Below are 57671 nucleotides of genomic sequence, written 5' to 3'. Positions count from 1 at the left end.
GAGCCGTAGCTCTGCCCAAATTCCTACTACAAATATCGGAGCAAACGGTGGGAACGGTGTCGGTGCGGCTACTTATATCCTTGATGCTCAAACCGGTGATTTTGCTGTTTTAACGGCAGGTAAAACTATTAACTTTTTACATGAAGATTCTGTCTTGCAATTGCAAAATAGTTCGGTTGCGGATGATAGAACTATAACTTTAGCCCAAACTCTTGATCCTTTAGCTCCTAATACAGGTAAAGTTACTATAAATTCCGTAATAGCCGGTAAGAAATTAACAATCGACGGTACTGCCGCCGGTGCTACACTAGGTACTAGGAATCATAAATTAAAAGAATTAACCATTATAGGTGCAGGGAAGTTAGATATAAAATCTACTATTTTTGCTAATAACCTATTTTTTAGAGGAAATACACAGTTAACACAAGACGGTGATATTGAAGGTGATGTAGATTTCAAAAACCAAGATGCCTCTATAACCATCGCAGACGGTAAAAAAATTACCGGTAGCGTAACAAGTACAGATAATGGAGCGGTTGTCACTAACTGTACTATAATATTTGACGGCGACGGTTCTATCGGCGGCAATATTAAGGGTCTTAAATTGCTGCAAGTCGGAGCCGGCAACGTATCGCTGCTAACCGGCGGTGATACCGTAATTGACGAGATTCGAGGTAACGGTATCGGCACATTAACCTTACCTCAGAACTTTAAGTTAACCGGAGCTATTAACTCAACCGGTGGGCAGGCAATCAAGTTAAACTTCACGGGTGGCATTAATAGTGTTAGCAGCGTGGTAGGTACGGCAGCAAGTCCGGTCGGTAACATTACTACAAACGGCACAACAAGTTTTGCAAGTAGCATTAATAGTAACGGTATTGTTACCTTATCACCTGGCTCGGTAAATATATTTGCTAACAATATAACGGCTAATAATGTAGTTGCAAGCGGAGCAACTTTAACATTTCCCAATAATCTTGCCTTTAGTAGTAATTTAACCGGCAACGGTACTACGATTAATTTAAATGCAGCAACAATATCATATACCGGTCAAAGTAGTTTTTTAGGTAAGTTAATTGTGACTACCCGTTATGATCAAACAAAAAATTCCGGTGGTAATATAGTGATTACACCCGGTAGTAAAATGGATTTATCTTTACTAAATGAATTAGAGATTCAGTTTAACGGTGCTGACGTACGTATAGGAGAAATAAATGAAAATACTAAATATTCGCTAATATCTTCAGAGGACGGAAACGGATTGATTCCGTTGCCTGTCGATAAAATTAAATTTTTTATTAATGGTACTGACAATAGTTTCATTAAATGGTCGATAAATACTTCATCATTAACTTTATCGGCTACTAATATCTCGAATGAAATATTGCAAGAAGAAATAGATGAAGGTAGTTTTACACCGGAGGAGGCTAAAGATATCGCAACACTGATCCATGCATCTGAAGATACTGATGCAGATATGTTTAAAGACGAATTTGTTTTTTTTACTATTAAGCAGCAAAAAGAAACACTAGATCGCGTTACACCTGATATGGTAAGACCGGCAGCGGTAATAAATGCAATAAATACGCAAGCTGTATCTCATAATATAGTCGGTAATTTATCTTCACTTTTAGGTTCTCGAATAAATAAAGTTGCTATTTCTGCCGGTGATGAGACAGAAGTAGATTTCGGTGCGTGGGCTAGTCCTTTTGTCGGGAATAGTACTCAAAAGGCACAAAATAATCTAAGCGGTTATAAATCGAACTCAACCGGCGGCACTGTTGGTTTTGATAATTTAGTAGGCGATGATTTCTTACTTGGGGCTGCTTATACTAGAGCTGATACTAAGGTAAAGCAGAAAAATAATAATGTTGGTGATAAAAGTAAAATACAGAGCAATATTTACTCTTTATACGGCTTATATAATGTACCGAATAAAAATTGGTTTTTTGAAACTATAGCTTCTTACGGTGATAGTAAAGTTAAGAATTATTCACAGCGTAATATTGCTTCGGGTAGGAATTTGATCAGTTATGAAACGGCAATCGGTAAATATAAATCACGTTCATATACCGGACAGATTTTAGCCGGTTATAGCTATTTAGCTCCGAAAGCAATTAATTTAACACCGACCGTGGGGATTAGATACTCCGATATTAGGGATTCAGGATATACTGAGACCGGTACGACTTTCCAAAATTTAATCGTTAAAGGGAAGAAGTATAATACAATTGAAGGGCTTGCGGGTGTTAGGATGTCAAAAGATATTAACGTAGAAAATATAGTTTTAATCCCTGCAATTTACGGCATGCTAGACTATAACTTTAAAGATAAAACTCCTGCTATCGATGCTAGGTTACAAGGGATGGACAGCCCATTTACGACTAATAGCTTTAAGTCTGCTAAAACTAGCTTTAACTTTGGTGTCGGTGTGACTGCCAAACACCAAATGATGGAATACGGTGTTAATTATGATGCGAATGTGGCGAATAAATATTTCGCTCAACAAGGTAGCTTAAAAATACGGGTAAATTTTCCTTCACACAGCCTAGGTTCTTGCGTAAGATTTCTAATTGATTTGCTTTAAATCGATGTAATCAATTCTACGGTCTAGGTGAACAAAATTTTTGAGGATGCTGATAGCACGACTGAATTGCCAAGCTAGAGCAACTAGGTTATCACAGTAGGTGTTGCCTTTGGTTGCAATACCGAAAAATTGTACTTATAATTGATAAAAATTTATTAAAGTCATCCTTAGGTCCTATGCACTTTTAATAGAATAATCATAATTATAGCTCTTTTTAGCTGCAAATTATAAGATTTTTTTGAAATATGAATAACTATTACTGCAAAAATCTTATTAATTTTCGCTTAAAAATATCTATAATTATAATCATTAATCAAAAGTGCACAGAACCTAGGCTTATTTCGTTCAATTATTCTCGATACTTTATCGTATTTAAATTTAGTTAAAATTTTTATCTATGATGAGAATGAGTTTATATTGAATATCCGAGCCTTAAAAAGTAAAGAGAATTATTTTTATCTTATAAAGTTAATTACTTTGAAAAACTTATTAATTGGGATTAGATATAAATATTAGTCACCTGTTGGCTCTAAGCCTATTATATATAGTTTTCCAAGTTTCAGAGTCTCAGGCGGAGCATTAATATTAATTTCTTGTACTACAGGGTTTACTAGAACATCAAGTAAATTTAATGCTTCATTATGAGTGATTTCTTTCTAAGCCTATCCACTATAAAGCAGTGGCAGTTTTAACCGATTTGTATATGTCATATTTTATTCTTGAATAGTATTATTAAAAGTATTATTATTAGTACTAATTAAAGTAATTTAAAGGTATCATTATGAGTCATGTAATTTGTGCTGATGTAGTGGCAAGTGTTTCTCAACTTAAAGCCAATCCTATGGGGACTATGCAAAGTAGTGGAGGAAGACCTCTTGCTATATTAAATAGAAATCAACCGGTTTTTTATTGTATTCCTGCTGAATTATATGAATCTATGATAGAAATGATTGATGACATTGAGTTAGGTAGAATTATAGAGGAACGTAAAAACGATAAAGAAATACCGGTAAATATTAATGATTTATGAATTAACCTTTTTAGAGACTGCTAAAAAGGAATGGAAAAAACTTTCGCCGGATATCCAAAAACAATTTAAGGCTAAATTACAAGAACGTCTTATAAAGCCGCATATTCCTAAAGCTAAATTAAGCACAATGCCAAATTGTTATAAAATTAAACTGCATTCAGTAGGTTATCATTTAGTTTATAAAGTTATAGAGGCAAGATTAGTAGTACAAGTAGTAGCTATAGGACGCCGTGATCAAAATACTGTTTATAAACTAGCACATAATCGTTTATCTTAAAGACTCATCTAGTTAAAATTTTTATTTATGATGAGAATGAGTTTATATTGAATATCCGAGCCTTAAAAAGTAAAGAGAACTATTTTTTATCTTATAAAGTTAATTACTTTAAAAAACTCATTAATTGGGAGTAGTATAATATCAAATGATATTGTTAGGTGCTGTGAGGAAAATTTAAAGGGTGGGGCAAATTGCCCCTGGGTGCTGTCTCACTAAGTGTGTAAATTTCTAGGATAGGTTATATTAACAATAATATAATTTATCAGGAATAACATGAGTAACAGTAACCAAGAGAAGATAAAACAAGCAGTAGATTTGCTAATAGATAAAGATACTGATTTAACGAGTTTTTTTGCCAAAGACGGGATATTAAAGCAGTTAACTAAAAATATATTTGAAAGAGCCTTAAAAGCTGAGATGGATGAGCATCTTGTCTATAACAAATATGGCAGGATAGAGACTGACAATAGTAGAAATGGTGTATGCAAAAAAAAGCCTAATTACTGAAGGTGGAGTATTGGAACTTGAAGTACCACGTGATAGAAATGCTGAATTTTCTCCTGTACTAGTGCCAAAGCGTCAGACTAGGATTGATGGATTAGATCAGAAGATATTATCCTTATATGCTAAAGGGATGAGCCTCTCTGACATTAAGATTCAGATTCATGAGCTATATGGTGCAGAGAACAGTGAAAGCCTTATTAGTCGGGTTACCGATAATGTTATGGATGAGGTCAGGAGTTGGCAGAATAGGCCTCTGGAAGCCATATATGCTATAGTATATTTTGATGCACTTATAGTTAAAGTACGTCAAGATAAGAGAATTATCAATAAGGCAGTATATGTAGCTTTAGGTGTAGATTTAACCGGAAGGAAAGATATTTTAGGCTTGTGTATTAGCGAGAATGAGGGAGCTAAATTTTGGTTAAATAATTTTACTGAAATGAAAGACAGGGGATTAAAAGATATCTTAATTGCTTGTAGCGATAATCTAACGGGCATGAGTGAGGCGATATCTGCAGTATATCCACAAACTGAGCATCAGCTGTGCATTGTACATCAAATCAGAAATAGTTTGTCATATGTAAGCTATAAAGACCGTAAAGAACTTGCAGCAGATTTGAAGCTAGTATACAGCTCTATCACTGAGGATGAAGCACTTACTGCCTTATCTGATTTTGATATGAAATGGGGCAAACAGTACCCACATATTGCAAAATCATGGCAAAATAATTGGCAGAATTTGATAATTTTTTTACAATACCCAGAAGTGATTAGGCGTATCATTTATACAACCAATGCAATCGAAGGTTTAAATAGTCAATTACGCAAGGTTACTAATAACAAAAGGGGTTTTCCTAACGACGACTCTGTATTTAAGACTTTGTACTTGACAATTGACTATATTACGCGAAAATGGAATATGCCTATCCAAAATTGGGGAGAGGACATGGCTCACTTTTTGATAAAATTTGATGGGCGAATTTAATGCCTATTTTAGAATTTACACACTTATATATCCAGAGCCTGCCCCTGTCCTTAATTAATTTGTGTTGCATCATATCCCATGCTTAGTAATCCGGCTAAAATAAGCTCTTCATCATTATTATTAATTGCTTCTTGGATTAAATCAGAGCTTAATTTACTATCTACGGCAGCTTGTAGCAATTTCGGATGATTCAAAAGTGGTTTGTCATAAATTATTTCCTCTACTTTATTCACAGTAACATCGTAGCCTAGTTTGCTTTGTTGTTTTATTAAGTAGTCAACGTCTTCCTTTATATCTTTAAGCTTTGTTTTAGTAATCCTACCGTTTAAAAGGTCTTTTACACTAGTTGTTATTTTTTTTATATCAGACTCATTTGTTAATTTCGATACTTCGGTTATTATATTAGCTACAATACTTTGCATCAAAATCTTATTATCTTCAGCAAGACCGTCATCATTTTTTAATTTATTATTTATTTTTTTCAGTATTTTATAAAGACTTTCTTTTTGAATAATAGAAGTTGTCTGAGTTATAACTTCTTTTTTTTCTTCTTTAACTAAATTGTTTGTACTAGCCTGTTGATTTTCATTTTTCTTAAAATAAGCATTATAAAAATAATAACAAAAAAATGTCCCTAATCCTACTAATGCAGGTGCTAACCACTCTGCTCTTTCTTCAAGCGATAAGGGAGGAAGATTTAATTTTACGGGTAGAGGAAAACATTTACCTATTATTTTCTCGTGTTCACGAGTTTCATTATATTTTTCTAAATTTTCATACGTGGTGATTTTTCCTAAATACCCAGCCGTGCAATCAGCATTAACAGTTTTTACCGCTTCTAGACTCATTTTTTTTGCTAATAAACCTGTTATAATAAGTTATATATAGCATAATGCAGTGCCGTATTCCCATCAGTATTTACCATATCGAGAGCTTTTTGTGTCATTTTATTTATTAAAAACCAGCTTATTACCTCAAGACCGTTATCAGTAGCATAGTGTAATGCTGTATTATTATATATATTACCGATACTTATAGTTTCACTACTCATAATATTTATTAATGAGATAGAAAGTTCTTCTAAATTTTTATCTACTGCATAATGTAAAGCTGTATTATTATTTTTATCAACGCTATTGGAGTATGTTGGATTTATAAAAGGTATTATACTTTTTGCTGTTTCTATTTTATTTTCTTTTATTGATGAAATTAGTTGTTTATTGTAAATTTGTTGCTGTTCTTCATAGTTTTTTCTTTTCTGCAATAATTCTGAGTGTGTATGTGGCAATAAGTCGTATATATTTTTATAGCCGTAGTAAAGAGCTAAACTATGTGCAGTATAACCATCACTGCTTCTATAATTAATAGTCTCAATAGGCAATTTAAGAATAAGTAGCTCACAAACTTTTCCGTATCCACAACGAACAGCGATGCTTAAAGCTGTTTCGCCGTTAGAAACAACATGATTAATAGCCTTCTCTGACATTTTAGGTATAAGCATTTCACAAATTTTTTCTTGTCTATGATGAGCAGCAAAAATTAAAACCGTACTACCGAAGTCAATAACTTTACTTAATTTGGTAATATACATTGTAGCAATTAATCTTTTAGCTTCTGCTAGGTTTTGTGCTTCTATTGCTTCTATTAACTTTTTAACCATACTCCTATCCTTATTAAATTCTATAAATTTTAATATTTTGTTAAAAATGAGCTTATATATAGAATCATAGTAAGGAGTTTTAAGAATGCAATAGAAATTTAACTAAAAGTACGAATAAATGAGTTGAGGTTGATTTAAGAAGTATACAAAGTTAGTTTTTTTGAGGATATTTAAAATTCGGGATTTAAAAGAGATTTAATACAAAAATTAGAACAAAAGGCGAATAAAAGGAGCATATGGATTTTTTAGAAAACGAAAGGAAACGCGGAAACCCTGAAAGGACTTGGCGAGAGTGACGGGACTCGAACCCGCGACCTTCTGCGTGACAGGCAGACGCTCTAACCAACTGAGCTACACCCCCTTATACATAAGAGATAACAATATATATAACAATTCTTCTATTTCTGCAAGAGTAAAATATCTTATTTTATCAAAAAATATACAGCACCTAAACCTCTAAACATTACTGATTATCATTATTAATCCAAATTAGTCACTATTAGTTGAAGCCTTGAAAATTATTATACTTTTTAAGGACTTTGTTAAAAAAGAAAAACCTATTGGTTACATTTACATTAACAAAATCTTAATTTATTAATAATTATTAGAGGTTTTATATGACTAAACCATATGTCATTAAATTAACTACTCCTTTTGAGCGTATTAAACTTTATAATCCTATACCCGATATTGCTCTTAGAAGTGCTATTATTATGCAGGCAATAATAGATGCAACTAATACTTCTACCAAGAAGGAGGCAACAAAAGCAGAATATAACGCTAAAAAATGGCTTTTTGAAAATAATGAAAATTTTAATGCTACCTGCTTAGAAATGGGCATTGAGCCTAATTATGTAAGAAAGACTGCTAAAAAACTAATTAAATCGCAACAAAATAAGGATAAGCATCCTAAACTCTACGGCTAAAGTTTAAATTAAATTAATTTGTAATAAAACTTGAAATTACTCTAAATATATATTAATTATTTCAGATTATAAAGGTTATTTATGATTATTTCAGTTTCAGCTCAACATATTTCGATCGGTAATAGCTTACAAGAATATTCCAAAGAGAGGGCTACGCAAGTCGTTAAAAAATATTTTACCGATATAATAAATATAGATATACATTTTTCAAAAGAGGGAATTAACTTTAAATGTGATATTATAGTAAAATATGGATCAGGTAAACATAGTATAGTCAAAAGTAATGATAGTTGTAGCGATATATATGTAGCTTTTGATAAAGCTATGTCAAAACTAGAAAAACAGCTTAGAAAATATAAATCAAAATTCAAAAATCATCATGCTGGTAAAGTAAAAATATCAGAAATTGCTTACGAAGGTACCAAATATATTATTAATCCGCAATCTGATAGTGACACCTCTAACTCCGAAGATAATGATAATCCGGCAATTATTGCTGAAAAGCCTGTAGAAATATTAAAATTATCAGTAAAAGAAGCGGTAATGAAAATGGATTTAGAAGATTTACCTGCGGTAGTATTTAAAAATATCAATAATGATCGTATCAATATAGTTTATTATCGTAAAGACGGTAATATTTCTTGGGTAGATTATAATTAATGATTATTATCCCTTATAAAGGAGTTACGCCAAGAATCGATAAAACTGCATATATTACCGAAAGCAGCTCTTTAATAGGAGATGTTGAAATAGGTAGTAATTCAAGTATTTGGTTTAATACGGTTCTTAGAGGCGACGTTGAATCAATAAAAATAGGAAATAATACTAACGTACAAGACGGTAGTGTAATTCATACTTCAAGATTTAACGGACCGGTAGAAATAGGCGATAATATAACCATCGGTCATCTCTCTCTTATTCATGCCTGTACAATACATAATAATGCTTTTATCGGTATGAGTACTACAATAATGGATTATGCAGTAATAGAAGAATATGCTTTTATTGCAGCAGGAAGCCTAATCCCCCCAAAGAAGATAATTAAATCTAAAGAATTATGGATGGGATCCCCTGCAAAATTTGTTAGATATTTAACTGATCAAGATTTAGAATATATGCAAGATAACGTAAGAAATTATGTAGAACTTGCAAATGTTTATAAGATTCAATGTCATTCCCGCGAAAGCGGGAATCCAGCATAAAGTGAGATAAAACGAGCTTTTAATTTCAAAAATCTGCTGTATTTATACTTTTTTTGGATTCCCGCTTTCGCGGGAATGACATAAGAACCATGCAACAAAGTCGCTAAAGGCAGGAATGACATACTGTACTATAAGAATCCTTAAATGCCTTAACCGTATTTTTAAGTAAAAAAGCAATAGTCATCGGTCCGATACCGCCCGGGACAGGAGTAATATATTTTACTTTAGATTTAACATTTTCAAAATCAACATCACCGATAATCTTATTGCCGCTAATTCTATTAATTCCTACATCAATTACTATAGATTCAGGATTAAAATATTCTGCAGTTAATTTTAAAGGCGAACCTATTGCGGCAACTACAATATCGGCTTTTGAAGTGATAGAGCTTAAATTGTGTGTTTTAGAATGACAAATAGTAACGCTGCAATCTTCTTTTAATAGTAAAGCACTTAAAGGTTTTCCTACTATATTTGAGCGTCCAACAATTACAGCATTTTTACCGCTCAAATTCGGTTCATATTTTTTTATAACTGCAAGGCATCCAAGGGCAGTGCAGGGTACAAAGCCTTGACTAATCCCGCTATGTAAGTAACCGACATTTAAAGGATGAAAACCATCGATATCTTTAGAAGGTGATACTGCTGATAAAATTTTATTTTTATCTATGGAGCTTGGCAAAGGAAGCTGAACTATAATTCCCGAAATCTCGTTATCAAGGTTTAACTCATTGATTTTCAATATTAAATCATCAGTATGAATAGTAGTAGATAGATTTACTAATAAAGTATCAATTCCTATTTTATGTGCATTTTTTATTTTATTTTTTACATAAATAATGCTTGCTGGATTATCGCCTACTAGTACTATAGCAAGCTTTGGTGAAGCGTTGGTTTGACTTTTAAGTTCTTGAATTTCTAGCTTTAAGTCTGCTAGTATCTCATTTGCTAACGCTTTACCGTCAATTATATTGTTCACTATATTTTTATCCATAATTATAGTAAGGACAGTTTTTAAAAAGTTCTTGATGTCATTCCTGCGGAAGCAGGAATCCAGAAAAAAGCGATATAAATCGAGCTTTTAATTTTAAAAATTTAGCGTATGTGTGCTTTTTAATTACTGGATTCCCGCTTTCGCGGGAATGACAAGAGTACTATGATTTTTACCCTACTTCTTCTCCCCATACTTAGTGGTAGAATACTCAAAATGTAGAGCCTTGCCGTCAAATACTCTACTATAAGCATGATGAAGGCTACTTGCTGCTTCGGCAAAACCGGTAAGAATCAACTTAAGTTTACCGACATAATGAGCAATATCGCCAATGGCGTAAATACCTTCTATATTAGTTTGATAATAGGAATTATCTACCTCAATATGGTGAAGCTTAACATTTAAACCCCAATTTGCTAAGCTACCTAAATCTTGTTTTAAACCAAAAAACGGTAGTAATATATTGGCATCTAATTTGCGAGTATTATTTTGTAGATCTTTAACTATAACCGATTGAAGTTCACTATTATTACCATCTAAAGCATTTAATTGATAACCGGTTACTAACTCGATTTTACCGGTTTCTGCAATATGCCTTAATTGCCTTACGCTTTCAGGAGCTGCCGTAAATTTATCCCGCCTATGTACTAAATATATTTTATTTGCAATCTCCGAAAGAGAAATAGCCCAGTCAACAGCCGAATCACCACCGCCTGCTATAACTATATTTTTACCAGCAAATTTACTTTTATCATTAATGAAATAAAAAACCGATTTGCTTTCAAAGTCTTCAATATTTGCAAGGGGCGGTTTATTTGGACCGAATGAACCTACTCCTGCTGCAATAATAATAACTTTGCTTTTAATAAGAGTGTTTTTTGAGGTTTTAATTTCAAAAAAATCATCTTGTTTATTTAGCTCTATAGCTTGCTGATTTAAATGATATATAGGGTTAAAAGGAGCTGCTTGAAGCTCTAACTGTTTTATTAGCTCTTCTGCTGCAATTTTAGGATAAGCCGGTATATCGTAAATAGGTTTTTCGGGATATAAGGTAATACACTGACCGCCAATAACTTCTTGTGCATCAATAACATGACATTTCATGCCAAGCATTCCAGCTTGAAAAACTGCAAATAATCCAACCGGACCGGCACCTATTATTACAACATCAGTATTATACATTACTTTTTATATTTAAATTTTAAAAAGGATTTTATTGGATATTGAGGAAATAATCAAATAGATATTGATTTAATATGTCCTAACTTAGCCCAATTAAGAATTTTTTGATCTCTAGTAAGTAGGGTGACTCCAAGACATTTTGCTGTTGCTACAATAATTCTATCAGCAGGATCACCGTGAAAGTCGTCTATAAGAGAAATGCTTTCAGCAGCAATTTCCGGAGAAATATCTTTAATAGATAATCCATTGATATTTGTTATAGAATTCAGAAAATCCTTTATAGGTTCGTAAACATTAATACGCTTTTTAAAGTTAAGCATAGCTATTTCCCATAACGAGATAGAACTAAGAAATAATTGCGAATTTTCTTGAGCCAGATTGATTTTGTGTTTCGTTTGTTCTGATAGCTCTTCAGGTTGTAATAATGACCACAATAAAACATGGGTATCTAATACTAAACCATTATTAAATTATTAATGTTCTGCATTCCATTTTTCTTCTATTTGTTCTAATATATCCGCTTTTATTTCGGCTTTGTTTTTTAACATACCGAATATTGAGATCTTTTCAGTATTTATAGGTAATATTTGTGCTACTTCTCTATCTCTTTTGGTAATTATAATAGATTCTTTATCTGTTTGTAATTTTTCTATTATCTCAAGACAATGAGATTTAAATTGACTTATTGCTATTTTAGTAGCCATTTTTATACTCTGAAAAAATAAAACTATCATTATACTATAATAGTCAAATAAAATAGTCAATTATATTTCTATTTATAACAAGCTAATTTGGGTTAGTGATATTAATTTTTTTGTGGGAAAAATATCATAAACTTATATTTAAATATGACTATTTCTTAAACTAGCCTTGTAAAATCGTTAAAATTTGTCAAAGATTAATAATGAATATTAATTATTTTTATTAAAATTATGAAAAATAACTTTTAAAATTCTACGAAATATTATCGGTTTTATTATCTTAACTATAAGTGCAGGAAATAGCTTCGCCTCGTCTGCTAATGCTTTTTTCCTTGTTAGTGCAACGGTTTTACCGTCTTGTATAGTCACGGCTACTCCTTTAGCTTTTGGTACGTATGTTCCAACTGCTCTGATTCTTTGCAAACAAACACACTTACTATAACTTGTACTTTAGGTACTGGTTATACCGTTTCATTAAATGCCGGTACCGCACCTGCCGCTACAACAAGTACTCGCAAAATGACAGGCCTCGTTAACACTACTAGCTATTTACCTTATAATCTTTATTCTAATGCAGCAAGAACTCAAAATTGGGGAAATCAATCAAGCGACTGGGTACCGGGAACAGGTACGGGATTACCTCAAACGCTCACAATATACGGAAAAATACCTCAAGGGGCAAATGTTCCTTCTGATACTTATAACGATACAATTACAGTAATCGTAGCATATTGATATTATGAAAAAATATTTTTTAAGATTTCTACCTATTCTATTTATATTATTTACTTTTAATGTTTTTGCTAGTGCTACTATCGTACCTGTCAATATAGAGATAAGTAAAGATAATAAAATAGCAACTATGACGGTACAAAATAATGATTATACACCTAAAAAGTTTCAGCTACTTCTTTTAAAACGTGTGTATGAAAACGGTACAGAAGAATATAAAGAAACTACGGATTTAGTGGCAACTCCGGTAACATTTACCTTGCATGGCGGTAAAACGCAATTGATACGGTTAGCTTTTAAAAATACACAGAATTTTTCTACTAGAGAAAAAGACTATAGAATCATATTAAGAGAATTACCTCGTAGAGTAAAACTAGAGAATAGTGCTACCTCTACGGTAAATCTTGTTGTTCAACATAGTATACCTATAACAATATCAAGGTAATATCAATAGCAAATTATCTTTAACTTTAAATAAATAAGCTAATGTGCTTTTAAATAAAATAATATCAGTTTTTATAGGTATTATTTTATTTATACCGCTAAGCTTTGCAGATGAAATTATCTCCGAATCTCTTGAAGACAATTTACCTCAAACCACAGCGGATACAAATGTGCATGAGGATAAAATGTTAGGATCATTGCCCCAATTGCCTCTAGAAGTAGAATTTGAGAATAGCTCTAATGAAGTTGCGGGCGACAACGAATTGATTGTTTCTCTAAAAGTTAATTATACCGAAACCGATATATTCCCAACTATAGTGCAAAACACTCAAGGTCATTGTTTAATTCCTCTTGAAGATATAGAACATTTTGATGTCCAAGAAGATTATCTTAAACAGGGTCTCGTGAACTATCACGATACTGCATATATTAATTTAGATTTGCTCGAAGGTACTAAATATGATTTAAACTTCGAGAATTTAGATTTAAACATTACTTTTCCAGCGGAAAAAATGCAACCTCAATCATTTGATGCTTCAGGTGGTCCTATGCAAAATGTCGATACTAAACTTATTAGCGGTGCATATCTTAATTATGACATAACTCTTAGCCAAAATGATGATATTAATTATTTAGCCGGAGTAGAGGAACTTAATTATTTTACTGAAAACGGCGTATATAGCTATAGTTTTTTATTTCAAACCGAAGCCGTTAAATCAAATTTTTCTAAAGTCAAAAATACTGCAAGAAACCAAAATAAATTTACACGTTTAGAAACAAATTGGACATATGAGAATGTAGATAAAATGACTAATTGGCGGGTAGGGGGATAGCATAACTAAAGCATCTTCTTGGTCTAATTCAACTAGATTTGCCGGTATTCAGTATACTACTAATTTTGCGGTTAGACCGAATTTAGTTACTTATCCGTTACTGGATTTTAGAGGGAAATCAGAACTTCCAAGCAGTATAGAAATCAAATAGTGTGCCTATATATAATGCTAAAGCTCATATGGGGGATTTTGACGTAACAAACATTCCGGTTATTACCGGTAGAGGTGATTTAATAGTTAAAACGCAAGATATAACCGGTAAAGTTCAAACAATCACCATTCCTTATTATGCCTCACCGAGTTTATTGCACGAAGGGCTTTCAAATTTTTCTTATGAAGCAGGATTTCAAAGACAAGATTTTGCGATATAATATATAGCAATGATTATAAATATTTAGTTCTAAATACCGATTATATGCTTGGTATGAATGATTATTTAACAAGCGGCGGACATTTTGAATTTTTAAAAAATAATGGAGCAGTAGGGGTAACTAATAACTTAAAAATCGGAAATTTTGGAATTATAGGCATTTCAGCTGCAAGTAATATCAAAAATTTCGGTCGTTCTCAAAGAATTAATTGCGGTTATACTTATGAATCGGAATATTTTGATATTAATAGTAATTTAGATTGGAATAATAGCAATTATCAGGATGTATATAACTATCCCGATAAAACTTTTTCAAGTTTAAATTATCAGATTTCATCTAGCTGCGGTAATACCGATTTTGGTAATATAAGTGTTAATTTTTTGTCTTTTGTCGTAAATAACACAATACAACAAGGTAAACGTACAAATATATTATCATCGACTTATCAAAGGAATATTACTAAAAAAGGTTTCTTAAGTTTTACTATAGGTACTGATTTAAACAGTAAACGTAAAAATAATTTTGCCTATATGTCATTTAACTTCAATTTAGACGGTAATAAAAGTATTTCATTTACTATTCATATCAAAATAAATATCATACGAAGCAACTTGGTATTTCTTCACCGGTTACCTCAAATATGGGATGGGGATATAATATAATTAAAGCTAAAGCTACAAACTATAACGTACAGCTTAATCGTAACGGTAAAAATAACGATATTGGAGTTTATCTGCAGAAAAATGATATCGAAACAATGAAACAGTTTAATATCAAAGGAGGTATTGTCTCTATTGACAAAAGCTATTATGTGACGAGACCGATTACTGGAGGTCTTGCTTTGATTAAAGTTAAATAGTTTAAAAAATGTTGGAGTTTATAATAATAATCTATTAGCCGGTTATACTGATGATAAAGGTAAAATGCTTGTACCGAACGTTACATCATATGTTCCTTCTGAAATAAGACTAGATGATGAAAATCTACCTCTTAATACCGAGTTTGAGGAAATTGCTTTGAAAGTTGCTCCAAAAACAAAATCAGCAGTATTATTAATTAACATGATTATACCGGGAAATGCTACGGCGTTACTTGCAACATGTAATCCGTCAGTTCCAACCGTAAATTTCGGTACTTTTAATGCAGGGGCAGTTAGAACAACTTCCGTTACTGCCTCAGTTACATGTAGTGCTTTATTATCGCTGCTTGTTAGCTATACCGTAACTTTTAGTACAGGCTCTGCCGGTATTTATAATCCAAGAAATATGGTTAACGGGGTACGTAAGCTGAATTATAATTTATACAAAGATGCAGCTTTTACTCAAATACTCGGTAACGGGACTAGTAGTACGGTAACATTTACCGATAGCTACTTACTAGGTCTTGGACCGGTCACAAAAAACTATACCGTATATGCACGCCTGCCGTCACAACCTCTTGCCGCTGCCGGGACGTTTCAAGACACTATTACCGTAACCCAACCCATAGCTATATAATAGACTTCTTGCACAAATTGATTCACAGGATGCTGCACATTACCATCCGGTATTAGGAAGTTGTATTTTTATTATAACATTAAAAACAATTTAAGTTTTATATTACATAATTATTAATTTTAATTAATAATTATAATGTTATTACTATAACTACATTTAGTATTTTGTAGTTACTTAGGCTCTGTACATTTTTGATAGAATAATCTTAATTATGGTTATTTTTTGCTGCAAATTATAAGGTTTTTTTGAAATATGAATAACTATTTCTGCAAAAAAAAGCAAAAGTACACAGAACCAATATTTTTAACTTAAATAAAGGTCGAATTTATGAAAAATGAAGAACAACAAAATCAACCAGCTCCAAAACATGGTCGAATAATATTCCCTCTTTACACAATGGGAAAAGTTTGTGTAGATAAGAAGCTAATAAATGAAGAGTGGAAACTTAACGGATTTGAAACAGGGAAAGGAAGTGATGAGCGTTTTGGAAATGATGTTGCAGGGGAACCGCTACCATTAGATGGGCATATCCTTAATGGTGGGCGTACAGATGATACAGATTGGGTAAATGCTACCAATGAAGAAATAAGAGCGGAATTAAAAGATTCAACGTTTAACTGGATAAACTTTGCTATACCATTAGAAGGTGAGAAAAAGCTTAATAGAATGGGATTATACTGCATCACATAAAACTCGCGGTTATATAGTGCAAATGACAAAGGCAGAGTTTACCTTTGAAAATAGACTGAAACACGACGATTTAGAAGAAATTTATAGTGAACTTTCTGATAAATTCCCTTACTGGGATCATACATTAGCTCCTTCTAAAACGATTGAAGTAGCTTTTCCGGACAGAGACCCAGGATATTATGTTGTAGAAGTTGATTGGATAGTAGCCGACACACCACGTAAATTTGTTTCATCATTTATTGTTGAATATAAGGATGAGGTTTCACCGATAGGTCTTAATACGAATGATGGAGAATGCCTTTAACGTTATTCCTGCGTAGACCGATAAAACCCACTATGTTACCCCGTGGCTTGCTAACTAGGTCCATAAAAACAACAAAAAATACTAATAATTTTAGTATTTTTAACTGGATCCCGTGGTCAAGCCACGGGATGACAGAGGTGAAGTTGGTCCACGCAACAACGCCTCCTCACAATGAAGGGGCGGTATCCACGCAACGTTGCCTTACTTCCGCAGGGTAAGACTGCTTATGCCTTAGGAAAGCATAATATTTGTAAAAACTATTCTATATAGTAACCAAGAGTGATTTGTGTCAAGTCAAAAATCTAAAAAAAAAATAAATATTTATATTGAATAAATTATTATTCTCGTGTCTACTTAGGTGAAGATTCTATACACTGAATATGGTGTCATTTTTTCAAAATAAGCATTATAAATAATGCCTACAACCCCATTAGTACCTATAATGAACACGCTTAGAAAAAATAAATTTCAAATAACTATAAACAACAACCACAACAATTTACTTACTCCTTTCGGTAAAGCTATTCTGCGAGATCGATATCTTATGAAAGGTGAGGATTTTCAAGATTTATTTGCAAGAGTTTCTAGTTATTATGCCGAAAATAAACAGCATGCTCAGAAGTTATATGAATATATGAGTAAAATGTGGTTTATGCCGGCAACACCAATCTTAAGTAACGGCGGAACGGATAGGGGACTTCCTATTTCATGCTTCTTAAATGAGACTGATGACAGCTTAGACGATATAGTAAATTTATGGACGGAAAATGTTTGGCTTGCTGCACGCGGCGGCGGGATTGGAAGTTATTGGGGTAATGTTCGTTCTATTAATGAAGGGATTCGTGATAAAGGTCATTCATCCGGTATTATACCGTTTATTAAAGTAATGGATTCTATGACTCTTGCTATTTCGCAAGGTTCTATTAGACGAGGTTCATCAGCTGTATATTTGCCTATTAATCACCCTGAAATTGAAGAATTTATTGATATAAGACGTCCGACAGGTGGGGATGTTAACCGAAAAGCTCTTAATATTCATCACGGTATAGCTATAACCGATGAATTTATGAAAGCCGTTGAAAACAATACGGATTTTGACCTTGTTAGTCCTGCTACCAAAAAAGTTGTAAATAAAGTTAGAGCAAGAGATTTATGGGTTAAATTATTAACTACTAGAATAGAAACGGGTGAGCCTTACTTGTTATTTATCGATAGTGTTAATAAATCCATACCTGAGCATCATAAAAAATTAGGACTTCAAGTTAAAATGTCCAATCTTTGTAGCGAAATTACATTGCCTACGGGAATTGACCATCTAGGAAAGTCAAGAACTGCCATTTGCTGCCTTTCTTCTTTAAATTTAGAGTATTATGAAGAGTGGAAAGATGATAAAGGATTTATCCATTCTATTATGTTGTTCCTTGATAATGTTTTAGAAGACTTTATTAATAAAGCACCGGATACTATGGCAAGAGCTAAATATTCGGCTTTGCGTGAACGAAGCGTTGGACTTGGCGTAATGGGATTCCACTCATTTTTGCAAATGAAAAAAGTACCGATAGAATCGGTTATGGCAAAAGTTTGGAATAAAAAAATATTTGAATATATATCTGCTGAAGCTGATAAGGCCTCAATAGAAATCGGTAAAGAAAAAGGAGCATGTCCTGATGCTCTAGATGCAGGAAGTAATGAACGATTTAGCAATAAAACTGCAATAGCACCCACCGCTTCAATTTCGGTAATAGCAGGTAATGCCTCACCCGGAATAGAGCCGTTTGCCGCTAATAGCTTTGTACAAAAGACTTTAACCGGTTCTTTTAACGTGCGTAACAAACATTTAGAAAAGTTATTAGAAGAGAAAGGATTTAATAATGATCAAGTTTGGTCTTCGATTGCAACACATGAAGGATCAGTACAACATTTAACATTTTTATCCGAAGAAGAAAAACAGGTTTTCAAAACCGCTTACGAAATTGATCAGAATTGGCTAATTGAACTGGCAAGCGATCGTACTCCTTACATTACGCAAGCACAATCTTTAAACATCTTTTTACCGGGGAATGTTAGTAAGAAATATTTAAATAATATTCATTTTAAAGCCTGGAAAAAAGGAGTAAAAAGTTTATATTACTGTAGATCGACATCAATACAGCGAGCCGATAAAGTGTCGCATGATGTACTAAAAGCAGATTTTAAAGACTTAGAGAAACAAAACGATAAGTTAGCAGAAGCCGGTAATTACGAAGAATGCTTAGCTTGTCAGTAAGGATTAGGTGTGTTGTTGTATTGATTAATGTCATTATAACTCTGTATTACCTAACCGTCATTGCGAGCGACTGTAAGGAGCGTGGCAATCTCGTCAAATATCCTGAGATTGCTTCGTTAATTATTTCATAATTTCCTCGCAATGGCGAAAAACCAAAGCCATAAATATAAAAAAATAAAAGAAAAAATTATGTCATTACTTGATGCAAGTCCAATTTATAAACCGTTTTCATATCCATGGGCGTATGAAGCTTGGCACACTCAACAAAAAATTCATTGGTTACCGGAAGAAGTACCGCTTGCCGATGATGTTAAAGATTGGAAATATAACTTAACTCCAGGGGAAAAACATCTATTAACGCAAATATTTCGTTTTTTTACACAGGCAGATATTGAAGTGAATAATTGCTATATGAAGCATTACTCACGAGTATTTAAACCGACTGAAATATTAATGATGTTATCGGCATTTTCTAATATGGAAACGGTACATATTGCAGCATATTCACATTTACTTGATACGGTAGGTATGCCGGAAGTAGAATATTCAGCATTTCTTAAATATAAGGAAATGAAAGACAAGTATGATTATATGCAGCAATTTGGAGTGGATACCAAAGAAGATATAGCAACTACACTCGCAGTATTTGGAGCTTTTACCGAAGGATTACAACTATTTGCTTCTTTTGCGATTATGCTTAATTTCCCTCGTTTTAATAAAATGAAAGGTATGGGTCAGATTATTGCTTGGTCAGTGCGTGATGAAACACTTCATACTAATTCAATTATTACTCTGTTCAAGACTTTTGTAAGAGAGAATCCTGAAGTTTGGACGGAAACTTTACGTAAACGTATTTATGAAGCTTGTACGACTATTGTGCATTTTGAAGATGCCTTTATTGAACTTGCTTTTGAAGTCGGCGGTATTGAGGGGTTAACGGCATATGAAGTAAGACAATATATTCGTTATATTGCCGATCGTCGTTTAATGCAGCTAGGACTCAAAGACGTATATTTGGTAAATCATAACCCGCTTCCTTGGCTTGATGAAATGCTAAACGGAGTCGAGCATACAAACTTTTTTGAAAATAGAGCGACTGAATATTCAAAAGCAGCGACTACCGGTTCATGGGAAGAAGTATTCACTGAGATGGACGCCAAAAGCGGAGGCTAAATAATATACTTAGATAGAACTTGAAAAATTGGCAGCCATGTCTTCGTAAGTCCTCGGATGCTGAACATGTTGTGTCGAAGTATACATATTAACAACAAGAATAAAAAAAATTAAAAATACCTAATCTTTATTTTTAAAAATTTTTTAAAATAGATTTAGAATATTTAAAAATTTCGAGTAATTTTATGGCTGTTATAAATAATAAAAACTATCAAAAAGTTGTAGAAAAAGTTTTATCTTCTTCTAAAGCTAATAAAGTATTAAAGAGTGCAATTAAGGACTTATCGTCTTCAAAGAGTATAAGTTTAAGAACGATGTTACTCGGAGCAAGGTTTGTTTTAACTAATCCTGTAAATAGTTATAATCTTGTTAAGTTTGCTAAATCCTCTAATATATATCTTGATCCGGAATTTCAAAAATCACTTCTTGAAAAATCTCCAATATGGGAATTTTTAAAAAAACATTCAGATGATTTGCCTAAAATAGGTCAAATCTTAGCAAATGCGGGCTTTAGAGAATTTCAAGATAAGAGTGCTTTAGATAAAAAGGGACTCGAAATACTAAAAGAATGTTTTAAAAATGAAAAAGTACTTAAAAAACTTCAAGAAATTGCAGTTGAAGTAAAGCAAGAGCTACCGGACTGGAATAAAGTGACTTCTAGAACTTTAGATATGCTGGTTACCGATAAAAATTTCAAAAAATTCTTTAATGAAAAGAGCGAAGATATTACAAATTATATACGCACCGGAGCAACTGAAATACTTCCAAGCGATTATATAAAAACTTTTGATGATATATTACAAAAACCCGAAAAGAAAAATTTATTAAAAATATTTAATGAACATCCTGATTTTAAGCAAGAACTGGCTGAAAATATAAACAATCCTAATACTCTAAAAAGGTTTAATAAGTTATCTCCTGAAAAACAACTAATTATTGAAAGTTTCTTAGCAGAAGTAAAAGAACAAGCTAAACCTTTCTTAAAAGAACATTTTGAAAGCTACAAAATCGATCTTAAAATTTTAGATATTATTCCTACTTTATTAAATAAAATTCCTGAGACAAAAGAGATTTTTGATACTCTTAACGCTCCAAATCAAGGTGTAATGATATCTCTTGAAAAATCCTTAGAAATGGTAGCGGGTGATGATAAATTAAAAGGTTTTTTTGCTAATAATAAAACAATCTTACCAAATATTGCTTTAGGTATTATTGAAAATACTCCTAGCGTACAAAGCATAACAAAAGAATATAATTTTGATAAACAAATGCTTAGTATAGTAGGCGAAGTTATGTCAAAACCGGAAATTGCTCATGAGATTATTGCAGACTTAAATAAAGGCGATTATATGAGTTTAACCGGTAATATAATCTCTGCACTTAATGATCATTCATTTAAATTAAAAGATATATTAGTAGAGCAAAGTAAAGAAGGTCTATTTGATAATTTAATTACAGGAGTTTTAGAACAAGATGAAAAAAATAGCCAAACTATAAAACAACAACTTATAAATTACGGTCTGGAAGTGAGTGATATTACAAAGCTAACGAGCATAATGCCTATATTACTTGATAAACCTGAATCATTAAAAAAGGTTTTTCGAGATTTTATTAAAGGTGATTATACGGGAATGGCAAAAGAGTTAATAGCTTTAACTAAAGGTAATCCTGAGATTAAGCGATATTTAAACGATAATAGAGAAATATTTGCAAGTATTTTAGATAAAACTTTAAAAGATATACCGGGCATAAATAACCTTGATAAGAAAGAATTATATAATGTACTTCCATCAATGTTAAACCATCCTGATGAATTAGTTAAAGTTATAGAAGAGGTTGAACAAAGTAATTATCGTGGAGCCGCTAGTGCTATATATAATTTAGCTCAAAAAACCAATTATTTTGAAGGGCAATTGCCGAATATTATAAAAGCAGGTTTTAACTATGCTACTGAAAAAGTAAAAGACGTATTTAGTCCATCACAAGATTTTAAAGATAAAACTATAGATGAAATTACTCTTAGAAATTATTTAAATAAAATACAAAATGGAAAATTCAGCTTAGAGGGAGCTATATTAGTAGGTAATTTATCTAATATTGACTTCTCAGGCGTATCATTAAAAAATGCAGATTTAACTAAAGTAACTTCTTTAAAAGATTGTAATTTTAAAAATACTAATTTAGCCGAGACTAAATTACCTGACAATTTAATACTACTTACTGATACTTACAATCTCGATAAGGCTATCCCTCCTTTAGCACCTGAACTAATTAAAGAACAACAAGCAAAATTAATTGATAAGGCAATTGATAAAGTATTTTTACAAATACAAGCCGAAGAAAAAAGAAATTTACTTAGTAAAAAAGAATTTGCTCAACAGGTAAATATATTATGCGAAGAAAATCAAACGATTAAAGACTATATTATAGAGAAACTAAATTCATTACCTATGAATATGGTTACTAACCTAGCTACTTCTAAAACAAATCAATATAAACATATTACAAATCATGTAAATTCTCCATTACAAATATTGAACCCTTTATATGAAAATATTGCAAATAAACAAGATATTAAGAGTAATTTATTGGCAAATATTTTAAGCGAGAAAATATCACAAAAACTTTTTGATAAAGGTGATAATAGAGGTGAAGATTTTTACATGATTAATCAGATGCTAAAACCTATCGTTTCTGAATATTCTAAAGAGAATCCCGATAATATAAATAATTTTTTAGAGCCGAAAAATCTAGAAAAGTTAGCAAGTAATATTGCCTCTACTTTAAATTCTAAATCTAAATATACTTGGGCAGGCACTATTACCGGTGGAATTTATTTACCAAAAGAAATCTTCAATGAACAGTTAAAAGATAATTTTAAGAATGAGTTTGAAAATATTAATAAACTAAATGTTTTAAAAGAAGCAAAAAATATAGTTTCAAATTTAGATAGTAAAGTGCATATAGTAGATAATCACGATAAATCACATACTTACGAATCATTACCTACAAAAAATAAAAAAAATACACAGATAACTCCATAAATCTTAGATCAAATTGATTTAATTATCATATTATGCAATAAAAATTAAAATATTTAAGTAGTTCTTAATTTATTTCTTTGAATCAATTTTAAGATAATTTAATGTTTATGTAATTAAATACATTTCATTATTTTTATGGCAGTTACAAATTCCATTAAAGATATTAAATTAAAGAATTTTAATAAAACTGTTAAAAGGACATTATCTTCTCCTGATGCAGACAAGGCATTTACAATGCTTTATTTATGACCTCGCATCTCCAAAGAAAAAAATATTACCCGTTAGCATAGGAGCATTATTAAAAGGTGCGAAGTTTGCTTTAACTAATCCCGTAAATAGTTATAATCTTGTTAAACTTGCAAGCTCCTCTGATATATATCTTGATTCAAACTTTCAAAAATCCGTTCTTGAAAAATCTGAAATATGGGATTTTCTAAAAAAACATGCAGATGATTTACCAAAAATAGGGCAAATCTTAGCAAAAGCAGGTTTTAGAGAATTTCAAGAAGGTAGTTTTCTAGATAAAAAGGGCCTTACAACATTAAAAGAATGTTTTAAAAATGATAATGTACTTAAAAGCATTAAAGAAATCGCAATTGAGCTAAAGCAAGATGTACCCGACTATAATAAAGTGACTTCTAAAACATTAGAAATGTTATCTACCGATAAAAATTTCTTGAAATTTTTTAATGAAAAAGGAAAAGATATCGCAGATTATATACGTACCGGAGCAACAGAAATACTTCCAAGCGACTATATAAAAGCTTTTGATGATATATTACAAAAACCTCAGGGTAAGGATACATATGCAAAAGTTATAAAAATATTTAATGAACATCCTGAGTTTAAACAAGAGCTGGCTGAAAATATAAACAATCCTACTGCTCTAAAAAGGTTTAATAAATTATCTCCTGAAAAACAAATAATTATAGAAGGCTTCTTAATAGAAACTAAAGAACAAGCTAAACCTTTTTTAAAAGAATATTTTGAAGGCTATAAAGTTGATCCTAGTATTGTAGATACTATTCCTACTTTATTAAATAAAATGCCTGAAACAAAAGAGATTTTTGATACTCTTAATGCTCCAAATCAAGGAGTAATGTTAGCTCTTGAGAAATCTTTAGAAATGGTAGCAGGCGACGATAAATTAAAAAGTTTTTTTGCTGATAATAAAACAGTCTTACCAGATATTGCCTCAGCTATTATTGAAAATACTCCGAATATACAAAGCATGACGAAAGAATATAATTTCGATAAACAAATGCTTAGTATAGTAGGCGAAGTTATGTCAAAACTGGAAATTGCACATGCTATTATTACAGATATAAATAAAGGCGATTATATGAACGTAACAAGCCGTGTAATTAATGCTTTTAACGAGCCTTCATTTAAGTTTAAAGATATATTAGTAGAGCAAAGTAAAGAAGGTTTATTCGATAATTTAATTAAAGGGGTTTTAGAACAAGATGAAAAAAAATAGCCAAACTATAAAACAACAGCTTGTAAATTATGGGCTAGAAACAAAAGATGTTACAAAACTTACGAATGTAATGCCTATATTACTTGATAATCCTGAATCATTAAAAAAGGTTTTTGATGGCTTTGTTAAAGGTGATTATACAGGACTAGCTAAAGAATTGGTAATGTTAACTAAAGATAATCCCGAAATCAAAAAATACTTAAACGATAATAAAGAAATATTTGCAAGTATTTTAGATAAAACTTTAAAAGATGTACCCGGTATAAATAAGCTCGATAATAAAGAATTATATAATATACTAACACCTATGCTCAATCAACCGGATAAGCTGGTTCAAATCTTAGAAAATATTGAAAATAAAAAATATATTAATGTCGCTACTAGTATAGGTAGTTTAGTTTGGAAAGAAGGTCAAACACTGAATATTATAAAACAAATACCAAATGTCGTTAAAGCGGGAGTTGGTTATTTTAAATCTGATAAGGTACCTGTAGAATTAGAAAATAAAGTTCCGGCTGATGTATTAAAAGAAGCACAAAACATCGTCTCAAATTTAAATAGTAAGATTAATATTGTAGGATCTAAAACAAATACACTTTCCATTACTCCTATTTCTAATAATAAAAAGAAAGAAGAAATAAATAGATAAACTATATATAGCAAAAAAGAGATATTATTAATTTGTCATTCCGTGGCTACGACCACGGAATCCAGGGCTTTTAAAGATTTTTTATTACATAGTTTTTTTAAAGTAAAGCTTTTTTTAAAAGCTTTACTTTACTGGATTCCCGCATACGCGGGAATGACATGGAACGAAAAATGTCCAGTACTATAGAATAAATCACGGGATGACAGCGTATCATTTTTATTTCGCTCCAGTTATAGTAATATTTAATATTTGTGCAAACTCTTCTTGGTTAGAATATTCTAATGTAGTTTTATCTTGTATCTGATTTTTAAACCAAGTAACTTGTCTTTTAGCATAATGACGGGTTCGTATTTGAGCTGCATTTAAAGCCTCATCTAAAGTAAGGTTACCGTCTAAATAAGCTAAAATTTCTTTTACTCCTACTGCTTTTAAATTTGAATAATCTTGCAGGGTGAATTGTTTTTTTATCAAAGCGATTTCGTCAATTGCCCCTTCTTTAAATATCTTATCTAAACGCTCATCGCATGTCTTATACAAAAATTTTCGTTCAGGATTTAAGAAAATAATTTTGAAATTAAAATCAGATAAGATTTGTTCTTTTGGTAAAGTTTGAAAGGAAAAAATAGATTTACCGGTTTGCAAGAATACTTCATAAGCTCTAATTAAACGCTGAGTATCATTTTGGTTTATTTTAGAAGCAGCAAGCGTGTCAAGCTCCTCTAATTTATTCCATAATTCTATATTACCTATTTCAGTATGTAAGTTTCTTACTTGTTCTCGTAAATCTTCTGATATATCAGGAATATTATTATAGCCGAAAACTAAAGAATTGATATATAAACCCGTTCCACCTATTAATATAGGGAGTTTGCCTCTCGCAGCTATTTCTTTTATTTTTTCTGTCGCAAGTTTTAGATATTTTATTACTGAGAAATCTTCCGTAATTGATAGAAAATTATATAAATGGTAAGTAACTTCAGCTGTATAGCTTTTCGGAGGGGAGGCGGTAATAATAGGGATTTTTTTGTAAACTTGCATTGAATCAATGTTTACTATCTCTCCATTATAAGCTTTGGCAAATTCATGACCTAAATAAGATTTTCCGCTAGCAGTCGGCCCGCATAGTATTACTATTTCTTTCTTTGTCACTGATATATAGTTAGTTTATAATTACTGGGTTATTGCATGGCTCGGTTTTCCGTCATTGCGAGAAGAATTACGTAGTAATTCGACGAAGCAATCCAGTAAAAAATTCTGATTTACAGAATTTTTTTATTATTTTTCTGGATTGCCACGCAGCCTACGGCTGCTCGCAATGACGGGGTGGTATCCACATTGGCAACACCTCGCAGGAATTAAACGGTTTCAGTTTCATCAGCCTTAGCATCACCTAAAGCCTGAGCCTCATCCACCGGTTCACCAAATGTTATTCGATTAGATATATATTCATAACTAATAGTTGGACCGTCAAAAATGTTTCTTATCTCAGTGTAGTCAACAATTAAGCTACGTAAGCCATTAGATAAAACTACATCATTGTTAAGTTTTAAAATACCTTCCTGATTAGTAGGTTCAAGGTCTTTATTTTGTATTATTAATGGTTCATTTCTGTAAGGAATGTAAATATTCAATGCATTTGCACCTGCACCTGTTGGCATTACTGTAACTAATTTATTATCAGTATCAACAGGTGATATATTGACGGAGTCTATTTGATATGAGGTTTTTGACATATAATTTCTCCTTATATTAATTTAATATGAGAAAAATATATAAAATAATATTTTAGAAAAAAATAATTTTTTAATAATTAATTAATAGCCCGTATTTTTTAAGATATTTATTAATTATAGTTATTATTTCCTCTAAACCGTTTTTACTAGCTGATTCAGCCCTTGCAACTATAATAGATTCGGTATTAGAGCTACGTAGTAACCACCAACCATGCTCAGTATTTACCCGTACACCGTCTATATCATTAAACTCTATTTTCTCTTCTAATAATTTTTCTTTAATCTCTTTAATAATTTGTAATTTTAACTCTGAAGAAACAAAAATTTTAATTTCCGGTGTACTATAGCTTTTCGGTAAATCTTCTATTATTTCATCTAGCGTTTTATCCGATTTGCTAAGTAAATCTAAAAATCTAAGGGCTGCATAAATTGCGTCATCAAAGCCAAAATATTTATCGGCAAAGAATATATGCCCGCTCATTTCACCGGCGAGTAAAGCCTTTGTCTCAAGCATTTTGCTTTTAATAAAAGGGTGACCTGTTCGCCATATTATAGGATTCCCGCCAAATGACCTAATTCTATCAACTATTAACTGACTGGCTTTTACATCGACTATTATGGTAGCATTAGGGGTTTCTTGTAAAATATCCTCAGCAAATATACATAAAATTTGATCACCGAATAATATCTTACCGCTTCCGCTTACAATACCGATTCTATCACCGTCACCGTCAAAAGCTATACCAAGGTCACAATTTTGTTCTTTAACTAATTTAATTAGCTCTTGTAAATTAGCAGGGTTGGTAGGATCAGGATGATAACTTGGAAAATTCCCGTCAATCTTACTATTTATGATTATATTCTTGTTTGAGAGATACTTTTTAAGTTCTTCAATAATATCGCCGGTTGCTCCGTTACCGGAGTCCCAAGCTACTTTTAATTTAGGATTAATGCTTATTCCGTCTAAAATATTTTTTAGGTATTTAGATTGTATGTCGTAAGGAGCTGTTGTCATCCCGCGGCTTGACCGCGGGATCCAGTTAATATCGCTATGGATACCGTGGTCAAGCCACGGTATGACATTAATCCTCATCAATAACTCCTGTATCTGATCACCGAAAAAAGATTTGCCGTTTTGCAGCATTTTAAAGCCGTTATCGTCACGCGGGTTATGCGATCCCGTAACCATAATACTACCGGCAGGCATAAAGTGTTTATCGGCAAAATATAATACAGGAGTTGGAACTACGCCAATATTTATGATTTCAGCTCCTGAATCGGTTAGTCCTAACTCTAAAGCTTTACAAAGGGCAGGGGAGCTGAGCCGACCGTCTAAACCAACACAGATTTTGCTATTATCTTTTGTTATAGTCATCTCAGCGAAACAAAAGCCGATTTTATAAGCTACTTCTTCTGTTAAATCCTTAAGGCTATTGCCTCTTATATCATAAGCTCTAAAAATTTCTTTGTTAATTTGCATAAAAAACCCTTTATGTCATTCCTAGCTAAAAGCGGGAATCTAGTACGTTGCTTTGTCATCCCGTGGCTTGACCACGGGATCCAGTAAAATTATTAATATCATAAGCTGTTTTTATGGACCCCGTGGTCAAGCCACGGGGTGACAACCTAGCACGGGATGACACATAGTCTAAAAACTAAAGCTTTCACCTAAATACACTTCCTTAACTTTTTTGCTGTTTGCTATTTCCTTAGCACTTCCTTCTAATAATACTTTACCCTCAAAAATAACGTAAGCACGGTCGACTATATCTAGAGTATCACGTACGTTATGGTCGGTAATTAATATGCCTATATTAAACTCACGTAAATAAGTAATTAGATTTTTGATATCGGAAATAGCAAGCGGGTCAATACCGGCAAGCGGTTCATCAAGCATGATAAATTTAGGCTCTATTGCAAGTGAACGTGCAATCTCAAGCCTACGCCTTTCACCGCCTGATAAGCTAGCAGCGGATAAATCTTTTAAATGAACTATCGAAAATTTCTCTAGTAAATTATGGGTTTTTTGTTCAACTACTTCCTTATCATTTTCAGATATCTCAACTACAGCCTTAATATTATCCTCAACTGATAATCCCCGAAAAATTGAAGGTTCTTGAAGAAGATAGCCGATTCCAAGCCTTGCTCGTAAATAAATAGGTAGGTTGGTAATATTTATATCGTTTAAAAGTAATTGCCCTGAGTCCGGTTTCATTAAACCGATAATAATGTTAAAACAAGTTGTTTTACCGGCTCCGTTCGGACCGAATAAACCAACTATCTCTCCTTGTTTTATATTCAGAGATATATCAGTTAATATATTCCTTTTTTTGTAGGATTTTGATATATTTTTAACTTGTAAGCTGTCCATCTTTTTTATTTTTTGTTTGTTGCTCTTTATGTCATTCCTGCGAAAGCAGGAATCTAGAAAAAATTTTAAAGGTTATAGAAGCTTTTATAATTTATTTTATTATTATTTGGATTCCTGCTTTCGCAGGAATGACATAAAGAGGATTTTTCAATACATAAAGCTATTTCTTAACAATATCTACATAATAGATTAGTTTATTAGTTTTTAAGACATTATCATCACGCTGTAATATTACATTACCGAGTAGAATAAGTTGCTTGTCATCAAAAAAATATTTAGCACTATCTGCAAGTAATAATTCATTATTTATTTTTCTTTCTACAGTCAATTTGGTCGGAATAACTATATAATCAATAGTTTGTTTATCATCTATTGTTTTATAAAAAATATATAATTCTTTCGTTCTAAGTATCGCATTATCGAAGTAAACAACAACATTTCCAAGATATTCTGCTTTTTGTTTGATTCTATCAATAATTAAAGTATCAGATGTTATATGTAAATTTGAAATATTTTTATCATTAGCATATATAGATATACTAATTGTAGAGACATTGCCTTTAAAAATTATAATATTATTTTCATCCTTCGTATTAAAACTATCTGAAGTAATTGAAGAGTTTTTATAAAGTAATTTAGCAGAGGAGTTGCCGGTTATATTCTTATTTACTAAATCAATACTTGCATCGTTAGTGTTAAATATGATCTCATCAAAAAAAAGTTTTACATCGTTTTTTAAATCTAATATGTTTGATTCTTCATCTAAAAAGCCTTCTTTCGCATTGATAATAAGAGTTTGGTCTTGATTTACGTTATAAATAGCATTTATTATATCTAGTTTATATTTGTTATCCGACTCTTTTATAGCTCGCTCAGTTTTAATTTTATACGCATTTAAATTTTTATTTACTCCTTCAAAAATTGAATCTTTCAATATAATATTATATTTTAAATCAAAATTTTTAGTATCTTTTAAACTTTTTTTTGTAACGTTAATATCATTTTCTTCATTAATATAACCGCTTTTAATTAATATATATCCTATATACAAAATTCCAACTATTATTAAAAGATATACAGATTTCCAAATTTTTTTTCGCCGTTTATAAGAAGAAGGCATAGATTTCAGCTAACTCCCATGCGTAGTAAATCATGAATATGAATAATGCCTATGATAATATTATCATCAACAATCGGTATATTAGTGATATTCTTGGCTTTCATTAAATTTAAAGCCTCTTTTGCAAATATTTCCGATGAGATATGAATAGGGTTTTTGGTCATAATGCTTGATGCTGTTTTTAAGTGAATTTGATCGTTAATATGACGACGTAAATCCCCGTCGGTTATAATCCCTATCAAATTTTGGTTTTTATCCGTGACAAGTGTACAACCTAAACGTTTTTTATTCATAATAATTATAGTTTCGGCAAAGGAAGTATCTTCATATACTAAAGGTATTTCATCACCGCTACGCATTAGGTTTTTAATTTTTGTTAAATTAGCACCGATTGTACCTCCCGGATGATAAATTTTAAAATCATCTTTAGTAAAGCCTCGTTTTTCATGTATAACAGTCATTAAAGCATCACCTAGTGATAACATTATTAAAGATGATATAGTAGGAGCTCCAATTACAGAAGCTTCCGGATATTCAGGTACTATTAATAAAAAATCGCTTCTTTTAGCTAAAGTGGAATTTTTATTCATTGTCATTGCAGCAATTTTTATGGAAGAGTTCTTGCAATATTCAATTATATTAAATAGCTCTTTAGTTTCACCGGAATTAGATAGCATAATTACTAGATCATTTCTGGTCACCATACCTAAATCGCCGTGACTTGCCTCTGCTGTATGTAAATAAAAAGCAGGCATACCGGTTGAAGAAAAGCTAGCAGCTATTTTTCTTGCAATATAACCGCTTTTGCCTATGCCGGTTAGGATTATCCGTCCTTTGAAAGATAGTAAAAATTCTATAATTCTGTTAAAGTCTTCAGGGATATTTTCAGATAATTTTTCTAAAGCACTTGCTTCACTAGAAATAACCCTCTTTGCGATGATTTGGTAATTATTTGTGTGGTTCATTGTTATTATTGGCTTTGTACTTATGTCATCCCCGCGTAGGCGGGGATCCAGAAAAATAAGTATAAAACAGCAAATTTTTGCAGTTAAAAGCTCGATTTATCTCGCTTTATGCTGGATTCCCGCCGTTGCTGGAATGACATTTAATTAAAATACTTACGTTCTGTAATTACTTCAGCAGTTTCAGCATTATTATCTTCATTCCAAGCTCGTTTTTTACTAGAATCACGTCGCTCAGGTTCTGAATTTTCCTTAGCATTATTAACATTATTTTTTGGCTTTGGATTATTTGAAGATTTATCCTTATCGGCATTTTTAATAGTTAGTTTTGCTTTGCCTTTATTATCAAAGCCTATCAGCTTAACTTTTACTATATCGCCTTGTTTTAAAACACTGCTAACCGTTTCTATTCTTTCTTCTGAAATTTCACTAATATGAACAAAGCCGTCTTTATTACCTAAATAATTAATAAAAGCACCGGAATCTAAGACTTTCATTACCGTACCGTTAAATATTTCACCGATTTCAGGTTCAACGGCAATAGCTTTAATTTTATCTAAAGCGACTTTTAGCTTATCTCTATCTGAAGCATAAACAGAAACGCTGCCGTCATCGCTTATATCTATTTTAGCACCGCTAGTTTCACAAATTTCCTTTATTACTTTACCGCCCGGTCCTATAATATCTCTAATTTTATCCTTATCTATTTTTATAGTAGTAGTAGAAGGAGCATTTTTACTTAGTTCGCTATTTGGTTTACTAATAACTTTATTCATTTGCTCAAGTATATGCAAACGACCGAGTCGTGCTTGCTCTAAAGCTACTTTCATTATTTTAAAATCTACTCCGGATATTTTGATATCCATTTGTAATGCAGTAATCCCTTCACTAGTTCCTGCAACCTTAAAGTCCATATCACCGAAATAATCTTCATCTCCAAGAATGTCGGATAATACCGCAAATTTTTTGCCTTCCTTAACAAGCCCCATAGCAATACCCGCAACCGGTGCTTTTATCGGTACGCCGGCATACATTAAAGCAAGAGAACTACCGCAAACTGTTGCCATTGAAGAAGAACCGTTAGACTCCGTAGTTTCAGCAACTACTCTAATAGAATAAGGAAATTGTATCTTATTAGGTAATATTGGATTAATAGCACGCCATGCGAGTTTACCGTGTCCGACTTCACGACGACTAGGTGCTTTCATCGGCATTGCTTCATTTACAGAGTAGGGCGGAAAAATATAATTAAGCATAAAACGTTCTTTATACTCACCCTCTAAACTGTCAACTATCTGCTCATCTAAACTAGTACCGAATGTAGTACTAACTAAGCTTTGCGTCTCGCCTCTAGTAAATAAAGCTGAACCGTGTGCGGAAGGTAATAAACCTATTTCACAAGCAATTTGTCTTATATCCGTGGTACTTCTTCCATCGATACGTCTATTTTTTTCTAAAATCTCGTTACGTAATATATCTGATTCAATAGATTTTAAAGCCGATTCGATTTGATAATTACTATATTTTTTATTTTCTATGTCGCTTACAAAATGTGTAAGAACTTTTTCAGGTATTAAATCTAAATTAGTACTACGTTCCTGTTTAGATTTAATCGCAAAAGCTTGTTCAATTTCTTTTACAAATAACTTCTCAATTTCTTTCTTTAATGAGGCAGGGTATAAATCTTGCATTTCAAGCTTTGGTTTTTTAGCTTCTTCTGCTAGTTCTTTAATTATCTTTATTACCGGCTGGAAGCTTTCAAATCCAAATTTTACGGCTTCTAACATTTGTTCTTCAGCGAGTAAATGAGCTTCCGATTCAACCATCATTACTGAACCTGATGTTCCTGCAACTACTAAATCAAGCTGACTTGTTTTTAATAATTCAAGTGTCGGATTTAAAACAAATTCACCATTGATTAAACCGACTTTACTTGCAGCAACTATTTCTAGATAAGGAGCAGGGGATAGGCTAAGGGCAGCCGATGCACCAATAATTGCAAGTATATCTACCGGGGTTTCAGGATCATATGAAAGAACACTGCAAGTTACATGCGTTTCATTCACAAAAGCCGGATGAAATAATGGTCTAATCGGTCTATCTATTAAACGAGATACTAAAACTTCTCTATCTGATGCTTTTCCCTCACGTTTAAAAAATCCTCCGGGGATTTTACCAGCAGCATACGCCATTTCTCTATAATTAATCGTTAAAGGAAAAAAGCCGATACCTTCTTTTGCTTTTTTAGCTACTACTGCTGTACATAATAAAACGGAATTACCCATTTTTACCTTAACTGCTCCGTCAGCTTGCCTTGCTATCTTACCTGTACTAAGCTCAAGAACTTTCCCGTTCCATGTAACACTCTTAGTTATTTCGTTAAACATCTATTTATCTCATTTCATAATTTATATTGTATTCAAAGTGTCATCCCGTGGTCAAGCCACGGGATGACAGTCGTAGTATGACATTTGTACTACTTAATCTTTCTAATTCCTAGCTTACTTATTAAATCTAAATATTCGCTAACATTATTCTTTTTAATATAGTTAAGTAATCTACGACGGCGTCCGACTAAAATTAATAATCCACGTCTTGAAGTATGATCTTTATGGTTAGATTTAAAATGCTCGGTTAAATTGTTGATTCTTTCAGTTAAGATAGCACATTGCACCGCACTTGAACCGGTATCATTTTCCGTTATAGCATATTCTTTAATTAATTGTTGTTTACGTTCTTGTGTAATCGACATCGATAATTTCTCCTTAAATATATAGACTTCCAGTTTTAAAAGAATTCTATGGTGTTAAATTAAATACTCGTAAAGAATTAAAGCAACTCTTGTTTAAGCTACCTATTGCAAGCAGAGTGCCTTTATAGCGAACCCATAAAAGACTAATTTCTTTTTCATAATTAAATAAACATTTCTGTCCGTATTTAATTTGCTGTGCTTGGCTGTCAGTTGCATCAAGAACCAGGATGTCGTCCAGTATTGCTTCTATCTTTATGCTTTTTTCCTCTAGGAAATTTTTGGTAATTTCGTCAGGTGATTTAATTCGGATAGCATTTTCTTCTTTAAATATTCCAACCTGAGTACGGCGTAATTCTATCACAAATCCTAAACTTTGCAAGGACAATGCCAAATCTTCTGCTAAAGTCCTTATATAAGTACCTTTTGAGCATTCCGTATAGTATGTAGCGGTAGCATTTTTCTCATCAAAATTTAAACATTTTAGATTATAAATAGTTATATTTCGTGGCTTTAATTCTACTTCTTTCCCCTCTCTAGCCAATTTATAAGCTCTTACACCGTTAACTTTAAGAGCAGAAAAAGCTGGCGGTATTTGTGTTACGTTACCGATAAATTTAGAACATACGGCATAAGCCTCTTCTTGAGAAGGGATATAATCCTTCGTTGCTATTACTTTACCGGTATAATCGCCGCTATCGGTTTGTAGTCCGAATTTTACGGTAAAAATATAGGTTTTTCTAGCATCAATTAGCAGCTGTATTAGCTTTGTAGCTTCACCTACGGCAAGGGGTAGTATCCCTTCCGCTTCAACATCTAAAGTACCGGCATGTCCTACCTTAACTTCTTTACCGAGTATTTTTTTTACCATGCTAACCAGTTTAGCAGAACTTATACCTCTTGGTTTATAAATATTTAACCAATAACTATTCATTAATATACTCCCATAAAATGAAGGGTTGATAACTTAAAATTTTTTCGTCATTGCGAGAAGACATTGTCGCGTGGATCAATTTCACCTCTGTCATCCCGTGGCTTGACCACGGGATCCAGTTAAAATACTAAAATTATTAGTATTTGTTTATTATTTTTATGGACCCCGTGGTCAAGCCACGGGGTGACACAGTGGATTTTACCAGTCCACGCAACAATGCCTTGCGAGAAGAATTACGAAGTAATCGACGAAGCAATGACGATATCAACTCTTTTTAGTTAATACCTCAAATTAAACGAGTATATCCTTGACTTAAGTTTAGAAAAACTTTAATATATAATTCTAGCCAATAGCAAGATATAGGTTAGACCAAATAATGACGATTAACTCCAGTAATATAGAAAATCCTCCCTCTAAAATCAATAGCCGTTTTTCCAAACTTACCGATTATATCTGGCCTATAAAACGCCACGAAGTTTCTAAATTTTTATTCATCACCTTATTAATGTTCTGTATTTTATTTATCCAAAATCTAATCAGAGCTTTAAAAGATAGTATTGTTACTACTATGATAGGTGCCGAGACTATCTCATTTTTGAAGTTTTGGGGAGTGATGCCGTCAGCTTTCTTAATGACTGCTATCTATGTAAAACTCGTTAATAGGATGAAAGCAGAGAATATATTTTATCTTATTATATCAATTTTTTTGGCATTCTTTGCACTATTTGCTTATGTTATTTTTCCAAATCATGAAATACTGCATTTAAGCCCTGTAACCGTTCAAAATTTAACGGCAAGTTTACCTAATTTAAAATGGTTTATATTGCTTTTATCAAAATGGAGTTTTTCACTATTTTATATAATTGCTGAATTATGGCCAAACGTAGTTTTTGCATTACTTTTTTGGCAGTTTGTTAATAATATTACTACCGTGGAAGAATCTAAAAGATTTTATCCGTTATTCGGTCTACTTAGTCAAACAGGTATTTATTTAGCAGGGCAGTTTTTAGAAAATTTAAGTAATATTAATGATTACGTAACTAATAAATTTGCATTGCAATCGTCTTTTCATACACTTTCTATACAAATTATACTAACTATAGTATTAATTTTAGGCATAATAGCTATTAAAACTTTTTGGCTGCTTAATCATAAAGTACTAGATAAAGAGCATATGGCGTTACTCAAATTTAAAGCAAAGAAAAAATCTATGACTATTGCCGAAAGTTTTCAGATGATTCTATCGTCAAGGCATATTAGATTAATTGCAACTTTACTTATCTGCTATGGCATTGCCATTAATTTAGTAGAAGGTCCTTGGAAAGCAGCAGCTACTAAAATTTATAAAACTCCAACCGAATATGCAGCTTTTATAGGAAGTTATTTGAGCTACACCGGAGTATTTACTATTTTATTTGTCGTACTTGGTTCAAATATAGTTAGAAGACTTGGCTGGTTTACAGCGGCTGTTATCACACCTTTAATAGTTTTTATTACCGGTATATTATTTTTTGCTGTTAATAACTTTGAAGGATTTGCCGGTTTAATAATAGCAAATTTTATTCTAACCGATCCTGCTTTAATTGCTATAACAATAGGTGCTATTCAAAATGTGCTTAGTAAATCAAGCAAATATACCTTATTTGATTCAACAAAAGAAATGGCTTATGTCCCTTTAGATCCGGAAATAAAAATAAAAGGTAAAGCTGCTGCCGACGTGATAGGTACAAAACTCGGTAAATCCGGTAGTGCATTTTTACAATCATTGGTATTTATAATATTACCTTCCGCTAGTTATCAATCTATTTCCATCTGTTTAATGATTATATTTATAATTACTTGCTTAACTTGGCTTTGGGCAACTAAAGAACTCAATAAAGAATATAAAAATTCTATTAAATTTTCTCAATAATAATATCAGTTTTTTCTTGATATTACTAAAATCTCTATATACTATCTTTGACATTATAACACAAACTGCTATTTATATCATTCCTGCGAAAGCAGGAATCCAGCATAAAGCGAGATAAATCGAGCTTTTAATTTAAAAATCTAATGTGTTTAGATTTTTTAGTGTCTGGATTCCCGCTTTCGCGGGAATGACATCGGTACCAACGAAGAGTCTTCATTACTTAACAGTTTATGCTAATTAATTTTTGGTTAAATTAGAGGTTTTATGAGCAAAGATAGTGATAATCCTGGATATGAAAGTGGATATGAGTCAGACACCGAAGAAAAAAAACAAGAGCAAGCTGTTCCTGCTCAACCTATTAGTAGTACTGCAAGTAAAGACGGTAACCCCGATATAAGTGAGTTTGATCCTTTAGCAAATAAGGAATATACAGAAGAACAAAAGCAAAAATTAGAACAAGAGCAAAAAGAGTATTTTTCTCAAACTACACCCCAAGAACTAGAAGCTGATGATGGTTTTAGCTTTACTCATGCATCTTCTACTCAATCTACTCCTTCAATCAGTAGCTTATCGGGCAGTATTTCCCCTGACGGTCAGACATCAGACCCAATAACCAAGGCTGTAAGAGAAACAATTATACAACCACAAAAAGATGAGATAGCAGAACAAATATTAAAAGACCTAGCAGCCCTTGCAGACCGTGATTTAGCTAAACAAAAAAGAAAAGAAATAGAAGAGGAAAAAGAAAAAGATAAAACATTAAGTGCTTTTTTCCGTAATCCGGCTAATAGAAAATTTATTGATAAGGCTTTAGAAAGTCCTGAACTTAAAAAGAAATTAGAATCAATAGAAATAGCTGGCTATAAAAATGTTCTCTCAACATATAGTGCCGCTAATGGATATCAGGGTGGATTTAAGCCCGTACAGTGGGAAAACCAAATAAGTGCAAGCGATCTTAGAGCCACGGTAGTTAGAAATGATGCAGGCGATAAACTCTGTACCTTAAATGAAACAACTGTTAAAACTAAGCCTTTTACTGTAGCTAAACAAGACGGTACTCAGGTTCAAATCAGTTCATACAGAGAAATAGATTTTCCTATAAAACTTGATAAAGCCGATGGGTCGATGCATTTGTCGATGGTAGCATTAAAAGCTGATGGCACAAAGCCCTCTAAAGATAAAGCAGTATATTTTACTGCTCACTACGAAGAAGGACCAAACGGTAAACCTCAACTTAAAGAAATAAGCTCACCGAAACCTTTAAAATTTGCCGGAGACGGACCGGATGCGGTAGCTTATATTGAGCATGGCGGAGAAATTTATACACTTGCGGTAACACGCAGTAAATATAAAGAAATGATGAAAGAGGTAGAACTAAACCAAGGGCAGAGCGTTGATTTATCACAAACTATAGCTGAAGATTTAACAAAGTTACAAGGTCGATCTCAGGAAACACCACAACCAATAATAACTCCGAATCAAGAATTAAAATCATCTATTGAAACGCCTACCACTACACAAGTACCGCCAATTACTACTGCCAACCAACCACTGCAACCTGAGACTTCACAAATGCCACAGCCGCAACAAGTGAATCCAAACCTCCTTAATGCAGCTACAGCTTTATCAGGCAGCATGCAAGATTTATTAAATTATGTAAATGCAGGTTTAACAAAAGAAAAAGACGGTAATAAACAAATTGATTTAATTAACGAAGCAGCCGCGGCAATTCTTAATAATGAGAATGAAAAGCAGGCTAATATCATTGCTTTAACTGAAAATACGGTCAATAATAACGACCTCACACCGGATACAAAAGTAGCTGGAGTAAATGCGGTATTAGAAACCATAAAAAATGATCAGAATACTCCAGACCTAGAAAAATCAAAAATGCTTGAAGCTACAGTAGCTATAGCTTTAAATTCAGAGAATCTTGAACCGAAGCAAAAACAGCAGATGTTAGAAAAGGCAGTAGATGTCGGTTTAAGTCTTAAAGATGATGCAAGTAGAGCTGCGGCAATTGACGGTATTACGGATACTGTAATAAAAAGTAATCTTTCTACTGAAGATAAAGGGACAATGCTTATAGCAGTAGGTGATAAGGTTAATGCCTCTGAATTAAGCAATGCAGAAAAACAAAAATTATTAGGTTCTGTATTAAAGAAAGGTGTAGAAGCCCAAGTTCTCAGTCCGGAACAACAACAATTGATGCAGCAGAATTTAGATAAGATTACAGCAGAACAAACTAAAAATGCCCAAATAACAGAGGTACAAGGTATTTTAGCTAACCCTGCATTTAATACTATCGCTAAAACTGAGGCAATACAAAATGTTACTACAAAGGTTTTAGATAGTCCGATTAAAGCAGAAATAAAAGGTGAAACGCTCGAAAGTATTACTAAGGTAGTTGCTGAGAGTCCTTTGAACGGTCAAGATAAAGCAGACATTGTTAAAGGTATGGGAGAAGCTATAGCTAGTCATGAAACTATGGCACCTACAGAAAAGATTTCTGCTATAGAATCCGTAGAAAAAGGGGTAGCCGAAAGTATAACAGATTTGGAAGATAAAAAGTTAATGACTAAAAGGTTAGTAGATGGCATTTATGAAGGCAAAGCAAATCCTGAAATAACTTCTGAAATGACTAAAGCTGTTTCTAGAGGGATTGATAAAAGTACTGCTATATCGGAAGATAAACAACCTCTTAAAGATGCAGCGAGTGAGGCAGCTTTAGATAGAGAAACTCAAAATTTAACTGAAGGGTTAAAAGGACAGGAACCTAAGCCTCGCGATGATATATATAACAAAGCCCAAGATGTAGCTGATGCATTAAAAAATGTTATTACCCCTGTTTTAGATGCTCATCCTGAAAAACGTGAAGTCTCAGAAGAAGAAGTTGTGAAAAAAACTTCCAGTATATTAAATGATATCTCTAAGCTTGCAATTGAGAAAGTCAATAATTTTCGTGCTATGCTCTCTCCAGATGGTAATCTTAAAACTCTTGAAGAAAAAAAAGCTGAATCAACAAAAAAAGTAGATGAGCTGGTAAAGGAATTTGGTACTAAATCTTCTACTGAAGAACAGCAAAGTTTCATTAAAGCTAATTTAATTGATGATAAAACTTTATCTAAAGAGGTACGTTTACAAACTATAGATAAGTTATTACAAGAACAAGCCCAAAAACGAGCAGAAGCAATTGAAAACCCTAGTGTTAAAACGGAAGATGTAAGGGTAGTATCAGGACAGTCTGAATTAAAACCTATAAGTAAAGATGAGCCGGATATTGAAAAAGCTAAAATGGTAGTAGGAAGCGATAGAGTTAATATCAAAGATAATATAAAAATTATGGGAGCATTAATGAATGCAAGAGATAGCATTATTCAGTCGGAAAATTTAAATAAATCAATACCTATTAAAAAAGAGTCTTCCTTTCCGCCACGCTAATCAAGATTTGTATGCTGTATTGTTATAAGGGCAAGCAATGTCATTCCTGCGAAGCATTGTTACGTGGATCGGTTTACCTCTATCAATCCCGTGGCTTGTCCACGGTATGACACCGAATGCGTTTTGTGGTCCACGCAACAATACCTTTCTGCGAAAGCAGGAAGCATGTTTTTTATATGGTTATTTTATCAATTAAGGTTGCTTTTTCTAGATTCCCGCTTTCGCGGGAATGACATTGAGAGAGTTCCACAAAGCTGCTTTTAGCTAAGAAATAATTATAGAGACTATTTGGTCGAAGCTTGTTCCCTATAATGAGGGTCACAAAAGCATAAATTAAATATTTTACGAGCTAGCTTTTAGCTTATCTTTTCCGGCTAAACATTTTACTAGATTATTAACGGCTTGTTGTTCTTCCGTGCTATTAATTTTCATAAAATTTCTTGAAACTTCAATGCACATACGTTGATGTTGAGTATGTACATGCTGCGGTTTATTAGCTTCTTCTAAACCTTCAAAGAAATAATCAATATTCCTATCTAAAGCTTCTGCGATTAGTACTAGCCTTCCTACAGAAATTCTATTAATTGCTTTTTCGTATTTTTGTAATTGTTGATGAGTAACATCAATTACTTCAGCAAGTTGTTGACGAGACAACCCCTTAGCTAATCTTAAAGAATAAATTTTCTTACCTATAAAACTATCGATTTTTTGTATAATATCGTTTTTTCTACCCATTATCTTCTCCTTGGTTACTAATTATGTCTATATTTAAAAATTTTCTTTGAACAAAAATGATATTATCCTATATTATTATAAAACATGTGGTTATTAATAATTTTATACCATTAAACTTATCCAATTGTAAGTAGAAATAATACCATGAATTAATATTATAAGCAACTAGTAAAATAACATTTTTTAAGTTTTTTGTAATCATTTGGTAAATAATTATTAAAGAATCGTACAAAATTATTTCTTATCAAATAAAAATATCATAAGAACTTTAAAATTATTTTGTTAACAGTCCTATAAATTACATTATAAAAAAAATAAAATTTTAGTGTATTATAGAAAAATATAAAATTAATGCAAGGGAAAATTTCATTTCTATATTAATATTTCAAATCGGGGGTGGGGTGTAGTTTCATTTTAATTATAAATTAATTATTTACAGCGAACTTATTTAAGGTTAAATATAAAATTAATAATAACAACTTAGCTTTTATAATGAGAAAAATTTTTAATTGTCTTTACGTAGCCTTATTTAGAACAATAGAAGATGATGGCGTTGAACATTCAGGATATATGTCATTCATGATACTTTTATCTATTTTCCCTTTCCTAGTATTCTTATTAGCTTTAACAAGCTTTTTAGGAGCTTCAGAACTTGGTCAAAATTTTATACAAATTTTTCTAGAGAGTCTTCCGGAACAAGCAATGGAATCAATAGAAAAGAGAATACGAGAATTACTAAGTGCTCCTCCTCAAAGTTTAATGAATCTTGCCATAGTAGGCAGTATTTGGACTGCTTCTTCTTTTGTAGAATGTTTAAGGACTATTTTAAATCGTGTATATCAAATAAAATCTCCCCCCCCTTATATAAGAAGAAGATTACTTAGTATTATACAGTTTCTTATAATTAGTGCCTTGATTACCTTTACTATGTTTCTTTTAGTGGTAATTCCAATATTATTTACAAAAATTCCGATAATATTAGAGACCATTGAAAAATATAAGATCATTTTAAATTTTATAAGATATTCTTTAATTTTAATTTTATTATTTTTAGGTGCCTCATCTTTGTATTATATATTACCTAATGTAAAACTAAATTTTATCGATGTATTTCCAGGGGCTTTATTAACTGTGATATTATGGGTAATAAGCGGCTATTTGCTTTCAACATATATAGTCTATTATAATCAACTAAATCTAATGTATGGTTCCCTTGGTAGTATAATAGTTACATTAATATTTTTCTATATTATAAATATGATATTTATCTATGGTGCGGAATTTAATTATCTAATGAAAAATTATGAAAATATAGAGTGAAGTGCGGCTTAAAGCACTTCATAAGTATTTAATTTTATAAAAATAAAATACTTAATTGAAACAATTTCGGCAGTTTTATATTTAAAACTTTATATCAATCTTTATTTTAGTTGTAAAAAAACAATTATTTTTTAGTTTTTAGGTTTTACGAACAAAATACAAATTATTTAAAAAACTCCGGTTTAAATAACATAAAGCTATCCTGAGATGATGTAGGTAATGGAGTTAAATTATATTGCGGATCGGAAGCGTTCCCATAAATTTTTTCTATTTTTTGGAGCGAACTTGGAGATTTTAAAGCCAACAATATTGATTTTAAAATAGTAAAAATTGCTATATACGGATCGGTTTCAGGAGAAGATAAGCGATGTTCTAAACGTTTGGGAAAAGAATTCGGAATTCGTACGGCTACGCTTCTATTATTTCCACCGTATGATATATGCGTAGGAGCCATAAATTTTTTATTTATCCGTGAATAATCTAGAGTAGTCGGCATAAAAGCAAGTAGGGTGTCTAACATATAGTGACATAACCCTTGTGCTGCTAAAATTATATAATAATCATTAAACTCGGAATTAAAATTAATATGAAAATGCATACTATTACCATAATCATCCAAAAACGGCTTAGGAGAAAAATCTATATAACCGTTTAACTGCTGTGCCATTTTTTTTAAAATAGTTTTAACCTCTAATATATTTTTTATATATTGTATTAGGTTTACAGAAGGAGGAAGATCTATTTCAAATTGATTATTGCCTTTTTCTTTTTTTATTTTAGAAATTTTAAATCTAGCTAAGTATTTTCTTGAAAGTATTTCAAATTTAGCTATATCAATATTGTGACTTAAATAAAACTCTATTTCTACGCCGATAATAGGGATTAGGTTATAGTCTTGATGAAATTGTGCTATTATTTTTTCTAGCTGTTTATTTTTTTGTAGACGACCGGATAAAGTATTAATAAAACTATTATAATTAATATGGGGTATTTTCATGGAAGGATTAATAAACGGATCAGTTTATTATAAAATTTTTGATAAAACATTCAATAATTCAAGTCATAGATATATAAAAAAAAATAACTCTATAAATGAAACAGAAATAGTTGAAAACAAAAAATCTATTACTACTTATTTTAAAGCACAAGATATTTTAATTTTAAATCAAGTACATGGCAATCAAATTGTTAATGCTGATGAGTCCATAATAGCAGTACCTGAAGCAGATGGAAGCATTACAACTAAGAAAAATTTAGTATTAGCGGTACAATCGGCAGATTGTGTACCGGTATTACTTGCAAGCGGCGACGGTAAAATAATCGGAGCGGCACATGCGGGTTGGAAAGGAAGTATAAATAATATTATTAGTAATATAGTTACTAAAATGATAGAAAAAGGAGCAAAGAATTTAATAGCAATTATAGGCCCTGCTATAGCTCAAAGTTCATATGAGGTTGATGATGAATATTATAAAGCTTTCTTAAGTAAAGATATTAACAATAAACAGTTTTTTATAAACTCGATAAAAGAAAATCATTATATGTTTGATTTACCTAGCTTTGTAGAGTCAAAGCTTAAAGAAGCCGGTGTTAAAGATATAAAAAATATCGGTGAAGATACTTACACAAATCCGTTAAAATACCCAAGTAAAAGACGCTCATATCATTTGCAAGAACCTTATAATCAGAATATATTATCAGCTATCGTAATTAAATAACGGCATTGCTAAATAAATTACTCGATGTCATTCCCGCGTAGTCGGGAATCCAGGATAAAGCGAGATAAATCGAGCTTTTAAAAAGCTTTATAAGCACTGGATTCCCGACTACGCGGGAATGACATCGGAAGACCAAACTACACCATAAAACAACTTTATTTAGCAATGCAAAAATAACTCTTCATTTATCCGGAGTATATTAATGAATCAAGAGAAACATTACTATCAAATAGTTTATGCACCAAACGATTTTTTTAAAAAACAAGCAGAATATATAGACATTGTTGATGATAATATTCGTACTATTGTCGACAAAATGCTTCAGACTTTACATATAGAAAGGGCAGTAGGCTTGGGGGCTAATATGGTAGGAATATTAAAGCGTATAGCGGTAGTTGACCTACATGAAAATAATAAATCATCGCCTATAGTTTTTATTAACCCGGAAATAACTTATTTTTCGGAAGAAAAACAAACTTTTATTGAGGGTTCTTTATCATTTCCAGGCATTGAAGCATCTATTACACGATCAAAAGCAATCAAGGTAAAATATCTTGATTATAACGGTAATAAACAAGAGCTAGAAGCAGAAGGCTTTTTAGCAACTGTAATTCAGCATGAAATAGATTATTTAAACGGCAAAACTTTCTTAGATTATGTATCAAAACTTAAGCGTGATACACTCCTTAAAAAGATGCTAAAGCATATCAAACTCCATCCTACACATATTCACGGTAGCGGTTGTAGGCATTAAAGTTTTTGACATTTGAATTTAAAATATGTTATAATTAACTAGTTAATTATATGAAAAACGCAATTACAGCCTTTGATGCTAAAACACATTTTTCTAAGTTATTAGACCGTGCTAGTAAAGGCGAAGAAATTTTAATTACTAAGAGGTAAAGCTGCTGCAAAAATTGTTCCTATTGATTCTCATAATAATATTGAGATTGCAAACATTGCAGCTCTTAGACTTCGGAAACTTGCAAAAGAAATTAATTTACAACCATCGGATTTAGAAGTATGGCTAAATTACAGAAATGAGGGTAAAAAGTAAAAAATGGTCTCTTTTGTTTTAGATTCTTCAATAGCTTTATCATGGCTTATGCCGGATGAAGTAGCAAGCTTGGATATACTAGATAAAACCATAACGGAAGGAACAATCGTCCCTTCTATTTGGGGACTTGAGATTGGAAATGTATTATTATGTGCAGAGCGTGCAAAACGTCTTACTTCCAATCAACGCCACCAAGAAATTTATACTTTAAAAGATATTTACATCAAAGTTGATCAAATAACCCTAGAGCACACATGGTTTGAAACAATGGATTTAGCGTTGCAGTATGGATTAACACTTTATGATGCTAGCTATTTAGAGTTAGCATTACGCTGTGGGTTACCAATAGCAACCCTTGATAAATCCTTAAAACAAGCAAGTAAAGCTGCCGGGATAGTAGTGTTGTGATTACATCTTTACAAGTCGTAGCCACGCTTCCCAGTCACGTTTGCCTAAATCTTCTTCAAACGATAATAAGTCTTTTACCGTCTGCTTACATATTTCTACGGAAGGAGTTATAATCTCTTGTTCTTTTGTGGAATTTAGCAAACATTGTGTTTTACAAGCTTGTTCTAAATGGTAAGTATAAAACATAGCTTCATGAATAGTTTTGCCGCAGGTAATAGCACCGTGATTACGAAGTAACATCACATAATTCTGTTTAAGATCAGTAACAAGTCTACTACTCTGTTTGTCGGCATCTAGTACTAGAGAATTATAATCATGATATGATATTCTGTCGTAAAAATGTAATGCCCATTGACTGAGCGGTAAAAGCCCGCATTTTAAAGCAGAAACTGCTATGCTTGCGGGAGTATGATAATGAAAAACGGCAGAAATATCAGGGCGTGCTTTATAAATACTACTATGAATAAAGTAACCGGTTTTATTATATTGATATTCTTCCCCTTCTAAAATTTTTCCGTCTAAACTAACTTTTAAAAGATTCTCCGTAGTTACTTCTTCAAACCTTAGTCCAAAAGGATAAATATAGTAAAAATCGGCATTTTTAGGTCTTGCGGATAGATGCGTATAAGTATGATCATCCAGCGATAAATACGCCATTATTCGGTAAGCGGCAGCTAAATTATATTTTATATCCATAACTGTTAAAATCTATATTGGTTTTATGTCATTCTTGCGTGGATCAATTTCACCTCTGTCATCCCGTGGTCAAGCCACGGGATGACAACAAAAAAGTATGGATTCCCGCTTTTAGCTAGAATGACATAGGAGCTGTGCAACAAATCTCCAAAAGCTATTTAAAGGGAGAGTATAGTTCTTCTGCTGTTTCTATCGTCGCTTCTTTAGGGGTTTTTATACATTCTTATAAATATTTTTTATCTAAATACGGTGCTAGATTATAATTTAATACATAACATTGTAAATTATCTTTCTTACCGCTAAAATTAAATTCAATTTTATTTCCTTGCTTCAATAGCTTTTTAATTTCTGTCGTTTGCTGGATAAAATTCTTTTGTTCTAAGCTTAAGTGTTTGATTCTTAATATATTTTTTACTACGGAAAACGTAGAAACAGCAAGAAGCAGAAGGAATATAAATAATTCTTTATTACTTTGCTTATTTAAGAAAATACTATTTTTAACATATGAAGCTGCAATCATTCCGATAGCTATAACATAACATCCAAGGTATCTAAGTAATGAGGCTCCTCTAATTGCCTCCTCATAGCTAAAGTTAAAGAAATATAAATATAATCGCCACAAGGCAAAAATTATAAAACAAGCAAACATACTTATCAGAAAAAATTTATATTCTTTTAGCAAATCCGGTTTATATTTACGAATTCCGTACCATGCTGCTATACAAATAGTATATACAACTAAACTTCCTTCTTTTACTAAGAATAACAAGAGAAATTTACCGTAATTTAGTAATAATGCTCTATGCTGTTCATTAAAATTTTCAACAATATATATTAAATTGCTAAAACTATGTTCGCCTCTGTCAAAAAAATCATGAGTATTTTTAAAATAACTCATCCAAATAAAATTACACAAAATTGGTAAGGTAAGTAGTATCAGATATATAATATAATCACTTGATTTTTTAGGTTTTTTATAGAAAATTGTATAATGAGCTATAAGAATTATCGAAGCAAAACTAGCAAACCATGTTCCAATTTCTCGGAAAGAGGCCAACAATATCGTAATAGGTAAAATAAGCAATAATGCTTTTTTCTTGTCTTCCTCAAGTATATAAATCGTAAAAATAGCTCCAAACATTAAGCCGATGGTGCTGTCGTTATATATAGAGCGAATTCCGGTTGTATATAATACTACGCTGCAAAGTAACAGTGTGAACAACACACCGGTTTGCCACAATTTCTTATTTGCGGCTAAAGGAGCTAGAAATGCTAAATGTAATAAGAAATGTGCAAATAATACGTTACCGTCCGAATAACCTGAAAGTGAAAGCAGGAAGTAATGATAAACTGCAGCACCTCTTGGATAATGGGCATGAGTAGTAATAATGGAAGTTAACTAAGACTGATTCTCAAAAACACCGAAATATAACAATTCTTTAGTAAATATCCCCCAGTGCGAGAAATCATCATAAGCATGCAGCGATGCCTCTCTTGTATAAAGAAAAAATATGAAGATTAGTAAAGCGAATATGATGATTTCAATTATATTTTTTCTGGATTCCCGCTTTCGCGGGAATGACATAAAAGAGCCATGCGGGCAACGCCTTTATCACCCGTATTTAATCTTAGCTTGTGCTGCGGCGATTCTTGCTATAGGGATACGGTATGGAGAGCAAGAAACATAGTTTAAATTCATTCTATGAAAAAATTCTATAGAGGCAGGGTTTCCTGCATGTTCTCCGCAAGCTCCGAGTTTCAAATTAGCATTACTGCTTTTTCCTCGTTTTATAGCAATTTCAATTAATTCTCCTACACCTTCTTCATCTAGAGTAGTAAATGGATCGGATTCAAAAATCTTCTCTTCTAAATAATATGGGAGGAAAGATGCAATATCATCTCTAGAAATTCCGTATGTAGTCTGAGTTAAATCATTAGTCCCAAAACTAAAATAGTCAACTTCCTTAGCTATTTTCTTACTGCCGAGTGCTGCCCTTGGTAGTTCTATCATAGTACCGAGCGTAAAAGAAAATTTATATCTATAACGTTGCTCTAATTCCTCTATTACCTCATAAATATCCATTTTAAGCTTTTTTATTTCACCTACATTGCTAATTAAAGGAATCATTAGTTCTAAATTACATTCTATATGTTCTTTTTTATGTAGCTCAAAAATAGCCGTAAAAATTGCTTCAATTTGCATTTGGTAAATTTCCGGTGAACATATACCAAGTCTACATCCACGGTGACCGAGCATAGGATTTACTTCATGCATAGCATGAAGACGTTGATTAATCATGGATAACGGTAGATTTAAGCTATTTGCCAAATTCTTTTTATCTTCTTCGGTGGTAGGTAAAAACTCATGTAACGGCGGATCAAGTAATCTAATATTTACCGGTTTGTCTTTCATTACTCTAAATAAAGCTTTAAAATCCTCAGTTTGCAGAGGTAATAATTTCTGCACGGCAAGCTTTCTACGTTCTATATCAGGAGCAATAATCATTTCCCTTACTAAAGGAATTTTATTTTTATCAAAAAACATATGTTCGCTACGACACAAACCTATACCTTGAGCTCCAAATTTTATAGATACTAAAGCATCGTTAACTGTTTCGGCATTTGCACGAACTTTTAAGCTACTAATCTCGTCTGCCCAATCTAAAATTAATTTTGATTCCTCACTGAAAGTAGGTTGAATTAACAGCATTTCACCTAAGAAGATTTTGCCGCTACCTCCGTCAATCGTTATAATATCACCTTGTTTAATAACTATGTCGCCTGCTGTTAATATTTGCTTTTTCTCATCTATAGATAAATTACTTGTACCGCAAACACAAGGCTTCCCCATACCTCTTGCCACAACTGCGGCATGTGAAGTCATTCCCCCTCTAATAGTTAAAATACCTGAAGAAACATGCATTCCGTTAATATCCTCAGGGCTAGTATCATGGCGTACTAAAATTACTTTATGATGATGAGATAATTTTTCGGCATCATAAGGTGAGAATACCGCAATACCTGTTGCAGCCCCAGGAGAAGCAGGGAGGCCCTCGGCAATAGAAGTAAGCCCCTTACTGTAATCAATTCTTGTATGTAATAATTGATTTAATGATTCCGGATCGATTCTCATTAAGGCTTGTTCTTTAGAAATAAGCTTTTCTTCTACCATTTGTACGGCAATATTAATAGCAGCGATGGCTGTTCTTTTTGCAGTACGTGTTTGTAAGATATATAGCTTATTATTTTCTATAGTAAATTCTATATCCTGCATATCTAAGTAATGTTCTTCAAGCTTTTTCGCAATTTGTGATAATTCCTTAAACACTTCCGGCATCATTGCTTGCATAGAATTTGAATCATTTGCAATAATAGGCATAGGTGTTCTCGTTCCCGATACTATGTCTTCACCTTGAGCATTTATTAAAAACTCTCCAAAGAGCTTTTTTTCTCCTGTAGAAGGTGATCTAGTAAAAGCAACTCCCGTAGCTGAAGTTTTACCTAAATTACCGAAAACCATTGCTTGGATATTAATAGCCGTACCGAAACCTTCCGAAATATTATTGATTTTTCTATATATAACCGCTCTATTACTCATCCAAGAATGTAGCACCGCTTTAATTGCTGATTCTAACTGTTCATAAGGATCATTAATTAGTTGCTTAGTATACTTAATATGCAACCGTTTGAAATCCTCAATAATTTTTTCTAATAATTCTACGGTAATATCGCTATCTTTATGAATATCGGCTTGAATCTTGTGCTTTTCGTAAATTTGTTCAAATAGATCACTAGGTATAGATAATACCGTTGAACCATACATTTCTAGAAATCTTTTGTAACTATCAAGAGCAAATCGTTTATCACCACAGGAATCCGCAAGAGCATTGCACACTTCGTTATTCATTCCAAGATTAAGGATAGTATCCATCATTCCAGGCATTGAAACCGTAGAACCCGAACGCACCGATAATAATAGGGGATTGCTTGTGCTGCCGAAAATTTTACCGGTAGTTATTTCAAGTTCGGTGATAGCTTTTTTTAAGTCGTTTTGAAAATTTTTAGGAAAGTTATTATTGTGGGTGTAAAAGTAATTACATAGCTCTGTAGTTATTGTAAAACCATCAGGAATAGGTAGTTTTAGATTAGACATTTCAGCAAGACCGGCACCTTTATTACCAAGTACATTCTTCATGCTAGCGTTTCCCTCACTACCATTACTGCCAAAATAATAAATTAATTTTTTCATATCATATATCAAAATTTGCTAACAATTTATGTGTTTAGGAGCATTAAATACATATTTTTATACAGTATGAAAAAAATAGTAGCAATGTTAAATTAAGAATATCTTTAATAAAATAGTTGAAATTTTAAATTTATTAATAAATTTGTTATTATACTTATTAATTTAATTATATTCTGTGTACAAAAGTCAAATTTTCAAAAAAATCTTATTAATTTTTGCTAAAAAATATCTCAAAATAGCAAATCAATTAGAAACTTTCACAGAACTTAATAAGTTAATTGAACTTTTTCTAAATGTTATTGACTAATTTAAGAAAATTGACCATAATTCTAAACGGTCGTGCAGTTGCGTGATGATATAATCACGAGGAAAGTCCGGACTCTATAGAGGTATGGTGCCGGTTAACCTCCGGCAGAGTATTATTACTTTAGGGAAAGTACCACAGAAAATATACCGCCGAATATGAATACGAAGATCAACTTCAAAAAGAGCAAGGAGTTCACAAGACGAGGAACGGAGCGTATACTTAATACGTGAGTACCGTAGTACTTGTAGAACGACGTAGCCAATTTTTGAAGTTCATCGAGTATATTCGGTAAGGGTGAAAAGGTACGGTAAGAGCGTACCGGTAAGTTGGTAACAAATTACGCATGGTAAACCCCACCAAGAGCAAGATCAAATAGGCGTTACAGAACTTATCAAGTTCCCGGGTTATCTCTAGCCGGCTTGTAATGCGGGTAGATCGCTTGAGGTAAACGGTAACGTTTATCCTAGATAAATAACTGCAATGAATTTATATTCATACAGAATCCGGCTTATAGACCTTATTGTTATCCCGTGGTCCTTATGTCATTCCTACGAAAGCAGGAATCTAGTAAATCTACAAAAAACTTGTTTTTCTTGTAGGTTCATTATTTTGGATTCCTGCTTTCGCAGGAATGACATACGAAGTGTTCGTACAACATAGGGCAAGAGCCACGGAATGACCTAGAACTTACTATGACACAAATTTAATGAAAAAGTTATATCATTATCCTATTTGTCCTCTTTCAAGACAAGCTCGTGTCTTCTTAAAAGAAGAAGATATAGAATTTACTACGATTAAAGAAGATTATTGGCAATTCAATAAAGGTTTCTTAAAAATAAATCCTGCCGGAACATTGCCTATTTTAGAAGAATCATACGGCTTATTTGTGGTAGGTATTTATCCTTTTGTTGAATATCTTAATAGCAAATATCCGAATTTTAATTTTTTAGATGAAGATATTGATATTTGTTGCGAAATTAGACGATTATTTTTTTGGTTTAACGATAAATTTTATCGTGAAGTTACTAAGATTATCATCAATGAAAAAGTTATAAGATCAATTGCTAAAATGAGCAGCCCAAGAACCGAATTTTTACGTGCTGCAAAAAATAATTTGAATTATCATTTGGAATATATAACTTCTTTACTAGAAAAAAGAAGTTATCTTGTATCGGATTCACTAACTATTGCCGATATTGCCGCAAGCTGTCACTTATCGGTACTTGATTATTTCGGTGAGATTTATTGGGATAAATGGACGCTTATCAAACATTGGTATTCACTAATTAAATCAAGACCGGCTTTTAGGTTATTATTACAAGATAGAATCCCTGGCTTTACCCCTCCAAGCTATTATACAGATTTAGATTTTTGAATATATAATTTAATAATTTGATTCTTTCCGTATCATGAGCTTTTAGTATTTTACGAATATTATTAAGAGATTGATTTTTTATGAGTGCAGGCTCATATTCAAGATGAACTCCACTTAAAATAGCTGTCTCGTCACCGCAAGTACATTTTATTATTGCAGGTTTATTATTTTCATAACTTGCTATTATTTCAGTATCTTTAGTATTTTCTGCATCAACAAAATATCCACCACCATTATAAAAAGCATAACAATCCTTAATATTTAAATTAAGTGTTGGATTTATTTTTAGGTAAGCGGCTCTTGCTCCTTTATTTGAATTATAGTAGTAAGGAGCAAGCAATGGTCCTCTAACCGTTCCATTGAAAATCTTTAATTCTTTTTCACCTATAACCTCTATATTTGTTCCTTTAGCAAATTCTAAATAATTGCCGCTATAATAACTACCGGTACATATTCCAAGAAAATTACCGCCATTTTTAAAATAATTTTTTATATTATCATTTCCTTTGCCTTGCAATTTTTGTACATAGTATAAATCTCTTCCACCGAGTAAAATAAGTAATAAGATATTTTGAAAACACTTTTCGTCTATAATTTCTTGTGCAGTAATATAATCTACCTCATACTTTGGAGCATAAAGTTTTAAGTTATGCACGCAATGCTTAATACTTTCTTTTGAAACTCCTAAATCATTATAAATTTTTATTTTCATTTTTATATTATTGACAAGAACATTATATAATTCTATTTAGTGTAATTACTTAAAAATAAATTATGAGGTAATTTTATGCAACTTAATTCAATCTCACTACCGTTAACCAAAAGGCAAGCAATAGAAATAGTTTTAGGAGTGGCATTACTTACTATTTGTTCACAAATATTAATACCGTTTAAGCCTGTTCCCATAACATTACAAACTGTTGCAGTACTATTTATCGGGCTTACTTATAATAGGGTTAGCGGTACTTTAGCAGTATTATCTTTTGTAACGCTAGGAGCTGCAGGTGTGCCGATATTTGGTAAATTTTCTAGCGGTTTACCAATATTATTAGGTACTACCGGTGGATATCTAGCAGGTTTCATAGTTGCCGTATATATTATGGCTAGCTTAAAAGATAAAATTTTTACTTCTAATAAATTGTTAAACCAAATTACTTTATGCTTAATCGGTAATATGATTATTATGGGTTTAGGCTGGTTATGGTTATCCAAATTTTTAGGATTAAAAGAAGCATTTTATAGTGGGGTACTATTTTTTATAATACCCGGAATAATTAAATCGGGCTTATTAATCGGACTTATCAATATAGTAAAACCAAAAACTCGATGAACTTCAAAATTTGACTGTAGTGAAATACAAGTATAGTGTAGATTATAACATAATATGTTATAATCTATATTATCAATATTGTTGTACAGGTATAAAATGACAAAAAACACTCCAACTAGTATATACTTAGAAACCAATTTAAGTGAAAAAATTACATTGATAGCTGCAGAATTACATTGTCGTCCAAACGATTTAATTAATGAAGCTGTACGTTTATTTGTCGAGGGACAGGAACGTATTAAACAATTGAAAGCAGAAGATGTTAAACGGCAATCTTTGTTATCTAGGGAACAAAAAAAATTAGAAGAAGAATGGGAAAAAAATCAAGATTACACAGATTGGATTTAATATTTCGATGTCATTCCCGCGAAAGCGGGAATGACATTGATCCTAACTATAATTCATGAAAAAAACAGTAACAAATGCTAATGCCGCATTTTCCGGTGCCGACCTGGAAAAATAATATTAAATATGATCTTGAAAATATAGCAAGACTTTTAAAAGCCTTAGGTAACCCTCATTTAAGGCTTCCTCCCGTCATACATATAGCAGGTACAAACGGTAAAGGTTCAAGCAGTGCTATGCTTAAAAGCATCTTTACGCTTGCCGGTTATAAGGTACATTGCTATACATCTCCTCATTTATTAGAATTTAATGAACGAATCGTAGTAGCAGGTGAGAAAATCTCGGATAACGAATTATGGCAGGTTTGTGAGGAGGTAAGGTTAGCAAGCGAAAAATTTAATATCGAACCTAGCTTCTTTGAAGGTACTACGGCAGCAGCATTTGTAGCATTTGCAGAAACAAAAGCCGATATATTAATTTTAGAGACGGGACTAGGCGGTCGGTTAGACGCAACAAATATAGTAGAACGACCGTTAATTACTTTAATTACGCCTATTTCATATGATCATATGAATAGGCTTGGTAATGCATTACCCCTAATAGCAGTTGAGAAAGCTGGTATTATGAAGCCTTGCGTTCCTTGTGTTATAAGTATGCAAGCTTTGGAAGTTTATGAAACATTATTTGCAAAGGCTGAAGAGTTAGAGGTACCGAGTTTTTGTTATGAATATGATTTCGGTATTAAAAAGACGGACAACGGATTTATTTATTCATCACGAAATTTTAGTTATGAGTTTCCGACTCCTTCACTACTCGGTGATCATCAATTAATAAATGCTGCAAGCGTTATTGCTTTAATAAGTTTGATAAATAAACAATTTAATATTAGCAACGAAATTATCTCTAAAGGACTGCAAAATACTATTTGGCGGGCTAGAATCGAAAAAATAGAACCGAAAAAATATTCTAAATTAATAGGTGATAATGTTCAAATTTGGGTAGACGCAGCTCATAATAATAGCGGAGCTCAAGTTTTGGCAAATTGGATTCGTGATAATTTAAAATCACCGATATATTTAATACTCGGTATGACTAAAAATAGGAATATCGAGGAGTTTTGTTCCTACTTTAAGGGTTTGACAATTAAAGGTTACGGTGTTAAAGTTTTATCCGAATCACTAAGCCATAGTGCAGAAACAATAAATTTGGAAGGCAGAAAGAGCGGGATTGATTTTAGCGAAAGCGACTCACTCGAAGAAGCGATTAGTGATATAAAGAAGATAAACGGTGATAATAAAGCAAATATTATAATAACCGGATCGCTTTATTTAGCTTCCGATTTTTATAAGTTATTATATTTCTAGTGTCATTCCCGCGTAGGCGGGAATGACATTAAAAAGCCAAAACCAACCTAGGAGAAAATAACATGACCTATTGCAACAAATCTAATCAAACCTCATATCCTTTTATCTTACCTGATTTACCTTATGACAAAGAGAGTTTTAAACCACATTTTACTCCCGAGACTTTTGATTATCATCATGGTAAACATCATAATGCTTATGTACAAAATCTAAACAATTTACTCAAAGATAAAGAAGAATTACAAAAAAAAGATTTAGAAGAAATAATAGAATGGTCATCTCAAAACTCAAATGCGGCTATTTTTAATAACGCAGCCCAAATATGGAATCATACCTTTTTTTGGCATTCAATAAAGCCACAGGGCGGAGGTAAGCCAAGCGGTAAAATATTAGAACAAATTAATAAAGATTTCGGTAGTTTTGAAGGATTTTGCGAACAGTTTAAGCAAGAGGCAGTAGGGCAGTTCGGTAGCGGCTGGGCATGGCTTGTATATCACGATAATAGGTTACAAATTATAAAAACCGCTAATGCCGGTACACCTATAGCAAACGGTATGAAGCCGCTTCTTGCATGTGATGTATGGGAACATGCTTATTATATTGATTATCGTAACAAACGACCTGATTATGTTGACATATTTATTAAGCATATGATTAACTGGAAGTTTGTAGAAGATAACTTAATAAAATAAAATTATGAATTTAGAGGATATTAAAAAGGCTCAAGAAACTCATGTCGACGGCGTATATAGAGATAATATACCGACAAAATATTTTAAAGGCAATGAACCGGAATTTGATATAAAAGAAGTAACCGATAATATGGAAGAGATTACCTTAGCTAAAAAGCAAGGTAGAACTCTAGCTATGGCTTTTGGTACGGGTATGGAAGCTGATGCAAATATTGCTATATATAGTGCAAAAAAATTTGAAAACCCAAGTGATATCATAAAGTTTTTAGCTGATGTATTATTTAAGACTCTTGCAAAAGTAGGAGGAAAATTTAAATATACCGAAACTCTAAGAGAAACTAACGAGCAGTTACGTGAGAATGCTTTAAACACTGTTGTTTTAGATACTGCCGGAATAGATACTTTGAATTTCAAAGATGCACAAAAATATTCTGATTATTTGCATATTAAAGGATATTGTCAAACTAGAGAACATTTGAATAATCATGACCTTGGCAAAGAAGCAGATAAAACATTTGACCATCAAAAATTTCTACTAAATGTTTATGAAGTTTATGATAATAAAAATCTACATAAAACATTTGGAACTAAATTATTAGAAATGTTTATTCCGTCAAAAGAAAATAATACTTCTAAATGGCAAGAAGGAATTATCGAAAATCATGATGATAAAGCAAAAATGTTAGTATCATTTTGTAAAACCGGAGCATTAAACGAAAAAGAATTAAATTAAAAGCTTAAAGAATATGTAATTATTGCTGCAACTAGTCGTAATAATACATTAAAAGCCGATACAAACTCATTGAAAGCTTTGCTGTATACCTTAAACGATCCTGCTGCTTCAAGTAAAATAAAAGATAGTTTCATTGAGGTACTTGGAATAGATAAAAATAAAGATGTACGATTTGATAAAACTAAAACCTTTGATGAAAATATTGCTAAGTTTAAATTTACTAAACAAGATTTAGAAAGCTTTATAACTAAAAGTAAAAGCGAAGCACCAAAAATTCAAAGCAAACATAGTGTAGCCAGAAGTCATGTAAGTAGGGGGTGATTAGATTTTGCTTGCTGTCAAGCCGACGGTGTTGTATGGATCGGTAAAACCTACTCGATGTCATTCCCGCGTGGACCGAAAAATCTGTTCGGTGTCATACCGCGGCTTGACCACGGTATCCAAAAAACAATAAAAATACTAATAATTTTGGTATTTTTAACTGGATCCCGCGATCAAGTCGCGGGATTACAGAGATAAAATTGATCCACCCAACAATGCCTCGCGGGAATGACATCGAGTAGGCTTAATGACAACTAATAAAAAAATGAATA

Annotated in this window: 57 protein-coding genes, 1 tRNA gene, 1 other RNA gene and 9 pseudogenes (2 of these 68 only partly in view); 40 read left to right on the top strand and 28 right to left on the bottom strand. The window is 32.1% G+C overall.

Features of this window, described 5'->3' with window-relative positions:
* Window positions 1-2587, top strand: partial view of an autotransporter outer membrane beta-barrel domain-containing protein gene (locus AC5587_RS05105; RefSeq protein ID WP_499162009.1) — the 3' portion only. It extends 2789 nt beyond the left edge of the window; the window shows 2587 of its 5376 coding nt (coding positions 2790-5376); its start codon lies beyond the left edge, outside the window; its stop codon occupies window positions 2585-2587.
* Window positions 2588-3099: 512 nt separating this feature from the next.
* On the opposite strand, the gene AC5587_RS05100 is transcribed toward AC5587_RS05105, so the two are convergent.
* Window positions 3100-3171 (bottom strand): hypothetical protein, encoded by a 72-nt coding sequence (locus AC5587_RS05100; protein WP_499163001.1) that lies wholly within the window; start codon window positions 3169-3171, stop codon window positions 3100-3102.
* Window positions 3172-3368: 197 nt separating this feature from the next.
* Here AC5587_RS05100 and AC5587_RS05095 point away from each other — a divergent pair, with 197 nt between their 5' ends.
* From AC5587_RS05095 to AC5587_RS05085, 3 genes and pseudogenes are all read left to right on the top strand, one after another.
* Entirely contained in the window at window positions 3369-3617 is a 249-nt protein-coding gene (locus AC5587_RS05095; protein ID WP_499162008.1) for a type II toxin-antitoxin system Phd/YefM family antitoxin, read from the top strand.
* Complete coding sequence (locus tag AC5587_RS05090) at window positions 3607-3894, top strand: type II toxin-antitoxin system RelE family toxin (RefSeq protein ID WP_499162007.1); 288 nt, start codon at window positions 3607-3609, stop codon at window positions 3892-3894. The genes AC5587_RS05095 and AC5587_RS05090 overlap by 11 nt, the downstream gene beginning before the upstream one ends.
* Before the next feature lie 273 nt (window positions 3895-4167).
* Window positions 4168-5383, top strand: a pseudogene (locus tag AC5587_RS05085) (IS256 family transposase).
* A gap of 50 nt (window positions 5384-5433) precedes the next feature.
* Here AC5587_RS05085 and AC5587_RS05080 read toward each other — a convergent pair.
* The 3 genes from AC5587_RS05080 to AC5587_RS05070 form a co-directional block, all read right to left on the bottom strand.
* The gene (locus AC5587_RS05080) at window positions 5434-6231 is read right to left on the bottom strand and encodes a hypothetical protein (protein WP_499162006.1); all 798 of its coding nucleotides are present in this window, start codon (window positions 6229-6231) and stop codon (window positions 5434-5436) included.
* Between the two features lie 20 nt (window positions 6232-6251).
* Complete coding sequence (locus AC5587_RS05075; RefSeq protein ID WP_499162005.1) at window positions 6252-7043, bottom strand: ankyrin repeat domain-containing protein; 792 nt, start codon at window positions 7041-7043, stop codon at window positions 6252-6254.
* A 284-nt stretch (window positions 7044-7327) separates the two neighbouring features.
* Window positions 7328-7404, bottom strand: a tRNA-Asp gene (locus AC5587_RS05070).
* Between the two features lie 256 nt (window positions 7405-7660).
* On the opposite strand from AC5587_RS05070, the gene AC5587_RS05065 reads away from it, so the two are divergent.
* The 3 genes from AC5587_RS05065 (at window position 7661) to AC5587_RS05055 (ending at window position 9171) form a co-directional block, all read left to right on the top strand.
* On the top strand, window positions 7661-7969 hold the full coding sequence (locus tag AC5587_RS05065) for a hypothetical protein (RefSeq protein WP_499162004.1): 309 nt from the start codon (window positions 7661-7663) through the stop codon (window positions 7967-7969).
* A gap of 81 nt (window positions 7970-8050) precedes the next feature.
* Window positions 8051-8629 (top strand): ribosome hibernation-promoting factor, HPF/YfiA family, encoded by a 579-nt coding sequence (gene hpf / locus AC5587_RS05060; RefSeq protein WP_011271027.1) that lies wholly within the window; start codon window positions 8051-8053, stop codon window positions 8627-8629.
* Window positions 8629-9171, top strand: a complete 543-nt coding sequence (locus tag AC5587_RS05055) for a gamma carbonic anhydrase family protein (protein ID WP_499162003.1) — start codon at window positions 8629-8631, stop codon at window positions 9169-9171. Before hpf ends, AC5587_RS05055 begins: the two co-directional genes overlap by 1 nt.
* Here the strand turns inward: AC5587_RS05055 and AC5587_RS05050 are convergent.
* The 6 genes from AC5587_RS05050 to AC5587_RS05025 all read right to left on the bottom strand — a co-directional run bounded on the left by AC5587_RS05050 (window position 9141) and on the right by AC5587_RS05025 (window position 12468).
* Window positions 9141-9293 carry a hypothetical protein gene (locus AC5587_RS05050; protein WP_499162002.1) on the bottom strand — a complete coding sequence of 51 codons (153 nt, stop codon included), beginning with the start codon at window positions 9291-9293 and terminating at the stop codon, window positions 9141-9143. The genes AC5587_RS05055 and AC5587_RS05050 overlap by 31 nt on opposite strands.
* The gene (gene folD / locus AC5587_RS05045; RefSeq protein ID WP_499163000.1) at window positions 9275-10150 is read right to left on the bottom strand and encodes a bifunctional methylenetetrahydrofolate dehydrogenase/methenyltetrahydrofolate cyclohydrolase FolD; all 876 of its coding nucleotides are present in this window, start codon (window positions 10148-10150) and stop codon (window positions 9275-9277) included. The genes AC5587_RS05050 and folD overlap by 19 nt, the downstream gene beginning before the upstream one ends.
* A 189-nt stretch (window positions 10151-10339) precedes the next feature.
* A complete protein-coding gene (locus tag AC5587_RS05040; protein WP_499162001.1) occupies window positions 10340-11344 on the bottom strand; it encodes an NAD(P)/FAD-dependent oxidoreductase in 1005 nt (334 codons plus the stop codon).
* Between the two features lie 53 nt (window positions 11345-11397).
* Window positions 11398-11778 carry a type II toxin-antitoxin system VapC family toxin gene (locus AC5587_RS05035; RefSeq protein ID WP_499162000.1) on the bottom strand — a complete coding sequence of 127 codons (381 nt, stop codon included), beginning with the start codon at window positions 11776-11778 and terminating at the stop codon, window positions 11398-11400.
* Window positions 11779-11817: 39 nt separating this feature from the next.
* Window positions 11818-12048 (bottom strand): type II toxin-antitoxin system Phd/YefM family antitoxin, encoded by a 231-nt coding sequence (locus AC5587_RS05030; RefSeq protein WP_499161998.1) that lies wholly within the window; start codon window positions 12046-12048, stop codon window positions 11818-11820.
* Between the two features lie 207 nt (window positions 12049-12255).
* The gene (locus AC5587_RS05025) at window positions 12256-12468 is read right to left on the bottom strand and encodes a hypothetical protein (protein ID WP_499161997.1); all 213 of its coding nucleotides are present in this window, start codon (window positions 12466-12468) and stop codon (window positions 12256-12258) included.
* On the opposite strand from AC5587_RS05025, the gene AC5587_RS05020 reads away from it, so the two are divergent.
* The 15 genes and pseudogenes from AC5587_RS05020 to AC5587_RS04950 all read left to right on the top strand — a co-directional run bounded on the left by AC5587_RS05020 (window position 12463) and on the right by AC5587_RS04950 (window position 25527).
* A complete protein-coding gene (locus AC5587_RS05020) occupies window positions 12463-12780 on the top strand; it encodes a Csu type fimbrial protein (protein ID WP_499161995.1) in 318 nt (105 codons plus the stop codon). The genes AC5587_RS05025 and AC5587_RS05020 overlap by 6 nt on opposite strands.
* Window positions 12781-12907: 127 nt before the next feature.
* Window positions 12908-13222 carry a fimbria/pilus periplasmic chaperone gene (locus AC5587_RS05015; protein ID WP_499162999.1) on the top strand — a complete coding sequence of 105 codons (315 nt, stop codon included), beginning with the start codon at window positions 12908-12910 and terminating at the stop codon, window positions 13220-13222.
* A gap of 43 nt (window positions 13223-13265) precedes the next feature.
* Window positions 13266-14054, top strand: a complete 789-nt coding sequence (locus AC5587_RS05010; protein WP_499161994.1) for a hypothetical protein — start codon at window positions 13266-13268, stop codon at window positions 14052-14054.
* A gap of 152 nt (window positions 14055-14206) precedes the next feature.
* Window positions 14207-14425 carry a fimbria/pilus outer membrane usher protein gene (locus AC5587_RS05005; protein ID WP_499161992.1) on the top strand — a complete coding sequence of 73 codons (219 nt, stop codon included), beginning with the start codon at window positions 14207-14209 and terminating at the stop codon, window positions 14423-14425.
* A gap of 53 nt (window positions 14426-14478) precedes the next feature.
* Window positions 14479-15087, top strand: a complete 609-nt coding sequence (locus tag AC5587_RS05000; protein ID WP_499161991.1) for a hypothetical protein — start codon at window positions 14479-14481, stop codon at window positions 15085-15087.
* Window positions 15066-15284, top strand: a complete 219-nt coding sequence (locus tag AC5587_RS04995; protein WP_499161989.1) for a hypothetical protein — start codon at window positions 15066-15068, stop codon at window positions 15282-15284. Before AC5587_RS05000 ends, AC5587_RS04995 begins: the two co-directional genes overlap by 22 nt.
* Before the next feature lie 202 nt (window positions 15285-15486).
* Window positions 15487-15909: pseudogene (locus AC5587_RS04990) on the top strand (spore coat protein U domain-containing protein); the annotation flags it as partial.
* A gap of 339 nt (window positions 15910-16248) precedes the next feature.
* Window positions 16249-16611, top strand: a complete 363-nt coding sequence (locus AC5587_RS04985; protein WP_499161987.1) for a chitin-binding protein — start codon at window positions 16249-16251, stop codon at window positions 16609-16611.
* 22 nt (window positions 16612-16633) lie between these two features.
* Complete coding sequence (locus AC5587_RS04980) at window positions 16634-16915, top strand: hypothetical protein (protein WP_499161986.1); 282 nt, start codon at window positions 16634-16636, stop codon at window positions 16913-16915.
* Window positions 16906-17133 (top strand): hypothetical protein, encoded by a 228-nt coding sequence (locus tag AC5587_RS04975; RefSeq protein ID WP_499161984.1) that lies wholly within the window; start codon window positions 16906-16908, stop codon window positions 17131-17133. Before AC5587_RS04980 ends, AC5587_RS04975 begins: the two co-directional genes overlap by 10 nt.
* A gap of 224 nt (window positions 17134-17357) precedes the next feature.
* Window positions 17358-19181 carry a ribonucleoside-diphosphate reductase subunit alpha gene (locus AC5587_RS04970; RefSeq protein ID WP_499162998.1) on the top strand — a complete coding sequence of 608 codons (1824 nt, stop codon included), beginning with the start codon at window positions 17358-17360 and terminating at the stop codon, window positions 19179-19181.
* A 189-nt stretch (window positions 19182-19370) separates the two neighbouring features.
* Window positions 19371-20354, top strand: a complete 984-nt coding sequence (locus tag AC5587_RS04965) for a ribonucleotide-diphosphate reductase subunit beta (RefSeq protein ID WP_032138612.1) — start codon at window positions 19371-19373, stop codon at window positions 20352-20354.
* Between the two features lie 185 nt (window positions 20355-20539).
* Window positions 20540-23398 carry a pentapeptide repeat-containing protein gene (locus tag AC5587_RS04960; protein ID WP_499161983.1) on the top strand — a complete coding sequence of 953 codons (2859 nt, stop codon included), beginning with the start codon at window positions 20540-20542 and terminating at the stop codon, window positions 23396-23398.
* A gap of 214 nt (window positions 23399-23612) precedes the next feature.
* On the top strand, window positions 23613-24878 hold the full coding sequence (locus AC5587_RS04955) for a hypothetical protein (RefSeq protein WP_499161981.1): 1266 nt from the start codon (window positions 23613-23615) through the stop codon (window positions 24876-24878).
* 163 nt (window positions 24879-25041) lie between these two features.
* Window positions 25042-25527 carry a hypothetical protein gene (locus AC5587_RS04950; RefSeq protein WP_499162997.1) on the top strand — a complete coding sequence of 162 codons (486 nt, stop codon included), beginning with the start codon at window positions 25042-25044 and terminating at the stop codon, window positions 25525-25527.
* A gap of 216 nt (window positions 25528-25743) precedes the next feature.
* On the opposite strand, the gene miaA is transcribed toward AC5587_RS04950, so the two are convergent.
* The 9 genes and pseudogenes from miaA to AC5587_RS04905 all read right to left on the bottom strand — a co-directional run bounded on the left by miaA (window position 25744) and on the right by AC5587_RS04905 (window position 31716).
* Window positions 25744-26676: a tRNA (adenosine(37)-N6)-dimethylallyltransferase MiaA gene (miaA, locus tag AC5587_RS04945; protein WP_499161980.1), complete on the bottom strand. Its 933-nt coding sequence runs from the start codon at window positions 26674-26676 to the stop codon at window positions 25744-25746.
* A gap of 45 nt (window positions 26677-26721) precedes the next feature.
* Window positions 26722-26824, bottom strand: a pseudogene (locus AC5587_RS04940) (lytic transglycosylase domain-containing protein); the annotation flags it as partial.
* Between the two features lie 58 nt (window positions 26825-26882).
* On the bottom strand, window positions 26883-27260 hold the full coding sequence (locus AC5587_RS04935; protein WP_499161978.1) for a hypothetical protein: 378 nt from the start codon (window positions 27258-27260) through the stop codon (window positions 26883-26885).
* 70 nt (window positions 27261-27330) lie between these two features.
* Window positions 27331-28257, bottom strand: a pseudogene (locus tag AC5587_RS04930) (phosphomannomutase/phosphoglucomutase); the annotation flags it as partial.
* 87 nt (window positions 28258-28344) lie between these two features.
* Window positions 28345-28740 (bottom strand): annotated as a pseudogene (locus AC5587_RS04925) (phosphomannomutase/phosphoglucomutase); the annotation flags it as partial.
* A 168-nt stretch (window positions 28741-28908) separates the two neighbouring features.
* Window positions 28909-29631: an LPS export ABC transporter ATP-binding protein gene (lptB, locus tag AC5587_RS04920; protein ID WP_499161976.1), complete on the bottom strand. Its 723-nt coding sequence runs from the start codon at window positions 29629-29631 to the stop codon at window positions 28909-28911.
* Window positions 29632-29791: 160 nt separating this feature from the next.
* Window positions 29792-30199 carry an LptA/OstA family protein gene (locus tag AC5587_RS04915; protein WP_499162996.1) on the bottom strand — a complete coding sequence of 136 codons (408 nt, stop codon included), beginning with the start codon at window positions 30197-30199 and terminating at the stop codon, window positions 29792-29794.
* A pseudogene (lptC, locus tag AC5587_RS04910) lies at window positions 30173-30751 on the bottom strand (LPS export ABC transporter periplasmic protein LptC); the annotation flags it as partial. The pseudogene lptC and the gene AC5587_RS04915, both read right to left, overlap by 27 nt.
* A 5-nt stretch (window positions 30752-30756) precedes the next feature.
* Window positions 30757-31716, bottom strand: a complete 960-nt coding sequence (locus AC5587_RS04905) for a KpsF/GutQ family sugar-phosphate isomerase (RefSeq protein WP_499161974.1) — start codon at window positions 31714-31716, stop codon at window positions 30757-30759.
* Between the two features lie 22 nt (window positions 31717-31738).
* On the opposite strand from AC5587_RS04905, the gene AC5587_RS04900 reads away from it, so the two are divergent.
* Window positions 31739-31864 carry a hypothetical protein gene (locus AC5587_RS04900; RefSeq protein ID WP_410526539.1) on the top strand — a complete coding sequence of 42 codons (126 nt, stop codon included), beginning with the start codon at window positions 31739-31741 and terminating at the stop codon, window positions 31862-31864.
* On the opposite strand, the gene pnp is transcribed toward AC5587_RS04900, so the two are convergent.
* From pnp to truB, 3 genes are all read right to left on the bottom strand, one after another.
* A complete protein-coding gene (pnp, locus tag AC5587_RS04895; protein WP_499161972.1) occupies window positions 31857-34100 on the bottom strand; it encodes a polyribonucleotide nucleotidyltransferase in 2244 nt (747 codons plus the stop codon). The two genes, AC5587_RS04900 and pnp, sit on opposite strands and share 8 nt — an antisense overlap.
* A gap of 89 nt (window positions 34101-34189) precedes the next feature.
* Entirely contained in the window at window positions 34190-34465 is a 276-nt protein-coding gene (gene rpsO, locus AC5587_RS04890) for a 30S ribosomal protein S15 (RefSeq protein WP_410526541.1), read from the bottom strand.
* 46 nt (window positions 34466-34511) lie between these two features.
* Window positions 34512-35396 (bottom strand): tRNA pseudouridine(55) synthase TruB, encoded by an 885-nt coding sequence (gene truB, locus AC5587_RS04885; protein ID WP_410526542.1) that lies wholly within the window; start codon window positions 35394-35396, stop codon window positions 34512-34514.
* 376 nt (window positions 35397-35772) lie between these two features.
* On the opposite strand from truB, the gene tlc4 reads away from it, so the two are divergent.
* The 3 genes from tlc4 to AC5587_RS04870 all read left to right on the top strand — a co-directional run bounded on the left by tlc4 (window position 35773) and on the right by AC5587_RS04870 (window position 40945).
* The gene (gene tlc4, locus AC5587_RS04880; RefSeq protein ID WP_499161969.1) at window positions 35773-37308 is read left to right on the top strand and encodes an NTP/NDP exchange transporter Tlc4; all 1536 of its coding nucleotides are present in this window, start codon (window positions 35773-35775) and stop codon (window positions 37306-37308) included.
* 264 nt (window positions 37309-37572) lie between these two features.
* Window positions 37573-40749 carry a Sca4 family spreading effector gene (locus AC5587_RS04875; RefSeq protein WP_499161967.1) on the top strand — a complete coding sequence of 1059 codons (3177 nt, stop codon included), beginning with the start codon at window positions 37573-37575 and terminating at the stop codon, window positions 40747-40749.
* Between the two features lie 37 nt (window positions 40750-40786).
* A complete protein-coding gene (locus AC5587_RS04870; RefSeq protein WP_499161965.1) occupies window positions 40787-40945 on the top strand; it encodes a hypothetical protein in 159 nt (52 codons plus the stop codon).
* Window positions 40946-41091: 146 nt separating this feature from the next.
* Here AC5587_RS04870 and AC5587_RS04865 read toward each other — a convergent pair whose 3' ends face one another.
* Window positions 41092-41484, bottom strand: coding sequence for a helix-turn-helix domain-containing protein (locus AC5587_RS04865; protein ID WP_499161963.1), 393 nt, complete (start codon window positions 41482-41484; stop codon window positions 41092-41094).
* A 492-nt stretch (window positions 41485-41976) separates the two neighbouring features.
* Between AC5587_RS04865 and AC5587_RS04860 the strand changes: the two genes are divergently transcribed.
* Entirely contained in the window at window positions 41977-42804 is an 828-nt protein-coding gene (locus AC5587_RS04860; protein WP_499161961.1) for a YihY/virulence factor BrkB family protein, read from the top strand.
* Between the two features lie 163 nt (window positions 42805-42967).
* Here AC5587_RS04860 and AC5587_RS04855 read toward each other — a convergent pair whose 3' ends face one another.
* On the bottom strand, window positions 42968-43801 hold the full coding sequence (locus AC5587_RS04855; protein ID WP_499161959.1) for a type I glutamate--ammonia ligase: 834 nt from the start codon (window positions 43799-43801) through the stop codon (window positions 42968-42970).
* Here AC5587_RS04855 and pgeF point away from each other — a divergent pair.
* From pgeF to AC5587_RS04835, 4 genes and pseudogenes are all read left to right on the top strand, one after another.
* Complete coding sequence (gene pgeF, locus AC5587_RS04850) at window positions 43800-44522, top strand: peptidoglycan editing factor PgeF (RefSeq protein ID WP_499161957.1); 723 nt, start codon at window positions 43800-43802, stop codon at window positions 44520-44522. The genes AC5587_RS04855 and pgeF overlap by 2 nt on opposite strands.
* A gap of 202 nt (window positions 44523-44724) precedes the next feature.
* Complete coding sequence (def, locus tag AC5587_RS04845) at window positions 44725-45276, top strand: peptide deformylase (RefSeq protein ID WP_499161955.1); 552 nt, start codon at window positions 44725-44727, stop codon at window positions 45274-45276.
* A gap of 50 nt (window positions 45277-45326) precedes the next feature.
* Window positions 45327-45579, top strand: a pseudogene (locus AC5587_RS04840) (type II toxin-antitoxin system Phd/YefM family antitoxin).
* Window positions 45580-45582: 3 nt separating this feature from the next.
* Window positions 45583-45987 carry a type II toxin-antitoxin system VapC family toxin gene (locus AC5587_RS04835; RefSeq protein ID WP_499161953.1) on the top strand — a complete coding sequence of 135 codons (405 nt, stop codon included), beginning with the start codon at window positions 45583-45585 and terminating at the stop codon, window positions 45985-45987.
* On the opposite strand, the gene AC5587_RS04830 is transcribed toward AC5587_RS04835, so the two are convergent.
* From AC5587_RS04830 to ppdK, 3 genes and pseudogenes are all read right to left on the bottom strand, one after another.
* The gene (locus AC5587_RS04830) at window positions 45988-46683 is read right to left on the bottom strand and encodes a class II aldolase/adducin family protein (RefSeq protein WP_499161951.1); all 696 of its coding nucleotides are present in this window, start codon (window positions 46681-46683) and stop codon (window positions 45988-45990) included.
* Between the two features lie 154 nt (window positions 46684-46837).
* Window positions 46838-48274 (bottom strand): annotated as a pseudogene (locus tag AC5587_RS04825) (hypothetical protein); the annotation flags it as partial.
* Window positions 48275-48295: 21 nt separating this feature from the next.
* Window positions 48296-50932: a pyruvate, phosphate dikinase gene (gene ppdK, locus AC5587_RS04820; protein ID WP_499161950.1), complete on the bottom strand. Its 2637-nt coding sequence runs from the start codon at window positions 50930-50932 to the stop codon at window positions 48296-48298.
* Window positions 50933-51261: 329 nt separating this feature from the next.
* Between ppdK and rnpB the strand changes: the two genes are divergently transcribed.
* Window positions 51262-51766, top strand: an RNA gene (rnpB, locus tag AC5587_RS04815) — RNase P RNA component class A.
* Window positions 51767-51945: 179 nt separating this feature from the next.
* Window positions 51946-52614, top strand: coding sequence for a glutathione S-transferase family protein (locus tag AC5587_RS04810; RefSeq protein ID WP_499161948.1), 669 nt, complete (start codon window positions 51946-51948; stop codon window positions 52612-52614).
* Here the strand turns inward: AC5587_RS04810 and AC5587_RS04805 are convergent.
* The gene (locus AC5587_RS04805; RefSeq protein WP_499161946.1) at window positions 52577-53326 is read right to left on the bottom strand and encodes a BPL-N domain-containing protein; all 750 of its coding nucleotides are present in this window, start codon (window positions 53324-53326) and stop codon (window positions 52577-52579) included. The two genes, AC5587_RS04810 and AC5587_RS04805, sit on opposite strands and share 38 nt — an antisense overlap.
* Window positions 53327-53401: 75 nt before the next feature.
* Between AC5587_RS04805 and AC5587_RS04800 the strand changes: the two genes are divergently transcribed.
* The 7 genes and pseudogenes from AC5587_RS04800 to AC5587_RS04770 form a co-directional block, all read left to right on the top strand.
* A complete protein-coding gene (locus AC5587_RS04800) occupies window positions 53402-53944 on the top strand; it encodes a biotin transporter BioY (RefSeq protein WP_499161944.1) in 543 nt (180 codons plus the stop codon).
* Between the two features lie 96 nt (window positions 53945-54040).
* Window positions 54041-54292 carry a hypothetical protein gene (locus AC5587_RS04795; RefSeq protein WP_041077973.1) on the top strand — a complete coding sequence of 84 codons (252 nt, stop codon included), beginning with the start codon at window positions 54041-54043 and terminating at the stop codon, window positions 54290-54292.
* Window positions 54293-54366: 74 nt separating this feature from the next.
* Complete coding sequence (locus tag AC5587_RS04790) at window positions 54367-55653, top strand: folylpolyglutamate synthase/dihydrofolate synthase family protein (RefSeq protein ID WP_499161943.1); 1287 nt, start codon at window positions 54367-54369, stop codon at window positions 55651-55653.
* A 62-nt stretch (window positions 55654-55715) separates the two neighbouring features.
* Window positions 55716-56345 (top strand): superoxide dismutase, encoded by a 630-nt coding sequence (locus AC5587_RS04785; protein ID WP_040255661.1) that lies wholly within the window; start codon window positions 55716-55718, stop codon window positions 56343-56345.
* 40 nt (window positions 56346-56385) lie between these two features.
* Window positions 56386-57399: pseudogene (locus AC5587_RS04780) on the top strand (esterase); the annotation flags it as partial.
* Window positions 57400-57456: 57 nt separating this feature from the next.
* A complete protein-coding gene (locus AC5587_RS04775) occupies window positions 57457-57597 on the top strand; it encodes a hypothetical protein (RefSeq protein ID WP_499163034.1) in 141 nt (46 codons plus the stop codon).
* 67 nt (window positions 57598-57664) lie between these two features.
* Window positions 57665-57671: the beginning of a biotin--[acetyl-CoA-carboxylase] ligase gene (locus tag AC5587_RS04770; protein WP_499162995.1), read on the top strand. It continues 779 nt past the right edge of the window; only the first 7 of its 786 coding nucleotides appear in the window; it begins with the start codon at window positions 57665-57667; its stop codon lies off the right edge, out of view.

Source organism: Rickettsia endosymbiont of Hedychridium roseum, from assembly GCF_964028255.1.
Classification (GTDB): domain Bacteria; phylum Pseudomonadota; class Alphaproteobacteria; order Rickettsiales; family Rickettsiaceae; genus Rickettsia; species Rickettsia asembonensis.
This window is presented reverse-complemented; position numbering and strand designations above follow the sequence as displayed.

Excerpts from the sequence above, each read along its gene's own strand:
- AC5587_RS05095 (WP_499162008.1), top strand. The coding sequence starts at position 3,369 with ATGAGTCATGTAATTTGTGCTGATGTAGTGGCAAGTGTTTCTCAACTT.
- AC5587_RS05090 (WP_499162007.1), top strand. The coding sequence starts at position 3,607 with ATGATTTATGAATTAACCTTTTTAGAGACTGCTAAAAAGGAATGGAAA.
- AC5587_RS05080 (WP_499162006.1), bottom strand. The coding sequence starts at position 6,231 with ATGAGTCTAGAAGCGGTAAAAACTGTTAATGCTGATTGCACGGCTGGG.
- AC5587_RS05075 (WP_499162005.1), bottom strand. The coding sequence starts at position 7,043 with ATGGTTAAAAAGTTAATAGAAGCAATAGAAGCACAAAACCTAGCAGAA.
- AC5587_RS05065 (WP_499162004.1), top strand. The coding sequence starts at position 7,661 with ATGACTAAACCATATGTCATTAAATTAACTACTCCTTTTGAGCGTATT.
- hpf (WP_011271027.1), top strand. The coding sequence starts at position 8,051 with ATGATTATTTCAGTTTCAGCTCAACATATTTCGATCGGTAATAGCTTA.
- AC5587_RS05055 (WP_499162003.1), top strand. The coding sequence starts at position 8,629 with ATGATTATTATCCCTTATAAAGGAGTTACGCCAAGAATCGATAAAACT.
- AC5587_RS05050 (WP_499162002.1), bottom strand. The coding sequence starts at position 9,293 with ATGTCATTCCTGCCTTTAGCGACTTTGTTGCATGGTTCTTATGTCATT.
- AC5587_RS05040 (WP_499162001.1), bottom strand. The coding sequence starts at position 11,344 with ATGTATAATACTGATGTTGTAATAATAGGTGCCGGTCCGGTTGGATTA.
- AC5587_RS05030 (WP_499161998.1), bottom strand. The coding sequence starts at position 12,048 with ATGGCTACTAAAATAGCAATAAGTCAATTTAAATCTCATTGTCTTGAG.
- AC5587_RS05015 (WP_499162999.1), top strand. The coding sequence starts at position 12,908 with ATGACGGTACAAAATAATGATTATACACCTAAAAAGTTTCAGCTACTT.
- AC5587_RS05000 (WP_499161991.1), top strand. The coding sequence starts at position 14,479 with ATGAATGATTATTTAACAAGCGGCGGACATTTTGAATTTTTAAAAAAT.
- AC5587_RS04995 (WP_499161989.1), top strand. The coding sequence starts at position 15,066 with ATGGGATGGGGATATAATATAATTAAAGCTAAAGCTACAAACTATAAC.
- AC5587_RS04985 (WP_499161987.1), top strand. The coding sequence starts at position 16,249 with ATGAAAAATGAAGAACAACAAAATCAACCAGCTCCAAAACATGGTCGA.
- AC5587_RS04980 (WP_499161986.1), top strand. The coding sequence starts at position 16,634 with ATGACAAAGGCAGAGTTTACCTTTGAAAATAGACTGAAACACGACGAT.
- AC5587_RS04975 (WP_499161984.1), top strand. The coding sequence starts at position 16,906 with ATGCCTTTAACGTTATTCCTGCGTAGACCGATAAAACCCACTATGTTA.
- AC5587_RS04970 (WP_499162998.1), top strand. The coding sequence starts at position 17,358 with ATGAACACGCTTAGAAAAAATAAATTTCAAATAACTATAAACAACAAC.
- AC5587_RS04965 (WP_032138612.1), top strand. The coding sequence starts at position 19,371 with ATGTCATTACTTGATGCAAGTCCAATTTATAAACCGTTTTCATATCCA.
- AC5587_RS04960 (WP_499161983.1), top strand. The coding sequence starts at position 20,540 with ATGGCTGTTATAAATAATAAAAACTATCAAAAAGTTGTAGAAAAAGTT.
- AC5587_RS04955 (WP_499161981.1), top strand. The coding sequence starts at position 23,613 with ATGCAGACAAGGCATTTACAATGCTTTATTTATGACCTCGCATCTCCA.
- AC5587_RS04950 (WP_499162997.1), top strand. The coding sequence starts at position 25,042 with ATGTTAACTAAAGATAATCCCGAAATCAAAAAATACTTAAACGATAAT.
- AC5587_RS04935 (WP_499161978.1), bottom strand. The coding sequence starts at position 27,260 with ATGTCAAAAACCTCATATCAAATAGACTCCGTCAATATATCACCTGTT.
- lptB (WP_499161976.1), bottom strand. The coding sequence starts at position 29,631 with ATGGACAGCTTACAAGTTAAAAATATATCAAAATCCTACAAAAAAAGG.
- AC5587_RS04905 (WP_499161974.1), bottom strand. The coding sequence starts at position 31,716 with ATGAACCACACAAATAATTACCAAATCATCGCAAAGAGGGTTATTTCT.
- AC5587_RS04900 (WP_410526539.1), top strand. The coding sequence starts at position 31,739 with ATGTCATCCCCGCGTAGGCGGGGATCCAGAAAAATAAGTATAAAACAG.
- pnp (WP_499161972.1), bottom strand. The coding sequence starts at position 34,100 with ATGTTTAACGAAATAACTAAGAGTGTTACATGGAACGGGAAAGTTCTT.
- rpsO (WP_410526541.1), bottom strand. The coding sequence starts at position 34,465 with ATGTCGATTACACAAGAACGTAAACAACAATTAATTAAAGAATATGCT.
- truB (WP_410526542.1), bottom strand. The coding sequence starts at position 35,396 with ATGAATAGTTATTGGTTAAATATTTATAAACCAAGAGGTATAAGTTCT.
- tlc4 (WP_499161969.1), top strand. The coding sequence starts at position 35,773 with ATGACGATTAACTCCAGTAATATAGAAAATCCTCCCTCTAAAATCAAT.
- AC5587_RS04875 (WP_499161967.1), top strand. The coding sequence starts at position 37,573 with ATGAGCAAAGATAGTGATAATCCTGGATATGAAAGTGGATATGAGTCA.
- AC5587_RS04870 (WP_499161965.1), top strand. The coding sequence starts at position 40,787 with ATGTCATTCCTGCGAAGCATTGTTACGTGGATCGGTTTACCTCTATCA.
- AC5587_RS04865 (WP_499161963.1), bottom strand. The coding sequence starts at position 41,484 with ATGGGTAGAAAAAACGATATTATACAAAAAATCGATAGTTTTATAGGT.
- AC5587_RS04860 (WP_499161961.1), top strand. The coding sequence starts at position 41,977 with ATGAGAAAAATTTTTAATTGTCTTTACGTAGCCTTATTTAGAACAATA.
- pgeF (WP_499161957.1), top strand. The coding sequence starts at position 43,800 with ATGGAAGGATTAATAAACGGATCAGTTTATTATAAAATTTTTGATAAA.
- AC5587_RS04855 (WP_499161959.1), bottom strand. The coding sequence starts at position 43,801 with ATGAAAATACCCCATATTAATTATAATAGTTTTATTAATACTTTATCC.
- def (WP_499161955.1), top strand. The coding sequence starts at position 44,725 with ATGAATCAAGAGAAACATTACTATCAAATAGTTTATGCACCAAACGAT.
- AC5587_RS04835 (WP_499161953.1), top strand. The coding sequence starts at position 45,583 with ATGGTCTCTTTTGTTTTAGATTCTTCAATAGCTTTATCATGGCTTATG.
- AC5587_RS04830 (WP_499161951.1), bottom strand. The coding sequence starts at position 46,683 with ATGGATATAAAATATAATTTAGCTGCCGCTTACCGAATAATGGCGTAT.
- ppdK (WP_499161950.1), bottom strand. The coding sequence starts at position 50,932 with ATGAAAAAATTAATTTATTATTTTGGCAGTAATGGTAGTGAGGGAAAC.
- AC5587_RS04810 (WP_499161948.1), top strand. The coding sequence starts at position 51,946 with ATGAAAAAGTTATATCATTATCCTATTTGTCCTCTTTCAAGACAAGCT.
- AC5587_RS04805 (WP_499161946.1), bottom strand. The coding sequence starts at position 53,326 with ATGAAAATAAAAATTTATAATGATTTAGGAGTTTCAAAAGAAAGTATT.
- AC5587_RS04800 (WP_499161944.1), top strand. The coding sequence starts at position 53,402 with ATGCAACTTAATTCAATCTCACTACCGTTAACCAAAAGGCAAGCAATA.
- AC5587_RS04795 (WP_041077973.1), top strand. The coding sequence starts at position 54,041 with ATGACAAAAAACACTCCAACTAGTATATACTTAGAAACCAATTTAAGT.
- AC5587_RS04790 (WP_499161943.1), top strand. The coding sequence starts at position 54,367 with ATGCTAATGCCGCATTTTCCGGTGCCGACCTGGAAAAATAATATTAAA.
- AC5587_RS04785 (WP_040255661.1), top strand. The coding sequence starts at position 55,716 with ATGACCTATTGCAACAAATCTAATCAAACCTCATATCCTTTTATCTTA.
- AC5587_RS04775 (WP_499163034.1), top strand. The coding sequence starts at position 57,457 with ATGTCATTCCCGCGTGGACCGAAAAATCTGTTCGGTGTCATACCGCGG.